Origin of the sequence: Hydromonas duriensis, assembly GCF_004363775.1 — a bacterium.
Lineage (GTDB): Bacteria > Pseudomonadota > Gammaproteobacteria > Burkholderiales > Burkholderiaceae > Hydromonas > Hydromonas duriensis.
In genome coordinates, this window is record NZ_SNZE01000015.1 from 1 (window position 1) to 54,689 (window position 54,689).

Below are 54,689 nucleotides of genomic sequence, written 5' to 3' on the forward strand. Positions count from 1 at the left end.
ACTCAACACTGCACAACCTTCGCATCCTGCTGCGACCTCGGCCACAACAGAAGCGAGATTATGAACACATCAAACATTTCTGTCAAGAAGTTTTTACACCTTCGACCATTTTATTTTAGTTGTTAATGGCGGAAATGACGGACACCTGTTGTGACCATCACGATGCCGCGCTCATTGGCTGCTGCAATCACTTCGTCGTCGCGCATTGAACCACCTGGTTGAATCACGCAGCTTGCGCCCGCATCAACCACCACGTCCAAACCGTCGCGGAAGGGGAAGAATGCATCTGAGGCAACTGCCGAGCCTTGTAAACTTAAGCCAGCATGTTCGGCTTTAATTGAAGCGATGCGCGCCGAGTCAATGCGACTCATTTGTCCTGCGCCAACCCCTAAGGTCATTCCACCTGCGCAAAACACAATGGCATTTGACTTAACGAACTTTGCCACTTTCCATGCGAACAACAAATCATCCAGTTGCTGCTCTGTTGGTTGTTTTACAGTAACAACCTGCAAATCAGCCCTACTCATGCTAAGGCAATCCGCTGTTTGTATCAACAAGCCAGAACCGACGCGTTTAACATCCATCTGGTTTTGAGTATGTCCAATCCCATCGCCTTTGGGCAAAGCGATTTTGAGCACACGCACATTACTCTTTGTTTTAAATACTTCCAATGCTTCTGGCGTGTAGTCTGTGGCAATCAATACCTCAACAAATTGTTTGGACACCACGTGCGCGGCCACGCCGTCGAGCACACCATTGAAAGCAATAATGCCACCAAAAGCTGAGGTTGAATCTGTTTTAAATGCTTTTTCATAAGCCTCGAGCGCATTGACACCCATGGCGACACCACAAGGGTTTGAGTGTTTGACAATGACACATGCAGGCACATCAAAGGATTTAACACATTCCCATGCCGCGTCGGCATCGGCAATATTGTTATAACTGAGTTCTTTGCCTTGCAATTGAACCGCAGTGACCAAAGAACCTGGTGCGGGATTTACATCGCGATAAAACGCCGCACTTTGATGCGGGTTTTCACCGTAACGCAGGTCTTGTAATTTTACAAATTGCCCATTGGTTTGTTGAGGAAATAAAGCGCGAGTACCATCTTCTTGAATGCTTGATAAGTAATCGGATATGGCGCCATCATATTGACTGATGCGATTGAATGCCGCAACTGACAACTTGAATTTTGAGGCCTCAGACACATCACCTCTGGCATTCAACTCTTCCAGCACCGATGCGTATTGCGAAGCGTCTGTCAACACAACAACATCTCGCCAGTTTTTTGCTGCACTGCGCACCATCGCAGGACCGCCAATGTCGATGTTTTCAATCGCATCTTCCAACGTGCAACCCGCTTTCGCGACTGTCGCTTCAAACGGGTACAGGTTGACGACCAACATATCAATGGTTTCAATTCCATGTGCAGCCAGCGCGTCCATGTGTTCACTCAACTCTCGACGCGCGAGCAGTCCACCATGAATTGTAGGATGTAAGGTTTTCACGCGGCCATCGAGCATTTCTGGAAAACCTGTATGGTTCGCCACCTCAACAACGGGCAAACCGTTGTCTGCCAACAATTTTGCCGTCCCACCTGTCGACAAAAGTTTGACACCTCGTGCGTGCAAAGACTGTGCTAATTCAAGAACGCCTGTTTTATCAGACACTGAAAGTAGAGCGGTTTTAATCATGATAGCCTTAAGAATTTAAATAAAAGAAGAAATTATTTTTTGGCTTCTAAGTCATACGCCAATAATTTTTTACGCAATGTGGCACGGTTGATGCCCAGCCATTCGCTGGCTAAACTTTGGTTACCTTTGGTTTTTTCCATAACCAATTCAAGCAAAGGCTTTTCACAGGCCGTCAATAACATTTGGTGTAAATCATGAGGTTGCGCGCCTTCAGCACCTTCAAGTGCATTCAGATACACCTTAAAATGGTGCTGGATGCACTCACTGATGTCGACCATTTCGTCGTGTGAAAGTTCTGCGTTAACCAATTCAAAACTACTTGTACTCATCTTATTAATTCTTAATTTATGTGTGAAATAAAAGTTTAAAAAATACCACTACATTAAACATCCAGATAAGGCAGGCGCTCGTGATGCACCGCCAATTCATCAAAAAAATCCGCCACCGACTGATATTGCGCGTCCAAGGTGTTTAAATCATTCATTCGGCGACGAAAATCCAAGCCGCCCATGATATTTTGAACATACCAGCCAATATGCTTGCGTGCCGTCAGCATGCCTGTTCGTTCACCATAAAAATCATAGTGCTCCTGCAGGTGCGCTAGAAGCAAGTGTTTCGCCTCAATAACGGTCGGTGCAGGCAACAATTCACCATCTTGCAAAAAAGCCGCAATTTCCCTAAAAATCCAAGGGCGACCTTGCGCCGCACGTCCAATCATAATGGCATCCGCGCCTGTATAATTAAGTACGTCTTTGGCTTTTGCTGGCGATGTGATGTCGCCATTGGCGACCACGGGAATAGAAACCGCCGCTTTCACCGCACGAATGGTGTCATATTCAGCCTCGCCTTTGTAGCCATCTGCTCGCGTGCGTCCATGCAAAGTTAACATTTGTACGCCCGCAGCTTCCGCGATGCGTGCGATGGTCATTGCATTTTTATGATTCGCATTCCAGCCCGTGCGAAATTTCAAGGTCACGGGCACGGATACCGCTTTCACCACCGCCTCAATGATTTCAGCTACCAAGCGTTCATTGCGCAACAAGGATGAACCCGCCGCGACATTGCATACTTTTTTGGCGGGGCATCCCATATTAATGTCAATGATTTGCGCGCCTTTGTCCACATTAAATTGCGCAGCATGTGCCAACATGGCCGCATCTGAACCCGCGATTTGCACGGCAATCGGCGATGTTTCACCATCATGATTTAAGCGACGGGTACTTTTATCGGTTTTCCACAACAACGGGTTGCTCGCTGCCATTTCAGATACGGCGTAACCCGCCCCTAGTGTTTTACACAGCTGACGAAACGGCCTATCGGTTACCCCTGCCATTGGAGCGACAAATAAATTATTGGGAAGTTGATGAGAACCAATGCGCATAAAACTTTTCAACTCGTGGAGAAATCGCCTTGGTATGGTATTGCAGAGCGAAGGTTTTTGATGGTGACATTGTATCAAAAAGCATGAACGCTTCGCAGACAATCTGCGTAAAAAATAAGCAATATTTTGCTTGACAAATGAGCTATCGAAATATAGAAAGCGCGTCGAATGACACGCTTTCTATATCAAAAACAACAGCTCATGTGTGACTCACCACTTCACTTACCATTTTGGTTGGTACTGCAGTGAGAGCAAGACATTGCGCGGCATGGCATTGTAGCCATACAGTGGCTGATAGGTGCGATTAAACACATTGCCCACACTGAGACCGAACTTGAGCGTCTTCGTCAAGTTGTAATACGCAGCGGCATTGAGCACACCATAGCCTGCGACCGTACTGCCTTCGACGTCTTTCATATGGCCTTGCAGCTGCCAGTTGAGTTGAGCCGACCATTTTCCCCACGTTTTGCCTACACCGATGCTGCCAAACACGCGCGGTTGTCGCAACAAACGTTCTCCTGTATCTGTATTTTCAACATTTTGATAGGTCAAGCCAATATCTGCTGTCCAACCATTTTGATTGTACGTGCCATGCCACTCAATGCCTTTTGCTGTCGCGCGATTGAGGTTGTACGGAATGTAGTTTGAGTCCAAAGCTATTTTGTCGCGATAGCGTGTTTCAAAAGCGGTGATGCGGCTGGTCAAATGTTCACCCACGTATTGCGCTCCAATTTGCGTGTATACGGCGTGCTCTGACTTTAAGTTTGGATTGGAGGACGGATAGTATGTGCCAAACGCATAATAGCCAGGATAGTACAGCTCATCAAATGTGGGGGCTGAAAAACCATTGCTATAACCACCAAACACTCGCCAACGCTCACTGACATCAAAGCCGTAATTAATCGAGCCTGTGTTTTCACGCGCAAGACCTGACATCTTGTCGGTGCGTGCGTTTAGCTGCAAATGATGGCGGTTTTTATCCAGAACATAACCAAGCCACATACTATCGGTCTTTCGGCTTGTGTTGTCATAAGCGGTGGTACTGCTTAGTTTTTGTTGGTTGTGCGAAAATCCGATGATGTAATCGCCCATCTCGCTGTGAATGTCGTTTTGCCAAACCATTTCCCGCGTGCGGGTTTTGTTTTCATCGTTGCCGTAATAGGCATAATTATTGGCTTTGTCCGTGTATTGTGACAAGCGCAGGCTGCTTTTCCAATAATCCGTGATGCGATTATTGGAGTACAAACTGATGTTTTGCAGCCGCACGGTGTTGTGCAAATTCGCATCTGGGTCATCGTACTGATTATCGTAATCACCCTTGCCACGGCTTTCAAAAAAACGCAAACCAAACTCGTTATTGTCATTCGGTCGATAACGCACCGCACCATTGGCACTGTCATTTTTGTATTTATCTTTATCCGCATTGGCAAACGGGCGCACGGTTTGGTTCATGGCACTGATTGCGTTCTCTTCTTCATGCGCAATACCAAAAGTCGCCTGCACCTTATCTGTACCGCCACTCACTTGTGCCGAGGCTTGACGCTGCCCATGCGACCCCGCCGCCACTCGCACCGTCAAATTTTGTTCCGCGCTCATTTTTCGGGTGAACACTTGCACCACCCCGCCTGTTGCTTGTGAGCCGTATAACGCGGACACATTCCCTCGAACAATTTCGATGCGCTCAATCACTGATAGTGGTATTTGCTCCAAAGCCCCCGTCCCAGCGGACAAACTACTCATGGGAACACCATCCAACAATATCAAGGTATGGCGCGGCTCGGCCCCTCGCATAGTCACTCCTGTAGGACGGCTACCTTGCACACCCGATTGTCGAATCACTACGCCTGTCTGCATTCTTAACAAGCTGCTCACATCGGACACAGATGCATTTTCAATATCTGCCCTTGAAATCACCGTGGTACTGGGTAAAGCATCTGCAACCATTTGCTCACTTCGCGCAGCGGTAATCACCACCTCAGGAAGTGCTTTGTCATCAGCTTGGTTTTTAGCGGCAGGTGTTTGCGCATAAGCGGCACTTGCCCCCAGCATCACACACCCACCCCAAACCATTTGTATGCGCACGTACGCGCGCGTGAATTTCGGACACACCAAACGTGCATCAGTTTTAAATACTGTCATGTTTACTCCTCAACTTTGCGACCCGCAAAGCATGGGTTAAAAGAAACACGCGCGTTATTTTCATCTGCGCACGCGCTCCATTGGTCGGTCTCCGGGCTAACCCATAACGCCAAACACCTTCCCATCAGAGCAGCACGCCCGCGAGGTGCGGGGTACACAATCAGACAGTGGTTTATTGTTGGCGCGGACTCAATTCAGTCAGGGCATACCGTTGCGGGTGCAGCATGGTCAGCGCATTGTGGTCAACGCTGCCGATTTCCCGTTTCACTCTGTGCCTGTAAAAATCAGGCAAGAGCACCAATAGGTGGTGTCACTGTACTGGATAGCCTATAAAAAGGCAATGGAAAAACCCCACCATTCCCACATGCACTTTCATCATTTTCGAGTAAAATAGACGCGATATGACGCAGTGTTATTCGTTTATCTGCGCACTTGTTCCGATGTAAAACCAATTTGTGCTTGACTCACATCACCCTGTCAACCCATAACAATATTTAAACATGCTCACACCCCTTAAAGACCTCGAACAAAAATTGGCGCAACTCATCGCCCATATTTCACAAATTCGTGCCACGAACCTCAGCTTGCGTGAGACCAATGCTGCATTGCGCACCGAAAATCAGCAGCTGCTTGAGCACATGGCGCAAGCTCAAAATCGAATCGACTTACTCTTGCACTCTTTGGAACAACATGACGAAGCTTCCGATACAGAAGGGAGCAAATAATGAATCATGCCGTCAAAAAAGATGCGCTTAATGTCACGATTTTAGGTCGCAACTACACCTTACTGTGCGCACCCGATGAAAAAGCCTCTTTACTCGCTTCGGTCGCTCTGGTTGACCAAAAAATGCAAATGATTAACCAACAAATGGATTTATCGGGACATGATAAAATCGCCGTGTTTGCCGCATTACAAATTGCTCATGAACTGCTTCAACTTAACCTTCAAAACAGCACAAGCATCGAGGCAACCCAGCGCATTAACCGAATGAATGACAGCATTGACGAGGTGCTCAACGAGTCTCACCCTTCATTACTTTAAATCTTTAAATGTAAATGATTTAGACTCTGCGCCCATCAAGCTTTCATCTATCCATTCTTGCGGTTGGTCGTTATGACCAGCCGTTTTTTATGTCTATTTTTTAATCATTGCCTATTTTAATGACCATGCCCAAATCGCCTCATCCTCGCACAGTTCAAATCGCTCTATTCGGCATCTTTGCCTCTTTCGGCGTGTTAGTCGGATTGTGGGCCGCGGCCATTCCGCTGTTACAAAAACGTTTAGCCCTGAGCAACGACATGATTGGGCTCAATATTTTTTGTTTTGGCATGGGCGCGGTGGGCGCGACCATTGTCATACCCAAATTGATTGCACGACATAACACACGTGCAGTCATGCGGGTTGCGGGTTGCGGCATGTGGCTGCTTTTTCCTTTAATGATAGCAGCCCCCTCTTTTGTTGCACTCATGATGGCATCGGTTTGCGTGGGGTTTTGCTGCGGCGCGTTGGATGCGTCGATGAACAGTCATGCCTTTAACGTTGAACACCACTTACAAAAACCTTCATTGTCTTTATTTCATGGTGGCTACAGTTTAGGCAATATCTTGGGCAGTGCCGCTGCCGCTTTGGTGCTGTATTTGACTTTATCTTATACAACCAGCGTATGGTTTTTTTCAGCACTGGCACTTGGGGCGATGTGGTGGTGGGTGTCGCTATGCTATCCTGAAGATGTGGTGGCGCAAAAGCAGGACAGCACAACAGTTCACCAGCGCGCACCACGCGCACTGATTATCGTTGCGGCATTGACTGCGATTAGTTTTTTTGCGGAAGGTGCTGTCGGCGATTGGTCTGGTTTATTTTTGCGTGACATTAAATCCGCCAGCGCCACTCAAACCGCTCTGTCCATGGCTGCATTTGCATCAGGCATGACAGTGGCTCGCTTTTTAGGTGACAATTTACGTGCGCGCTACGCCACATTGCCATTACTTTTTTTCAGCAGTGCTTTAGCCAGTCTAATGTTGGTTGGATTTTTAATGGCTCCAAATGCACCCTTGGCTTTACTTGCACTTGTGTTCGCGGGCTTGGGTTACGCCAACTTGGTGCCTTTATTGTTTGTAAGGGCTGCAAACATTGCGGGCGTTCCTCCCGCTCGCGGCGTTGCCTTCGCCGCTGGCATGGGTTACGCCAGTTTATTGGGCGGCCCCGCATTGCTCGGCTATTTAGCAGAACATTTGGGACTGGCAACGGCATTGACATTAGTGGTATTTGGCACGTTGCTTATTTGTTTTGAAAGTCGCTGGAAAATATCACGGTCAAAAAGCTAATCAAAAAAATCCCACTGCCTCGGCCGTGGGATTTTTTTATGGTTTATTATGCTTTGCTTATACTTGCGCGCCAAAATTTGGATCGCGTCGGTCAACACCATCTCGACCCAGCTCATTCTCAGGCACCGCCAAATCTTTGGCCGTCACCCCCAGCCACATGGCAATCGCAGCGGCCACAAACACCGATGAGTAAATACCAAAACAAATACCAATCGTCAACGCCAATGAGAAGTAATGCAATGTTGGACCGCCAAAAAAGAACATCGCCAAAACCATCAGTTGTGTTGAACCGTGGGTGATGATTGTACGGCTCGTGGTCGAGGTAATCGCATGATTCATCACCGCAGGGACAGTCAAGCCACGACCTTTGGGGTCACGGAACACTTCTCGAATACGGTCAAAAATCACCACAGACTCATTGACGGAATAACCCAAAATCGCCAAAATCGCAGCTAATACCGAGAGTGAAAACTCCCACTGAAAAAACGCGAAAAAGCCCAAAATAATGACCACGTCGTGTAAGTTGGCAATAATACCTGCGACCGCAAACTTAAACTCAAAGCGAAATGCCAAATACAACACAATCCCAATCACGACAAACAACAAAGCCTTACCACCATCGCTGGCAAGCTCTTTACCAATTTGCGGACCGACAAACTCAGTTCGTTGCAATTTAACGGTTGAATCCTCAGCTTGCAAAGCAGTTAACACTTGCTCACTTTGAACTTTACTTTCAACGCCCTCTTTAATCGGTAAGCGAATCAAAACATCACGCGGACTACCAAAATTTTGAACTTGCGCGTCGGTATACCCTATTTTTTTCAAACTGTCGCGGATGCTGTCTAGGTTCGCCGCTTGCGTGTACTGCACCTCTGTCAGCGTACCGCCCGTAAACTCAATTGAAAAATGCAGTCCACGTGAAAACAAGAAAAACACCGCTAAAAAGAATGTCACCAACGAAATCACGTTAAACGTAACCGCGTATTTCATGAAATTGATGTCTTTTTTAAATCGGAAAAATTCCATTTTATAACCCCTTTATCCGATATCTATTATTTTTTAGAAGCCGATGAGGCTTCATCCATGACTTGCGTAATTGCAGTATCAGTATTCGCTTCAGCACGCCAAACCTGACCGATTGAAATGCTGGCCAAACGCGCACGACGACCGTACCACAGATTTACCAAACCACGCGAGAAGAACACGGCTGAGAACATTGACGTCAAAATACCCAAACAATGCACCACCGCAAAACCTTTAATCGGACCTGAGCCAAACAAGAGCAAGGCCAAACCTGCAATTAAAGTGGTGAAGTTCGAATCCAGAATCGTTGCAAAAGCACGGTCATAACCCAGCATAATTGCATTTTTAGGCGTAGCCCCATTCCGCAACTCCTCGCGTACCCGTTCATTAATCAAAACGTTGGAGTCAATCGCCATACCAAGCGTTAAAGCAATCGCGGCGATACCAGGCAAGGTCATGGTTGCACCGATCCACGACAATAAAGCAATCAATAACAATAAGTTCATGCCCAATGAAATGACCGAAAATACGCCAAACATGCGGTAATAAATGAGCATGAATAGGGCAACCGCTAAGAAACCATATTTCAAAGAGTTAAACCCCTTGTCAATATTATCCGCCCCCAAAGACGGGCCCACCGTGCGCTCGTTGATAATTTCCATGGGCGCGGCCAATGCCCCTGCGCGCAAGAGTACCGCCAAATCATTGGCCTCCTCGGCTGAACCCGAACCCGTAATTTGGAAACTATCGCCAAACTCGCCTTGGATGGTTGAAACCGAAATGGCTTCGCCTTTGCCTTTTTCAAACAAGAGAATCGCCATTGGCTTTTTCAAGTTATCGTGCGTGGTTTGACGCATCACCTTACCCGCCGCACTGTCCAGCGTCACGCTGACTGCGGGTTGATTTTCTTGTGTGAAGGTAACCGTTGCGTTGGTCACTGAGTCGCCTGAAACAATCACTTGTTTTTTGACCACCACTTCACCGTCACCATTTTTAAATTTTTCGTTATTAAAGCCGTTACCCGTTTCAACCAAGCGCATTTGCAACGTTGCCGTGCGGCCGATTAAGTCTTTGGCTTTTGCCGTGTCTTGCACACCAGGCAACTCGACCACAATGCGGTCTGCACCCTGCTGTTGCACCACAGGTTCAGCAACACCCAATTCATTCACGCGGTTATGCAAAGTGCTGATGTTTTGTTTCAAGGCATTTGTTTTGACTTCTTGAGTCGCCACTTCGGTCAAAGCAATATCAAGATTATTGCCATTGGGCGTGATATTCAAATCAGTATGCGTTTTCAGAATTTCGCCACGCGCATTATTGGCTGTATCAGGGCTGTCAAACATCAACGTCAAAACGCCGTTTTTGTTGTCACTGTTCGCGACAATGATTCTTTTGTCTTTTAAGGATAAGGTCAATTCGTTTTGTAAACTGTCCAAACGCTTTTGAATCGCGCCATCCATTTTGACTTCAAGCAAGAAATGCACGCCGCCACGCAAATCCAAGCCCAAGGCCATCGGGCGGGCGCCCAACGCACTCAACCAATTGGGCGAGTTAGACATTAGGTTCAACGCAACAATATACTGCGGGTCGTCTGAATTGGGATTGAGAGCCGCATTCAACACTTCTTTGGCTTTAAGCTGCGTGTCCGTATCTTTGAAACGAATGCGAAATGAGCCCACACTGCCATTTTGGCTAAAATACACGCCTGTGTTGCTGATGTTTTGAGCGGCCAAAGTCTGCTCAATCATACTCTGCATCTGCGACGTGACTTTAACAGTCGACTTGCTCGCCGACACTTGAACAGCGGGCACCTCACCAAAAAAATTGGGGGCGGTATAAATCAGGCCAAATAACAGCACCACTAAAATTACTATATATTTCCACAACGGATAACGGTTCATACCATCACTCACACAGTACTTACGAAAAAACACAATCAAATTTTTTCGTGATTAGATTTAAAATCTTTGTCGAGAAAACACCGAAAAGACCAAAGAGATGACAACAAAATCATAAGGCACAATCAGCACGCTGAAACTTGCTTATCATGCCTTATTGATATTCCAATAAACCACAAACCGCCATGACCACAAATGCGGCATGGCGGCTTTACATCTTTTTCAAGTGAACACTCAGATTACTTGATTGAACCCATCGGCAAAATTGACTGCACCGCGCCGCGTTGGAATTGCATCTCCACCGCTTGTCCTGCTGCGCGTGCCACTTCCAATGTGACGAAATTGTCGTCGGTTTTGGTGATTTTACCCACCACACCACCAATGGTCGCCACTTCATCGCCTTTTTTCAAGGCGGCCAACATGGCTTTTTGCTCTTTTTGGCGTTTCATTTGAGGACGAATCATCAGGAAATACAACAATACGAACATCAAAATGAACGGCAAAAATTGGGCTAACGCGCCGCCTGACATTTCACCTGCAGCTTGAGCATGTGCATCGGTAATAAAAAACATATCCACTCCAAAAATAAAAATAATACAGGCGCGATTATAGCACCAGATGTTTAATCGGCGACATCTTGCCGCAACTTATCTTATGCAATGCCCCGCGCACGATTGGCATGAAATTGCGCCACCACTTCGTCAAAGCGGTCGTTGTCCAAACCATCGCGCAACTCTTGCATCAATTGCAGATAGTAGTGCAAATTATGAATCGTATTGAGCTGCGCCCCTAGCATTTCATTCATTTTGTGCAAATGATGCAAATACGAACGGCTAAAGTGACGGCAAGCATAGCATGTGCACGTGTCGTCAATCGGTGCAGTGTCGTGCTTATACCGCGCATTTTTGATTTTTAAATCACCAAAGCGCGTAAACAACCAGCCATTGCGTGCATTGCGCGTTGGCATGACACAATCAAACATGTCCACCCCCTGTTGCACGCCATAGACTAAATCTTCAGGCGTACCCACCCCCATCAAATAACGCGGCTTGTGTGCAGGTAAACGATGCCCGACATATTCCAGCACCCGATAAAAATCTTCTTTCGGCTCGCCCACCGACAAACCACCAATGGCCGTGCCATGAAAATCCAATTCATTCAAACCCGCCAACGACTCATCGCGTAAATGCGTATACATGCCGCCTTGAACAATGCCAAATAAAGCATTGGGGTTGTTCTGTGCATTAAATTCATTCAATGACCGTTTTGCCCAGCGCAAACTCATTTCCATTGAGTCTCGCGCCTCTTTTTCTGAAGCGGGGTACGGCGTGCATTCGTCAAACTGCATGACAATATCGCTGTTGAGCACGGTTTGAATCTGCATCGACACTTCGGGGGTTAAAAACAATTTATCACCATTCACGGGCGAGCTGAACATCACGCCTTCTTCTGAAATTTTGCGCATCTCGCCGAGCGAAAACACCTGAAACCCGCCTGAATCCGTCAGAATCGGCTTATTCCAATTCATAAATTGATGCAACCCGCCATGGGTTTTCATCACATCCAAACCTGGGCGCAACCATAAATGAAAGGTATTGCCCAAAATAATTTGGGCATTGATATCACCCAACATGTCTGGGTTCATGCCCTTGACCGCGCCGTAAGTCCCAACAGGCATAAAAATCGGCGTTTCGACCACGCCATGATTCAGCGTCATCGTGCCACGACGCGCCTTACCGCTGGTTTTATGTAATTTAAAATTTAAGCTCATGAGTTCAAAAAATATTTTTTAATTGATTCTGTTTAAAATTCTGTCTAAATGCGTCAAAAAGCCCCCTGCAAAGCACCGTTCATTTTTGACAACACGTTAATATCATCGCATCGCCATAACTAAAAAAGCGATACCCTTGCGAAATGGCATGATTATACGCACCTCGCATGGTTTCCACCCCGCTAAACGCCGAAACCAGCATCAATAAAGTCGATTGAGGCAGGTGAAAATTGGTCACCAATACGTCCACCAAACGAAAACGATACGGCGGTCGAATGAACAATTTGGTATCTGCACTGTGCGGCTGCAATTGCCAATCACGGGCATACTCAGGATTTTGTAGCGCAGCAGCCGATTCCAGTGCGCGCAAACTTGTCGTTCCAACTGCGACCACACGCCCACCTTTAAGCCGCGCTGCATTGATGACATCTGCTGTGTGCGCTGGTATTTCGAACCACTCTTGGTGCATCACATGCGCGTCTAAATTTTCACTCGACACGGGCAAAAATGTACCCGCCCCCACATGCAACGTCACGTACGCCAGCTGTACACCTTTATCTGTTAAGGCTTTTAAAATATGTTCATCAAAATGCAAGCCCGCCGTAGGAGCAGCCACTGCACCCGCATGCTCGGCAAATACGGTCTGATAACGATTGGCATCAAAATCATCGGCGGCATGGTCAATATAAGGCGGCAGTGGCAAATGGCCGTGTTGCTCTAGCATCTCCAATATCGGCGCATCGCTTTCCAACTCATAAAAGCGATCGTTTTTTGCCAACACCGTGAGGTGAAAAGCATCGTTGATGCGCAATGTAGAGCCTATCGCAGGCGTTTTTGAAGCGCGGATTTGTGCAATGCCTCGATGCGTCCCCGTCACGCGGTCAAACATCACCTCAACTTTTCCACCGCTGGCCTTATGTCCAAACAGGCGGGCCTTGATGACCTTGGTGTTGTTCATAACCAACACATCACCCGCTTTCAGGTGCTTCACAATATCGGTAAACCGTTCATCCACCACATCGTTTTCACCATGCACCACCAACAATCGACTTGCACTGCGCTCTGCCGCAGGCATCTGCGCGATGAGCTGTTCAGGCAAGTCATAATTAAAATGCGCCAACGTCAGCGGCGTGGCATCCGTCGGCAAGGGCGTTGGAAATCGGTTCTCAATCATATTCATTCACTTCAAGCAAGGCATCATTCGGTACATCTTTCAATAACAAGCGGACATCATTGCTCGCCAATAGCTTCGCGTCCGACAAATGTCGGCGCCACGTCCGAGCGCCCGCCACACCATGATACAAGTTCAACCAGTGTCGCGTCATGTTACGCAACGGGACCCCTTGTAAAATTTGACGTTCAGCATAAGTGAGCAGTTGCTCTAAAATGTCACGGCGGCTAGGAGCAGGCGACTCGTCGCCAAAGAACAGCCCATCCACCCGCGCCAGCCAATACGGTTCATGGTACGCCTGTCGCCCGACCATCACGCCATCCACATGCTGCAACTGCTGCTGAATAACATCAAAATCTGCCAAGCCACCATTAATTATAATATTCAACTGTGGAAAATCGCGTTTCAACTGATGCACCACCTCATAGCGCAGCGGCGGAATGTCGCGATTTTCTTTCGGCGACAAACCCTTTAGCCAAGCATTACGCGCATGCACGACAAAAGTAGCGCACCCCGCCTCACTGACCGCACCGATGAAATCGCGTACAAAACCATAATCTTCATTTTTATCCAAACCAATCCGATGCTTGACCGTGACATCAATGGAACACGCATCACGCATCGCTTTCACGGCATCGGCGACCAAAAATGGCTCCGCCATTAAACACGCGCCAAAAGCACCGCTTTGCACCCGTTCAGATGGGCAACCGCAATTGATATTGATTTCATCGTAGCCCCACTGTTCAGCAATTTTGGCACACTGCGCCAACGCCCGCACATCACTGCCACCGACCTGCAATGCGAGCGGGTGCTCACTGGCATCAAAATCCAAATGACGGGCGGTATCACCATGAATAATCGCATTGACATTCACCATCTCGGTATAGAGCAAAACATTCTTACTCAGCAAGCGATGAAAATAACGGCAATGCCTGTCCGTCCAATCGAGCATGGGGGCAATTGAAAATCGACGCGCCTGCTCAAGCGAGGCGACAGACGATGCATGAGAAACGAGAGAAGTCATATCAACCATTCAGTTACAGCCAGCAGCTCACTCACGCCAGCGCGATGCTTTTGCGCTGCCACTTGCGGTCGCGCGGTCGCTTTGTAACACTCAAGAGCGATTACATCAATGAACAAAGCCCCGACCATGCGGGGCTTTGTATAAAATTTGGTAGGCGATATTGGGTTCGAACCAACGACCTCCACGATGTCAACGTGGCGCTCTAACCAACTGAGCTAACCGCCTATTTTTAAGAACGGCGATTGTAACACACAAAAATAAATTTCAGCAACCATTCTGCGCACACTTAAGTGCAGTTTTTCAATTAGCCCAGCCATAAACCCTTAAGTCGAGTAAAATGCTTAGTCTTTGTTACCTGTTTCATTTTTTATAAAAAATCATCATTATGAATGTTCTTATCATTGGTTCAGGCGGGCGCGAACATGCACTTGCTTGGAAAATTGCCCAATCTCCACAAGTCACGAAAGTATTCGTCGCACCTGGCAACGCAGGTACAGCACGCTTGCAAAAAACCCAAAACATCACACAGGTTGATAATGCAGCATTGGTTAAATTTGCCCAAGATAACGATGTTGTCTTGACTGTGGTCGGCCCCGAAGCCCCCTTAGCCAAAGGCGTGGTCAACGCCTTCCGTACTGCGGATTTAGCCATCTTTGGCCCCACGCAAGAGGCCGCGCAACTTGAATCTTCTAAAGCGTTTTCTAAAGCCTTCATGCTTCGGCACGCCATTCCAACAGCAGCCTACGACACCTTCACCGACGCTGCCCTCGCACACGCTTACGTCAATACCCACGGCGCACCCATCGTGATTAAAGCCGATGGTTTAGCCGCAGGCAAGGGCGTGGTTGTCGCCATGACTTTGGACGAGGCGCACGCCGCGATTGACAACATGCTCGCCAGCAACCGCTTGGGCGACACACAAGCACGCGTCGTCATCGAAGAATTCCTCGATGGCGAAGAAGCCAGCTTCATCGTTCTATGTGATGGTGAAAATGCCGTGCCACTCGCCACCAGCCAAGACCATAAACGTTTATTGGATGGCGACCAAGGGCCGAACACGGGCGGCATGGGCGCGTATTCGCCCGCACCCGTGGTCACACCCGACGTTCACGAACGCGCCATGCGCGAAGTCATCCTCCCCACCTTAAATGGGATGAAAAAAGACGGCATCGTCTTTACAGGATTTCTCTACGCAGGCTTAATGATTCAACCTGACGGCTCCATCAAGGTGCTCGAATTCAACTGCCGCATGGGCGACCCCGAAACACAACCGATTATGCGCCGCCTCGACTCTGACTTATTTGAAGTGCTGCGTCACGGTGCGAACGGCACGCTCAACCAAGTTCAACTTGAATGGAATAAACAAGTGGCTCTGGGCGTTGTCTTAGCGGCGGCCAATTACCCCAACACGCCTCGCGCGGGTGATGCCATCACTTTGCCTGACGATACTTTAGATTGCGTTACTTTCCACGCAGGCACGGCGGACAAATTCGACCAAGTGGTGACTTCGGGCGGACGGGTGCTGTGTGTCACCGCCCTCGGTCACACCCTACGTGAAGCGCAAGCCACGGCATACGAACACGTCAAACGCATCCAATTTGATGGCATGCAATTGCGTCATGACATCGGTTATCGTGCACTTGATTTAGTCTAAATCAACTCCGTCTCATCCAAGCCAAAAAAAGACCGCTCAGCGGTCTTTTTTAACGATTTTTCTTCTTGCTGATTACTCACCCAACGCTTTGTGATATTTTTTCTTAGAATCATTGACCTTAGCCAAAGCCGCTTTGGCTTTATCTAAATCATTGTCGGCGATGGCTTGGTTGACAGCGGCCATGTGCTCATCCAACTCGTGCATGCCCGCACGGTAAATTTCTTGATTGGGTTTAGAACCGTCGTATTCGAGCGTGCTGGCGTTTTGAATCGTCGTTTGCAACGTGGTCACGTTATTTTTAAAGTCCGCCATATTGTTGCTATCCATCGCCGCTTTGTAAGTCATTTGCATGCGTTTCATCGGTGCTTCAATGTTTGGCCCTGTGACGGATTTAAAACCCCAAACCGCTGCGCCAGCCACGGCGACCAATGCCACTAAAATCAGACTTAATTTTTTCATGTGTTTCCTCAATAAAATGTTTTGATATAAGAAGTTAAAATTCGTACTGCGGATTTGAGCGGTGCGTTGAAGCCACGCGTTAGCTCCAAGCCAACCAACCTGCGGCCCAAGAGATAAGAATCAGTCCACCAAAGATGATGCGATACCAAGCGAATCCGACAAAATTATGGTTGCTGACAAATCGCAATAGCCACCGCACGCACACAAAGGCACTGATAAAGGAGAATATAAAGCCAATACCAAACAATGCAAGGGTCTGCTGATTCAAAAGATGACGGATGTCCAACAATTCTTTCGCTGAGGCGCCAAATAGAATCGGAATGGCGAGGAAAAAAGAAAAATGCGTCGCCACTTGACGGCTGATGCCAAAAAACATGCCGCCAATAATCGTTGCGCCCGAACGCGAAGTGCCGGGGAAAAGCACGGCGGCTGTTTGTGCGAGCCCCACTTTTAGCGCGTCGACGGCTGTTAAATCATCAAGCGATTGGATGCGAGGTTGATGATTGACTTGACGGCGTTCGGCCCACAAAATAACCAAACCGCCGACCACCAAGGCGGTGGCGACCGCGATGGGATTGAATAAGTGGGCTTTAATGGTTTTGCCAAATAGCAACGCCAGCACAATCGCGGGTATGGTCGCAATCACAACATTTATCGCAAAACGCCATGCCAACGATTCGCCTTTAAACATGCCGCCAACGACATCAACGATGCGCTCACGAAACTCCCAAATCACGGCAATAATCGCACCGAATTGGATAGCGACTTCAAACGCATCCCAAAATTCACCGTGCAGTCCCAAGAGCGATTGGGTCAAAATTAAATGCCCCGTGCTCGAAATGGGTAAAAATTCAGTCAAGCCTTCCACGATACCGAGGAGGGCGGCTTTAATCGCCAGTGTGAAATCCATAGTTGCCTTAAAAAGTATTTAAAAATCATGCCGTGCAATCCCGACATTATGCCAAAAAAAAGCCCGGTAAACGGGCTTTACGTGTATCTATATGTATGTGGTTAATTGGCTCCCACATCAACCCCTTTGGTTTCTTTTAAGAAAAACATGCCGATTACAAACGTCATCAAAGCCACGCCTATCGGATACCACAGGCCTTGATAAATATCGCCATGCGCCGCCACCATGGCAAAAGCAATCGCGGGCAAAAAGCCGCCGAACCAACCGTTGCCAATGTGATACGGCAGTGACATTGAGGTGTAACGAATAGGGGTCGGGAACATTTCCACCAACATGGCGGCAATCGGACCATACACCATGGTCACCAGCAACACCAAAATAAATAAAATGACGACCACCATCAACTTATTGATTTCAAAAGGATTGGCTCGATTTGGATAGCCCGCCGCTTGCAATGACTCGTCGACCACGCGCACAAAAGCAAGGGCGCGCTCTTTCTGAACCTTCAAATCATTGGCATCATAAGCGGGGATAATGCGCTCACCAATTTTAATACTCGCCACCATGCCCGCAGGAATGGCCTCGTTGGTGTAATTAATCCCTTTACGCGACAGGTAATTTTTCGCAATGTCGCATGACGTTGTTAAAGGCTTTGTGTCTACAAGATTAAATTGAAAGCTGCACTCGTCTGGATTCGCCATCACAACCACAGGTGAGCTGCTCTGCGCCCGCTCTAAGGTTGGATTGGCATAATGCGTGAGCAACTTGAATAACGGGAAATACAATATGACCGCCAATAAACAGCCCACCATGATGATGGGTTTTCGGCCAATGCGGTCGGACAATGCACCGAAAAATAAAAAGAAAGGCATGGCGAGCACCAAGCTGACCCCAACCAAGAGATTGGCCGTGCCATTATCCACCTTGAGATTTTGTGTCAAAAAAAACAACGCATAAAATTGCCCCGTGTACCAAATAACCCCTTGCCCCGCAGTCAAACCAAATAGCGCGATCAAAACCAGTTTTAAATTTTTCCATTGTCCAAAAGATTCTTTAATCGGCGCTTTAGAGGTTCGACCTTCAGCTTTCATCGCCAAATAAGTCGGCGATTCGCTCAATTGCATGCGAATCCAGACCGAAATGCCCAAAAGCGCAATCGACATTAAAAAAGGAATGCGCCAACCCCACTCATCAAACGCCTCCGCACCCACCAGCATGCGCACCAATAAAATCACCACCAATGACAACAGCAACCCCATGGTGGCGGTGGTTTGAATCCATGACGTGTATAAACCGCGCCGCCGAGTGGGCGCGTATTCAGCAACATAGGTCACAGCGCCACCATATTCCCCGCCTAAAGCCAAACCCTGCAAGAAGCGCAAACCAATGAGCACAATGGGCGCGGCAATGCCAATCGAAGCATACGGCGGCAGCAGCCCGACGATAAATGTCGACAAGCCCATGATAAGAATGGTGATGAGAAAGGTGTGTTTACGCCCGACCATATCACCCAAACGCCCGAAAATAATCGCACCCAATGGTCGAACGGCAAACCCCACCGAAAAAGCCAATAGCGCAATGATGAACGCGGCGGCATCATTGACCCCCGAAAAAAACTGCTTTGAAATAATGCTCGCCAAAGAGCCATACAAATAAAAGTCGTACCACTCAAACACCGTCCCGAGCGATGAGGCAAACACCACTTTTTTTTGCTCACTCGTCAACTGACGTTGACTGGCTTTATCCTTCATGGAGGTCTCCTGCGCACTGACTCGTCTTTTAATTTTAATTTTCATATTGCGCCCATCTTCTTACCCTTAACTGACGACCACTTCCCGCCCCGCCGCAGCATCATTCGCACAAATTGGATGCCACACGAGGCATACACACATGAAACACACAGCCATGTCGTTCACCCTCTGTCAACTCGCTGTTGTAAGCAATATCAATTGTCGCATCGTGCATATCGGCAATTTGTTGCACAATCGCCAAGCCCAGTCCACTGCCCGTACTGGCTTTTTCTCCCAGCACGCTATAAAACGGCTCAAATACCTGCTCACGCTCTTCAGGTGCAATGCCAGGGCCATCGTCAAGCACATAAAAATGCGCATGGGTGGCATCCGATGTGATTCGCACCGTCACGCTGGTATGTGTATAAAAAATCGCATTATCTATAAGGTTTTTCATCAACTCACCCAACATAATCGCGTGCGCATTGACCAAAATGACGGCATCAGGCACGTCCAATTCGATATGCAAACCTTTTTGCAAAGCGCGGTCGGCAGCAAAAATGGTCTGGTCTCGCGCAATCGCAACGATGTCAACGTGCGCTAACTCCAAACGCTCCTCCGCCAAATGCTCCGTGCGCGACAACGCAATCAACTGATTCACCAAGCGCGCTGTGCGCTCTGACGCCGCCGCAATATGGGTGAGGCTGTTGCGCTGCTCAACGGGGTCGTCGGTTTGCAAGGCCAACTCCGCCTGCATACGCAACCCCGCCAAAGGTGTTTTGATTTGATGAGCCGTATCGGTTAAAAAGCGTTTTTGTAATGCGATGTGTCGCCGCAGCCGATGCAAAATACCATTAAAACTGCGCACCAACGGTTGCAACTCTTCAGGCGCATCGGTCGATGGGACATCGCTTAAATCATGCGTGTCTCGCTCTAAAATACTGTCTTGTAAACGATTCAAAGGCATGATGCCACGCGATAAACCAAACCAAATGAGCAACACCGCAATCGGCAAAAAAGTCAGTTGCGGCAAGGTCACACCTTGAAGAATCTCACGAGCCAAAGCCTTGCGCTTATTTAACGTTTCTGCCACCTGAATCAGCACCACGCTATTGGACTGAAAGTGAGAGCCAATGACCGACTGATTGCCCAAATCCAACCACACATACGCCACTCGAACAGGCTCGTTGTACAACGTCGCGCTGTACACTTGAGGTTGATTCATCACAATGGCATCCGCGGCTGGCGGCTGCGGCATTTTGGTCGTGCCTAAAATTGTTTCACCATTGCTACTGACGATTTGATAGTACATCTGGTCTTGGCTATCAAACACGGGAATGCTTAAACCCCAAGTGGACAACGCATGCTCGGTGTATGAGCTGCGCATTTGCTGGGCGAGATTGGAGACGTTGTTTTTAAGACTTTGGTCGAACGGCGTATCGGCAATACTGCGACCAATTGGATAGCTAATCAGCAAAGACAGCGGCCATAGAAACATGAGTGGAATCAACATCCACAACATGATTTGACCAAAAAGAGATTTTTGTTTGACCTTTGCCTGCGACATGGCTGGCTTGATTAAGAACTGACTTGCGGTTTATCAAGAGAATAGCCCAAGCCGCGTATGGTTGAAATCGTAATGCCCAATGGTTCTAATTTTTTACGCAAGCGATGCACATACACCTCAATCGCATTGTGGCTCACTTCCTCGCCCCACTCGCACAGGTGATCCAAAATCTGCTCCTTACTGACCAACCGACCCGCACGCGAGAATAGAACTTCAAGCACACCGACCTCACGCGCCGACAAATCCAATAACTGGTCGTTCACATGGGCACTACGCGACACTTGGTCAAAGGTCAACGGCCCTAACGTTAAGCGGCTTTGGTCAAACCCTGCTTGGCGACGAGTCAAGGCACGTACACGCGCCTGCAACTCGGATAATGAAAACGGTTTCGCCATGTAATCATCCGCGCCTAAATCCAAACCTTGCACGCGCTGCTCAACCGAGTCCGCAGCCGTTAAAATCAAAATCGGCGTGTGATTATTGCGCGCACGGGTGCGGCGCAAGACTTCTAAGCCTGATAATTTTGGCAAGCCCAAATCTAAAATCAACAGGTCACATTCCTGTGTTGACATCGCAGCATCGGCCTGATGCCCATCGTACACCACATCCACCGCATATCCGACTTCGCGCAGTGCACGCGACAAACCATTCGCCAAGACACTGTCATCTTCTGCCAACAAAATTCGCATGTCTACCTCCTGAATCGATTTAAATTTGATGTCGATACGATAGCGGGAAAGGTGAGGCAATGCAAGGAAATATCAACATGTCTTATACAAGAGTAAAAACCATCACTTGCCAAGCGAACCTGTTGTTGCCGCGCAATTTTGCTTTTGTATCGGCTCAAAGTGAGCTTCCATACTAAAAATGATTGAATTTTTCGCCATCGCATCTAAACAATAAAGCCAAAGAATATTAATCATTCTTTGGCTTATCCTTTGGCTTCACAGAAAAACAACCGCCCACACATCATACACAGCATACACATCACATGACTACGAGATATTGTATGGGCAGGGAATAGTCGCTGTTGTGCGCTTAATCCATTTTTTTCTTACTGCTCACCGTGGTTTTTTTCGCGCGCTTAACCAATCCGCCCGAGGTCACACGTTCATTGCCTTTAATGGTCATCTGTTTACTGCGGGGACGATGTGCAGGATTAGCAGGCGCTTTCATGACCGTGACGCGGCGAGGGGCCGCACCTTTAAAACCGTCTTGCTCTTGCAGCGTTTGGGCGAATGTTTTTTTCTTTGGCGCGGCTGATTCTGGACGGTAAATCACCAACAACTTACCAATCATTTGTACAGGAGACGCGCCCAATTGCTCGCAAATTCGGTTCATGAACTCGGTGCGCACTTCTTTTTCATCCGCAAATACGCGAATTTTAATCAGTTGGTGCGCGGCCAAGGCGTGTTCAGTTTCTTTCATCACGGCGTCAGTCAAACCCGCGTCACCAATCATCACCACAGGCGATAAATCATGGGCTTGGGCACGTAAACTTGAACGTTGCGCGGAAGATAAGGGTAAAATGGGCATGGTTTTTCGCTTTTCTTTATATATAGGGGCGAGGATAACAATACATCGCAAAGAGCCGTATTATCTCTTAAAGTGCCTGATTTTGCTGGTATTTTAGATTAGGCTCGGTTTAGGTTACATGAAAAAAAACAAATTCAATCAAGCATGGATGCATGCCCACATCAACGACCCTTATGTCAAACTGGCTCAACGCGAGGGTTATCGCGCTCGTGCGGCTTATAAACTCAAAGAGATTGACGAAGAAGACAAGCTGATTAAATCAGGCATGGTCATCGTTGATTTGGGTTCAACACCAGGGAGCTGGTCACAGGTCGCACGAGAAAAATTAGTCAAAAGTGGGGATTTAAATGGCCGCATCGTCGCCTTGGACTTGCTGCCGATGGAGCCAATTGCGGGCGTGGAATTCATTCAGGGCGACTTTCGCGAAGATGATGTGCTCGAAAAGCTGGCGCAAACCATCGGTCACGCACCCGTAGACCTTGTTTTATCCGACATGGCCCCCAACTTAAGTGGCATCGCCTCGGTGGATGCAGCACGCATCATTCATGTGTGTGAATTGGCGCTTGAATTTGCCCAAAGCCATTTGCAGCCACAAGGTGCGTTATTAGTAAAATGCTTTCATGGCGCAGGTTTTGATGAGATGATGAAGCAGTTTCGCGCGACATTCAAAGAAGTTAAAACCCGTAAACCGAAAGCCTCACGCGACAAGTCGTCTGAAATCTTTATTTTAGGTCGTGGACTGAAATAAGAGCGGGCGTTTACGTGTTTTTAAACTTTGATTTACAATGCGTTTTTGACGTTATTCGCAAACTGCTCAAAACGCAAATTGAACATACAGGCACCTCACTGTTCACAGTTGCGTTTGATATCAAATGAATTTTAAATTTAAGCACGAAAAAGTAAGCAGATACTTTTTTCGTATTTCATAGGAGTCTCCATTTTGAAAAAAAACAACCTAACCCGCATGATGTTTTGGGTATTGGGCTTGATGCTGGTATACAGCATCTATCAAGGTGTTGACACCAACCATCGCTCAAAAGCACCTGACGTGAGCTACAGTGAGTTTATTAGTGCAGCACAATCGGGCAAAATTAAACAAGTTGAAATTCGCGGCTCCGAATTAACGGTGTCACCCGTTGAAGGTGTCAATTACACCTTAACCGCACCGCGCGACAATGACATGGTCAAATCGTTGATTGCCGCCAACGTTAAAGTGATTGCCAAGCCTGAAGAAGGCCCAAGCTTTTTATCACAACTGTTTTTATCCATACTGCCGCTATTGCTCATTGGCGGCGTGCTTTTCTTTATGATGCGCCAAATGCAAGGCGGCAAAAATGGCGTGATGTCGGTTGGCAAATCACGCGCCCGCTTACAAGATGACACCGCAAAAAGCGTTACATTTACGGATGTAGCTGGCTGCGATGAGGCCAAAGAAGAAGTCAAAGAAATTGTCGACTTTTTAAAAGACCCGCAAAAATTTCAAAAACTCGGTGGCTCAATCCCGCACGGTGTTTTGCTGGTAGGCCCCCCAGGAACAGGTAAAACCTTGCTCGCCAAAGCCATTGCAGGTGAGGCGCGCGTGCCTTTCTTCAGCGTATCGGGTTCGGACTTTGTGGAAATGTTTGTCGGCGTAGGCGCATCGCGTGTCCGCGACATGTTCGAGCAAGCCAAAAAACAATCGCCATGTATCATTTTCGTTGACGAAATTGACGCGGTGGGTCGCCACCGTGGTTCAGGTACAGGGGGGGGCAATGACGAGCGTGAACAAACATTGAATCAATTGCTGGTGGAAATGGATGGCTTTGAGGGCAACTCAGGCGTCATCGTCATTGCCGCCACCAACCGCGCCGACGTGCTTGATAAAGCCTTACTGCGTCCAGGGCGTTTTGACCGCCAAGTGTATGTCGGACTGCCTGACATCCGCGGGCGCGAGCAGATTTTACAGGTTCACATGCGCAAAGTACCCGTCGCCAAAGATGTAGACGCGGCGGTTTTGGCTCGCGGCACGCCTGGTTTTTCGGGTGCGGACTTGGCAAACTTGGTCAATGAATCGGCTTTATTCGCCGCGCGTCGCAACAAACGCTTGGTCGATATGAAAGATTTTGAAGATGCAAAAGACAAGTTGTACATGGGACCAGAACGCCGTTCAACGGTCATGCGCGAAGAAGAGCGCCGCGCGACCGCATACCACGAGTCTGGGCATGCCGTTGTCGCGGCCCTGCTACCAAACGCCGACCCCGTCCACAAAGTCACCATCATGCCTCGCGGCTGGGCTTTGGGCGTGACATGGCAATTGCCTGAGCATGACCGCTATTCAAAATACGCGAGCAATCTATTGGATGAAATCACCATTTTGTTTGGCGGACGTGCTGCGGAAGAAGTGTTTTTGAATGCACGCAGTACAGGCGCGTCCAACGACTTTGAGCGCGCCACTGCACTTGCACGCGACATGGTTGCAAAATACGGCATGACCGACGCACTCGGCCCTATGGTTTACCTTGACGGCGAGAGCACAAGCGGCATGAATTTCAACCGCGCCGTCTCTGAAGCGACACAACAACGCGTCGATGCGGAAATTCGCCGCATTTTGGATGAGCAATATGCGTTAGCCACTTCACTGTTGCGTGAGCATGCGGATAAAGTTGAAACCATGACCTCTGCTTTGATGGAGTGGGAAACGCTTGATGCCGAGCAAATCAAAGACATTATGAATGGCTTAAAACCTCGTGAACCCAAGCATGTGAGCGACACGCCGACGGACACAACTGACGAAACCCCGATGGCAACTCCCGAAGCTGTAGAAGAATCGCCCACAGCGGTGGCTCCTGCGCCCGCTTTTGCTGAAATTCAAGAACCAGAAACATCTGTCGTGCCCCCCAAGGACACGCCACACGAGGGCAACAACAAACCACCGTTGTTTTAATCGTTCTGTTATTAAAAAAATAAAACAATAAAACAAACCCCCATCAACGGATGGGGGTTTTTAATTTATGACGAGCTGATGCGATGCACATCATGGGTGGTGAAGCCCTCGTCACTGTCGGGCAACTCAAAGAAAGACGGACAAGCCAAGGTTTTCTCAATATCAACCAGACCGCTATTCCAATGTTCCTGCATGGTTTCGGGGCTAAATTCATAATCTTTATAATGCCCTTCATACTGCTTGTCTTGATAAATTAAATGAATGATGTTCACCCGCGCATCATCTGCCAGCAAAGCGGCCGCTTCTTTACACACATCATCGCGGGCTTTCGCAGGGATTCTATCAAGCAAGGCGCGTATCATTTGGCGATTTTGATGACGTTGGCGCATGACATCGGTCACCATACGGGTGCGGCTGGAGTATTGAATTTCTTTGGTGCGCTCGCTGATGTCTAAAAAATTATTGGGCAAAGCACCTTGCGCTTTCCATAAGTCCACTTGAAAAATTAATGTATCTTTACTCGACAGGTCATCGACGATGTGGCTAAGCGGCGTATTTGACACCAAACCACCATCCCAATAATATTCTCCGTCAATTTTGACTGCGGGAAACCCTGGCGGCAATGCGCCGCTGGCCATGAAATGCTCTGGCGTGAGCGTCGTATCTTGGTTATCAAAATACACAAAATTACCTGTGCGCACATTAACCGCACCCACTGACACCCGAATGTTGCCTGTATTAATCAAATCAAAATCTGCGTATTTAAGCAGTGTCTCGCGCAAAGCGGCTGTTGTGTAGTAGCTCACTTCATCGGGTGCGCGCGCGCCCATAAACGGCAGCGGCACGCGTGGGCTGAAAAAACCTTTTTGCCCTTCAAATAAAGTACGTGTGGCTTCAAACGCGCTAAACACACCTCGCGTCAGCTGATTGGCGTTGTGCAACCATTGGGTAAAAGGAGCGGTCAATCCCGCACTAAAGTTTGCGGTGCAAATGGTGTTCCAAAAGCCTTTAAGTGCCGCCACACGTTGTTCAGGTGGATTGCCCGCGATGATGGCGGTGTTGAGCGCACCAATAGAAATGCCCGCTATCCAATCCAACTGTACGCCTGCGCTCAACAGCCCCTCAACTGCACCCGCCTGATAAGAACCTAAAGCACCCCCGCCCTGCAGCACGAGGGCAACTCGCTCGTATTGTGACAATGTGTGTTTATACGTCATGGCAACCTTAATATTATGTGTGGGCGCATGCCCACCTCTCCGCCCACTTTACACCATCTCGACTGACACCACCGACTTGAGCTCGCGTAAATTGTGTAACAAGCTGTCGCTTGGCACAACGCGCCAATCCATGCCCAATTTAACATCGGCACTCGCGCCCTGAATCTGCACATGAATGGTGACCCCCAAACCATCCTCATCGACTTGGCTGCGCAACGCCGTTTTCAAAGCCTGCACATCCAGCTCGGCTTCACGCGTATCGACATCAATCACCAACTGGCTCGCTTGCAACGCCCGCGCCCGCGCCATATCAAGCACGCGTTCGGCAACAATGCGCACCCCGCCGCTGTAGTCATCTTTACTGATTTTGGCTTGAATAATGACCAGATGGTCTTCTTTAAGAATGCTGGCAAACCGCTCGTATACTTCATTAAATACCGACACTTCGACCCGCTCGGTTTTGTCGTCAAGCGTGACAAACATCATTTTGCCGCGTTTGGTGAACATCGTGCGAACAGCGACAATCACGCCCGCGATAAGCACCGCGTCTCGCTGCGGTGAAATGTCTTTCAAGCGGGTTTTGACCACCTGATTCACTTCAGCAGCAGACTCATCGTACAAATGCCCGCTGACATAAAAACCTAAAGCCAGTTTTTCATTCGCTAATTTTTCGCGCAAAGTCCACGGCGACACTTGCGCCAACTGCGCTTTCCATTCGGTATCAAAAGTTTGTGCATCATCAAACAAGCTGTTTTGGTGTTTGTTTTGTTCAGCATGAAAAGCCGCTTCAAGTGCGTGCTCAAGGCTGGCGAGTACGCTCGCGCGATTGTCATGCAACGCGTCAAAAGCACCTGCTTTGATTAAGGCTTCCAGCGTGCGTCGATTGACGTGCTGCTTATCAACACGCAAGCAAAAATCAAAAAAGCTGGTAAACGCTCCATTCGCTTCGCGCTCGGCAACAATGGCCTCAATCGCGGCCTGCCCCGCCCCTTTCACCGCTCCTAAGCCATAGCGAATATGGCGTGCATCCGTTGGCACATAAGCATAATACGAGTGGTTGATGTCGGGCGGCAAAATCGTCAGCCCGTTGGCGAGGCTGTCTTCATAAAAAATTTGCATTTTATCGGTGTCGTCCATATCGGAGGACATCGTCGCCGCCATAAATTCGGCGGGATAATATGCCTTAAACCAAGCCGTTTGATAAGCGATGAGGGCATAGGCCGCGGAGTGTGATTTGTTAAAACCATAATCCGCAAATTTTTCCATCAAGTTAAATAATTCAGTGGCTAAGGCAACCGATACACCATGTGCTTGCGCACCTTGTGCGAAGACTTCGCGCTGACGCGCCATCTCTGCGGCATCTTTTTTACCCATTGCACGGCGCAACAAATCAGCGCCACCGAGTGAGTACCCACCTAAAATTTGCGCAACCAACATCACCTGCTCTTGGTACACCATCACGCCATAAGTCGGTTCTAAAGTGGTTTTCAAGTCGGGATGAAAATACCACTCATCCTTACCACGCCCCGTTTTCACTTGTTCTTTTTTACGCTGAATAAAGTCATCCACCATCCCTGAACCCAGCGGGCCAGGTCGGTTCAACGCCATGAGCGCAATGATGTCCTCAAAGCTATCGGGTTTGAGCTTTTTCTCAAGGTCTTTGGCTGAACGCGACTCGGATTGGAACACGGCGGTGGTGTTGCCGTCCGTAAACACTTGAAACACTTTTGGGTCATCCAGTGGCAAATCTTCCAACACAAAATCCGCCTTATCGGGATTCAGCATTTTTAGATATTTCACCGCCAGTTTAAGAATCGTTAAGTTGCGTAAGCCCAAAAAGTCAAACTTGACCAAGCCAATGGCTTCCACATCATTTTTATCATATTGGCTGACCACCGAATGCGTACCTGCCGCACAATAAATCGGACAAAAATCAGTTAATTTACCAGGCGCAATCAACACGCCACCCGCGTGCATGCCAATGTTTCGAGTCAAGCCTTCAAGCGGTTGCGACAACGCAATGATTTCTTGAGCCTCTTCTTCGTTCTCAAAACGTTCTTTGAAAGCAGGCTCATCTTTTAAAGTCCGCTCCAACGTCCACGGGTCGGTCGGATCGTGTGGAATTAATTTTGACAAGCTGTCACAGTAGTTATACGGCATATCGAGCACACGCCCGACGTCGCGCACCACGGCTTTAGCCCCCAATGTACCAAAGGTAGCGATTTGTGACACGGCGGCATGGCCATATTTATCCTTCACATATTGAATCACCGAGTCACGACCATCTTGGCAAAAGTCAATATCAAAGTCGGGCATCGAGACGCGCTCTGGATTTAAAAACCGCTCAAACAGCAAATCGTATGCCAACGGGTCAAGGTCGGTAATTTTCAAGGCATACGCCACCAACGAACCCGCACCCGAACCACGCCCTGGGCCGACGGGCACATCATTTTCTTTCGCCCAAGTGATGAAGTCGGCAACAATCAAAAAGTAACCTGGAAACCCCATCTGAATAATGGTGTCCAACTCGCGATTCAAGCGTTGAACATACACAGCTCGTTTTTCTTCGCGAACCGCTTCATCTGGATACAAACGCAGTAAACGCTCTTCCAAACCCTCATGCGACAAAATCCGTGTGTACTCCTCGATGGTCTCGCCATTCGGTGTCGGAAAATCAGGCAACTGCGGCTTGCCCAAATCGAGCAGTAAATTACATTGCTGGGCAATCGCTACGCTATTGGCCAAAGCACTGGGTAAATCAGCGAATCGCTCGTGCATCTCCGCCTGCGTAAGCAAGTACTGACTTTTAGAAAAAGCCGCATCACGCCTTGGATTGGATAAAATTTCACCTTGAGCAATACACACACGCGCCTCATGCGCTCGGTGGTCTTCTGGATTCAAAAATTGAATCGCATGGGTCGCCACCAGCGGGGTCTGCGTGCGCATGGCCAAATCCGCCGCCAATAAAGTTTGTTGGCTGGATTCAGGTGTATCGAGGCGTTGCGCCTCTAAATAATATTGATTGTTAAACGCCGCACGCCACTTGTGTAAACGCTCTTCTGCTTGCTGCAAATTGCCTTTGAGCAAAGATTGACCGACATCACCCAAATGCGCGCCCGACAGCGCAATCAGACCATGGTTCAATTCCGCGGCCTCTAGCCACGACGGATGTATCTGACCATGTGTGGCGCGGTCGCTTTGCAAATACGCCTGACTGAGCAACTCGCACAAGCGCAAATACCCCTCACGATTTTTCACCAGCAGCAACATGCGATACGGCTGCGTCACATCGTCGTCATTGCTCACCCACACATCTGCGCCCATAATCGGCTTGACGCCTGCGCCTTGTGCCGCTTTATAAAACTTAACCAAGCCAAATGTATTGCCCAAGTCCGTTAATGCCAATGCCGCTTGGGCATCCGCTTTTGCGCGCTTAACCGCATCACCAATGCGCGTAATGCCGTCTTGTACGGAAAATTCAGAATGTAAACGCAGGTGGACAAATGTAGGCTGGGGCATGAGAAAATTCTAAAAGTCGCTGGAGGCGTTTGGTTTGATTAAGGTTTGCTTTAAAATAGCCATCATTGTACTAAAACAACACCCCATCCATGCGCAAATCCACCAACAACACGCCGATTGAATGTGCACCCAACCTGCTCACCCCCGACAGCTGGCTCGCACGCGCATGGCACAGCGCACAACGGCATCGACAACATCCAAACACATCGCCGTATATCGGTCGTTTTGCGCCCTCACCATCGGGCTTGTTACACCAAGGCTCTTTAATTGCCGCATTGGCATCGTACCTGCACGCACGCTGGCATGCGGGCACATGGTTGGTGCGCATGGAGGATGTGGATGTTTCTCGTTGCACGCGGGCGTATGGACTCGCACAATTGCAACTACTCATGGACTTGGGTTTTGAGTTCGATAACAATGTGATGTGGCAAAGCGAGCGCAATGCAGCTTATCAAGCGGCTTTTGCGCAACTGCAAGCGCAAGGGCGCATCTACCCTTGTGGTTGCAGCCGCAAAGAAATTGCAGATTCACGCATCGCCCTCAACACCACCGCCACCTATTCAGGTGCGTGTCGACACGGCATGACCGACGGCAAAGCAATCCGCTCTTGGCGTTTTCGCGTGGATGATGAGGTGATTCGCTGGAACGATGAAAATGGCGACAGTCACATGGAAGCCATTGCCCAAAGCGTGGGGGATTTTGTGCTCAAGCGCGAGACACCGCAAGGTGGCGAGTGGGCGTATCAGCTCGCCGTGGTGGTTGATGATGCAGCACAAGGCGTGACCCACGTTGTGCGAGGCGCAGATTTATTGGATTCAACCGCACGGCAAATCGCTTTGCAACAAGCCCTTAACTTACCCACGCCGCAATACAATCATTTCCCACTGTTGCTTAACCCTCAAGGTGAAAAAATCAGCAAGCGTGAGCAAGCACCCGCATTACACGCGTTAGATGGCTTATCGGCTTTACAGCACGCGTGGCAATTTTTAGGTGGCACGTATTTTGAGTGCCACGATGTGCCATCGTTTTGGTCTAGCGTGCTACCGAATGCTACCTTTTAGCAGAACACCCCGTTGTTGAGAAATCAACATTATTATGAGTATCGGTTTTTGACCTGATAAGGCTTGTGGTACATTAGAGGTCTTGTCTTTTGCATACAAAAAAACCATGAAACTGCCCATTGGCTGCTTCGGCGGCACGTTCAATCCACCCCACACTGCGCATTTCGCCTTGCTCCACAGCGCACGCGAGCAACTTGGCTTGGCGCAGGTGTTGCTGATTCCAGCGGGGCAACCTTGGCAAAAACCTCATGTATTGGCCACCGAGCATCGCCTGCACATGCTGCAATTGGCAATGGCGTATGATGAGAACGTATGGCAAGCCAAAAATGCGCAAGCGTATCCATTACAACTGGATACGCTTGAGGTGAACTTGCCGCAAGCCAGTTATACGGTTGATACGTTGCGTACTTTGCGCGAACGTTATCCCGATACCCCGTTGGTATGGATAATGGGTTCTGACCAATTAAGTAATCTACACACATGGCACAACTGGCAAGAGCTACTGGACTATGCTCACATCGCCGTGGCGCAACGCGCAGGTCATGAAGTACTCAGTACAGAGCTGCCTGAACCGTTACAATCGTTTTATGCGGCGCGCGTCACCCGTGATGCGCATGTTTGGCACTCTCAACTGCAGGGCTGCTTTGTGCCTTTTACTTTAGCCGCCATGCACATTTCATCTTCAGCGATTCGCCAAGCGATTGCACAAGGTCAAGCACCACAAGACATTGCCGCACTGCGCCCAGCAGTCGCCGATTATATTCAACAACAACATTTATACGGAAACTCGCCATGACTGCACTTATATGGAGCATTGCCGCCTATCTACTCGGTTCAATTTCGTTTGCCATCGTCTTATCAAAGCTTTTCGGGATGGATGATCCACGCTCGTATGGCTCAAATAATCCTGGCGCAACCAATATGTTGCGCTCTGGACGAAAAACAGTGGCTTTATTGACCTTGCTGGGTGACGCGGCCAAAGGTTTATTGCCCGTCGTTTTGGCTCGTCAAATGACCGATTTGCCTTTTGCTTTGTCTATGATTGCATGCGCTGCATTTTTAGGTCACTTGTATCCTATTTTCTTTAAATTTCAGGGCGGTAAAGGTGTCGCTACATTTTTGGGAGCGATGCTTGGGTTAATACCAGCAGTGGGCGGTTTGACACTTGTGGTTTGGCTCATCGTTGCAGTCACTACCCGTTACTCATCCTTGTCGTCATTGATTTCTAGCGTGTTTGCCTTTGGTTTATTGGTGCTTTACTGGGGTAAGGGCGCATGGATATTATGGGTTGCATTGATGGTTGCCTTATTGTTTTGGCGTCATCGTAGCAATATTGCTAAATTACTGAACGGCACTGAAAGTCAATTATTTGCAAAAAAAGGCATCTAACTCTTATTTCGCGTTTGATTTTCGAATATTTTTTTAAAAAACACATCTTTTATTGATGCGGCGCATCATGTATTTTTTATGAACTGCACCTCAAAAAAATCACGCCAGAGTAAATTGTAAGCATTGTTTTGACAAGCCCAAGACAAATACGAATCGATTGGTGTCGTGATGACGAAGACAATGCGTCATTCGATATAGCCATTTTCATATTGCAATGCAGCACAAAAACTTCTATTTTCCTCCATGATTTTCCTTGCACTCCACCCCAAGGCTTGTTATAGTTTCGACACATTGTTTGAGGTCATATATAAGACATCTAACACTGTTCGCTGGTTTCAAAAAGGTGTCAGACCCAGACTGTACAGAATTTTTGGAAGGAGCATGGTAGGAGACAATCGACGCACTTCGGTGATGTCCATAAAAAATGAGCAAACCAAAATAACAGCTCAATAACTAAATAAAAAACGCGACCATTTCATCATGGTCGCGTTTTTTAATTGTGATGCCAATTACACCAAAGCAACGGCCTCTACCTCAAACAAACCGCCTTTAGGTAAACTTGCAACGCCAATTGTTGAGCGTGCTGGGAATGGCTCGGGCACGTATTGCGCCATAATCGCATTGACTGCGGCAAAGTCCGCTAAATCCGTTAAAAACAGGGTGAATTTAACGACATTCGCCAATGAGCTGCCCGCTTCTTGCAAAATGGCATCCAAATTTTTGAATGCTTGATGTGCTTGCGCCTCAACACCGCTGACCAAGTCACCTGTAGCGGGGTCTAAGCCCAATTGCCCCGAGGTGAATACCATCTGACCTGTTTTAACCGCTTGTGAATATGGACCAATCGCTGCGGGTGCTTTGGTGGTGCTAATGATTTGTTTTGACATAAAAATCTCCTGTTAAATGTTAATGTCGTAATTTAATTTCACTTCATCGCCATGCATCCCCCGAAAACCCCAATTTTCAGCGGGACTTTCAATGATACATATTTCTAAATCATACTGGCGAATGCCGACACGTGCCTCGATTTCATCAAATAATCGACGAATCAACGCTTTACGTGTCTCCTGACTTCGTCCTGATATCATCAAAATTTCGATGATGGTGTAAGCCTCGCTCCGACCTTCTGGATAGAAAAAGTCTTTTTTGTCTAAACCAATGAAACGATGCGCCCGTTTATCGTTTGGCAACCGCAAAACGTCAACAACGCAGCCATGAATCACATCCGACAACTGCTGACGCAGGGGTGTCAAACGCTCTGTCAGGCCATAAATTTTAATTTGAGACATGCCCGTTACACCTCCATGACGCGCTTGGCTAACAAGCTAGGTTTTATTGCTCCGCAAAATTATTACGCTTAAGTTCACGGCGGGCCTTAACAGCATCAGATAACTGCTTCAAAACAGCTTCAGACGATTCCCAATCAATGCAGCCGTCCGTAATACTTTGCCCATAAGTCAACTCGACGCCCGCCACCAAATCTTGACGTCCTCCCACTAAGTTGGACTCAATCATGACACCAAAAATTTTGTCATCGCCACTGGCGATTTGCGCTGCGATATTGGCGCACACAGGCACTTGATTCTCGGGTTTTTTCTCGCTGTTACCATGAGAAGCATCCACCATGACTTTTTTAGCCAAACCCGCTTTACTGATTTGCTCACATGCTTCAGCAACGCTATCGGCGTCATAATTGGGCTTTTTGCCTCCGCGCAAGATGACGTGCCCATCCTCATTGCCGTGGGTCGAAACAATCGCCGCATGCCCTGACTTGGTCACTGACAAAAAGTGATGCGGGCGTTGTGCAGCTAAAGTCGCATCCACTGCAATTTTAACATTGCCATCTGTACCATTTTTAAAACCCACGGGGCATGATAAGCCCGAAGCCAATTCGCGATGCACTTGAGACTCGGTCGTGCGCGCACCAATCGCGCCCCAGCTGACTAAATCACCAATGTATTGGGGCGTAATCATGTCAAGAAACTCAACCGCAACAGGCATGCCCATCGTATTGATTTTCAACAATAAATCACGGGCAATGCGCAAGCCTGTGTTGATGTCAAACGTCTCGTCCAAATGCGGGTCATTAATCAAGCCTTTCCAGCCAACGGTCGTGCGCGGCTTTTCAAAATACACCCGCATGACAATTTCCAAGGCGTCTTTGTACAACTGCCTTTGAGTCAATAAACGTTGGCAATATTCCAAAGCCGCCTTGGTGTCGTGAATCGAGCAAGGGCCAATCACCACCACGAGGCGGTCATCGGCTCCGTGCAATACGCGGTGAATCGCCGAACGTGCTTGAAAAGGTACGTTTGCAACCTCTTCAGGTAAAGGATACTCCTCCATCATTACCACTGGCGGTGCGAGTTCTTTCAATTCTTTGATGCGGGTATCGTCGGTTAGAATCATGATGTCTCTTTTCAAAAATGATGGATTAAATAAAAAAACCGCTAATTAAAAAATTAGCGGTTTGTAGAAGTTTCGGTCGCACGCAGCTCACCGAACAGACAGACCGCCAGTTCGAGTAAAGTACCAAAAGTAAAAAGCGTGTAAAGTGCGCATGACCAATTATTCTTCGAAAGTGTTACCAATGAAAAGCTTTGCACAACCCGAACACAGTTTCAAAATAAAACAGCGTCGCTTCGTGTAAACTTGTAACTTTATAACGTGTTTTAAAAAAATTTGCAAGTTGTTTAGCTGAATAAGTCGGTTTGAATTCTTTTTTTATAGTTTTTTCTTACTTTTTAGAAATTTTTCTCTTGTTTTTAACGTCGCCATCATGTTTTTTAACCCAACCCTTGCCGAAGTGCGTCAATTTTTTTATCACGCATGGCACAAATTTTTAAACAACCAAAGCCTCGCGCCCATGGAACAAATGGCCGTGCATTGGATGCGTCAGCATGACGAATACCATGCCATTTTGAACGGCCCGATTGAAGCACTTGAGGCGGCGCAGTTCATGCCTGAAGACGGGCAGAGCAATCCTTTTTTACATTTGTCGATGCACTTATCCATCAGTGAGCAGTTGTCTATCAATCAACCCATCGGTATACGTGAGGCGTACCAGAAACTCGCACAAAAACTGGATGATGAACATGCGGCGCAACATGTGGTCATGGAATGTTTGGGCCAAGTGCTTTGGCAAGCACAACGCGAACAGCGCGAACCCGACAGTGCGGCTTATATTGACAGCATTCTCAAAGCCGCGACATCCCCAACTTCTAACATTCATTAAAACAAAGGAATCACTATGCTTTTCAAAACCAGTAGCATCTTTAAAGAAAATTTAGAACAATTCCCGAGCATTGAGGGCATTGAAAAAATAGAACTGTATCAAGATGATGTGTTGCAAGGCACCATCGAAAATATTGATGGGCAAAAAGGCTCGCTGGCTTTGTACCACTATTTATTTAAAACCATGGGGACTTTGGACTTAGCAGCCGCGCGTCGCGGTTTGGAGTTGTTTGCAGAACACACGTCCGCCGCACGCGCCACACCTGGCGCACATCCGAACATTGACCGTCTGATTTTGATTGAGGCCACACACAAGCCCATGACAATGACAATTATTTACAACGCCGATGCCGCTCCCACAACAACGTGGGATGACGACCGCGAGGAACAATAAAACGATGCCACTAAAAAGCCGCTGAATTCCTTCAGCGGCTTTTTAGTGGACTGCGGGTGATTTGTGGGCGATTGACACTCCAACCTTATACTTAAATCATGCTCCAGCCATGGCTGACATTAATCGATTGACCTGTTAATGCACCCGTATCATTGGCCAAGTAAGTGACTAAATTCGCCACATCGACCGTGGTGGTAAATTCGCCATCAACGGTTTCTTTGAGCATGACATTTTTCACAACTTCTTCTTCAGTGATGTGTAACGCTGCGGCTTGTTCTGGAATTTGTTTTTGCACCAGCGGCGTCAAAACATAGCCGGGACAAACCACGTAGCTATGGATTTTGAACGGTCCGCCCTCTTTGGCAATCACGCGCGCCAAGCCCAATAGCCCATGTTTGGCGAACACATATGCCGATTTCAATTTTGATGCTTCGTGCGAATGCACTGAGCCCATATAAATGATTTTGCCACCACGGCCCGCATCTTTCATGTATTTGTATGCGGCTTTGGTGGTTAAAAATGCGCCGTCCCCATGAATCGCCATCATTTTTTTCCAGTCTTCAAACGGATACTCTTCGATGGGATGTACGATTTGTATGCCCGCATTCGACACCAATATGTCAATGCTGCCGAAAGTATCAACCGCTTGTTTGATGCCTGCGTTGACTTCGTCTTCGCTGGTCACATTCATACTGACCGCCATCGCTTTACCACCCGCATCAATGATGCTTTGTGCCACGACTTTCGCGCCGTCTAAATTCAAATCGGCAATGACGACGGCTGCGCCGTCTTTCGCTAACATTTTTGCGCACTCTTCACCAATGCCACTGGCTGCACCCGTCACAAGGGCGACTTTTCCGACTAAACTCATATTCAATCCTTTTCAAAAGTAGAAAAAAATAATTCACTCGCTTCAGTGAGTCACAATCAACTTGATTAATGCACCTATTCTTTTGCCAAATTATCATACGCGACTTCGCTCACCCCCAAAAGGAAATCGACAATATTGTGGAACGCTTTGGGCATTCAATAATACATGGCCTTAAATTTCGGCTGGATCCACATCAATCAACCACATCAAGCGGGATTTTTGCTCGACAAGCGCAGCCTGCCATTGCGTTAAAAACTGTTGCAAGCGTGGGCGCGATGGACACTCAATTAAAACCTGCGCACGCTCTTGGCGATTCAAACGCATCATATTCATGGGCACGGCCGCATTGACGGTGACCTGCGTAAACGCTATTTGCGTGTCGATAAGCGCCAAAGCCAACTCACGCGCCTTTTGGGCAAACAGCATCGCGTTTTTCAACTCAGGCGCGGCCACATGCAGTAAAGCATGCGCAGCAAACGGCGGCAATCCCAGTTGTTGACGCACCGCCAACTCATCATTGGCAAAGGTTTCAAAGTCATGCGAGCGCAGTTGTGTCCACATCGGGTGCTCTGGGAAGGCCGTTTGAATCAACACGCGCCCTGCTGTTTGACCTCGCCCAGCACGACCAATCACTTGCTGCAACAAGGCAAATAACCGTTCTGGCGCGCGATAATCCTGTGCGAATAAACCACTGTCGACATCCAGCACGCCGACGGTATTCAAATTCGGCCAATCATGCCCTTTAGCCAGCATTTGCGTGCCAATGACTACATCTGCAACACCCGCAGCAATGTCCGCCAGCGCATGCTCCAATTCGCCTTTATTGCGCGTTGAATCGGCATCAATGCGTCGCACGATGGCATTTGGCCATATTCGCGCCACGGTTTCTTCGATGCGCTGCGTCCCTTGACCAATCGGGCGCATATCGGCATTCCCGCATTTGACACACACTTTCGGCACACGCGCCTGTACACCACAATGGTGGCAATGCAGGTGCCGAGTGGTGTGGTGATACACCAAATGCGCCGCGCAGTTGGAACAGTCATGCATATGCCCGCAGTGCCCGCAGTATAAAACAGGCGCGTAACCTCGACGATTCTGAAACAACAACGTTGTGTTGTGTTGCGCCATCGACTCGCTCATCAGCCGTCGCAGCGGCTCACTTAGCCCATCCTGTGCCGCGGTTTTTTGCACATCGACTAAAATCACTTCAGGCAATGATGCACCCGTGACCGCGCGCTCAGACAGGCGGTGTAAGCCGTAGCGACCAGTTTGGGCGTTGTGCCACGTCTCCAGCGAGGGCGTGGCCGAGCCGAGCACAATCGGAATATTCAACTGGTGGGCGCGGTAAATCGCCACATCTCGCGCCGAATAACGCACGCCTTCTTGCTGTCGATAAGAACTGTCATGCTCTTCATCGACCACAATCGCACGTAAATGCGGCAATGTCGTCAAAACAGACAAGCGCGTGCCCAACACCACCCGAGCTTGCCCGTTGCTCGCTCGCCACCAATTCATCAAGCGAGTGGACTCGGTCAAGCCGCTGTGTAAAGTGACGACGGCCTCCGCTCCAAAACGCGCATTCAAGCGCGCAGCCAACTGTGGCGTGAGGTTGATTTCAGGCACTAAAATCAGCACTTGCGCCTGTGGGTCTATTTGCAAAATCTGTGCAAGATATTGCAAATAGATTTCAGTCTTGCCACTGCCCGTGACACCAAACAATAACTGTGGCCGCAAGTCACGCGAATCATCCTCCAATTGATTTAACAGGCTGCTTAACACAAGCTCTTGAGCGGCGGTCAAAGTCAATTCGCGCCCCATGACCACGGGAGCGGGCGTGCGGGGCATTTTCTGCCACTTTTGCCATGTGCGCATGCCCTTACTCAAACGGGCAACAGGCGAAGCCTCTTCAACCGTTAAAGTCTTGCCATTGCGAACCACCATTGGCAACGCAGGCAACGCCACCTCGCCCAAACCGCGCTGATAGTAGCGCGACATGAAACGAATCAGCTCTAAACCGTTGTCATCCAAAGGCGGTACAAAAGGTAAAACAGCCCGTATCTGCTTCAGTTTACCCTCGGGCACATCTGTGCTCTCCGCCACGCCCACCACAATTCCGACGACAGATTGCTTGCCAAAAGGCACAAGCACAGCCCGCCCAATCCACAGACTCGGCTGACTCAAGCTCAACACACAGTCTTGTGTCTCGCATTCAATGGGCGCGTAATCAAATACGCCCGTGGCGGATACCGTCACAGGCACATCACACGCGACTTGCAAAACCCATGTTGTCATTTGAAATATCTCTTCAATTGTTGCCTGAGCTTTTGATTTCATTGGGCTTTTTCAGTTGCCCACAAAATCTGTGGATAACTATGTGGGCAACTCTTGGACAATTGCGAAAAAGTCAACAAAATCAAGGTCTAAACACAAAATGATTGTTTTTTGCCCAGCACAAAAAATCATTTATTATCAATAGGTTAAACAAAAAACACTTGAGAAAACCTTGCCGCTAAATAATCTTTGTTTTAAATTGTTCATCTTTGAAAAATGTGGGTAAGTCAAGTCTTTTTCAACATTTTTTTGCTTGTTCAACACTTGCTCACCCGCCAGTTGAAAGTCCTAGAAAAAACCATCCGTATTTTCCGTCTTGTGATCATTTGGCATTAAAATTTGATGTCAATTTTAAGTTTAAACGCTAACACCTATGATTTTATTGGCTTTTTTCAGTTACCCACAAAATCTGTGGATAACTTTGTGTACAACTCAGTCAAAAAAGCAAGAACCCCCCGCCAAATCAAGGCTTAACTTAAAATGCGTATTTTTTACACAATAATTAATATTCTTTATTTTCAAACACTTAAGCTTAAAAATAAGTGGAAAAACCACCCCATTCTCGTCAAAGCCCATCACTAAGGCAGTTTCAAAAAAATGTGGGTAAGTCAAGTTGTTTTACTGTTTTTTTAATACGTAGAAACAAAAAATTAAAGATGTAAGTCTTTTCCAATTCGAAGCGAAGTGGAGATAAATAACTCGACTTATAAATCAGATGACTTGCGTATTTGCCGACTATAAGAATGTACTTCATCGACTAACACTTTGACCGCCTCAGGAGAGGTAAATTGTGAAATACCATGACCTAAATTAAACACATGTCCTGCATTCGGTCCAAAAGCATCCAATACACGGCGTACTTCTTTACGTATCGCTTCATCAGAACCAAACAAAATCATCGGGTCAATATTGCCTTGCAGCGCCACCCGATGACCCACTTGCGCTCGCGCCACGCCGACATCCACCGTCCAGTCTAAACCCAAGGCATCGGCACCCGATTCAGCCATGCTATCAAGCCAGATGCCCCCGCCTTTAGTGAACATGATGACGGGAATTTTTTCGCCATTCACTTCACGGGTCAAACCTTGTATCACTTGGCGCATATAGGCCAATGAAAACTCTTGATAGGCATGATGTGCCAACGAGCCGCCCCACGTGTCAAACAACATGACCGCTTGCGCCCCTGCTGCAATTTGCGCATTTAAGTATTCAACCGTGGCTCGTGCATTGACCATTAAGATATGGTGCAGCAAATCTGGACGACGATACATCATTGATTTAATGGTTTTAAACTCACGCGATGAACCGCCTTCAACCATATAACATGCAATCGTATAAGGACTGCCCGCGAAGCCAATTAAGGGCACACGCCCATCCAACGCCGAACGAATTTTGGCCACGGCATCAAATACATACTGTAAACGCCCCATATCGGGCACTTCCAAACGCTGCACGGCCACTTCGTCTTGCAATGGGCGATCAAACACGGGGCCTTCGCCTTCAACGAAACGCAGGCCCAGTCCCATCGCGTCAGGCACGGTTAAAATGTCGCTGAATAAAATGGCCGCATCAAGGTTGTAACGGTCGATTGGCTGTAACGTCACTTCTGTCGCCAACATTGGATTTTGAGCCAGCTGCATGAAACTGCCGGCTTGCGCACGCGTGGCGCGGTATTCAGGCAAGTAACGCCCAGCTTGTCGCATGAGCCACACGGGCGTATAGGGGGTCGTTTCGCGACGCAATGCGCGTAAAAAAACATCGTTTTTCAAAGGTGTCAATGAGGTCATGTGGACTCGATTCAGTTTACAATGCACAAAACAGCATTGTAACAAAAGCCGCTGCCAAAATTGGTACGGTTTCTTATATACGAGGAGGACTCATATGAGCCAAACATTCATCATTGCAGGCATGACCTGCCAACATTGCGTTGCACGCGTACAATCGTCTCTCGCCGCCGTTGAGGGCGTTTCGAATGTAGAGGTTAGCCTCACCCCTCCGCGAGCAACCATCCACGCACATAATAATCAAGAAATTGATTGTTCAGCACTCAGTGAAGCGTTGTCAGGCACTCAATTTTCAATCACAGAAATGCCCTCTGCTGCGACCCAACCTTTGAGGCGTTAGTCATGCCTTACACTGCTGAAGATTTGCACACGCAATGTGAACACGCCGCACAGATTGTCCTGCGGACGCCGTTTGACAACAGTCAACCTGCGCAAATCCTTGCAGTTGGCCTGTTTGTGCGAGCGGTTGAAACCGTTGGGGCTGCCTTGGTGATTTATCCGACACATTTTCATTCGGCAATTATGACATTGGCACGGACTTTACTTGAAGCGACCGCGCAACTGGGGTTTTTATCAAAAAACCCTAAGCTGCATTATGATGCTTTACATTTAATGGATTTAGAAGAAAAATACCTGCGCTTAGATGCTTCATCACAGCCGCATGATGATTTAAGTGAGCTGCGACAAGCGATTGAACAGTACAAGCACAAGGGCATCAAACGCCCCAGTTTAAAAAAAATGTTGACTGTTTGGGGCTATGCCGATGTGTACGAGAGTTATCGCTTTCTCAGTCAACATTCACACACTTCATTGACGAGCATTGCTGACCTTTCAATACAGCATGCCCATATTAAACTGGGCAGCCGCATGTCTGAAGACACTGAAAACGCCATTTTTGGACTGATGGTCGAACTGCTGAAAGAAGGCGAAAAAGCCTTTTTGTACATATTGACTCCAAACGCGCCAGCCCCTTAAAAATCATGGTATGGCGTGCCACAGGATATTTTCATTCTAAAAGCCGCTCTAAAACTAGCTCTAAAAAACCATACATAAAAAAAGCCCACATCAATTGATGTGGGCTTTTGAGTACTACAGATAAAATCACGATTGATTCATGATTGATTTCATCAAACAGCCATTACTCCGACACAGGCTTTTGCGTGAAATCCATCACATCCGTCATTTCAGCAGCGGGTGCATCCTCAAAAATAGAGTTGTCTTGCTGAGCGCGTTGCTGCTCATAGACTTTCTTATTTGCACGCGCACGGTGGAAAGCCAAGCCCGTACCTGCTGGAATCAAGCGACCCACGATGACGTTTTCTTTCAGGCCACGCAACTCATCGCGTTTACCCATAATAGCGGCTTCAGTCAAGACACGCGTGGTTTCTTGGAATGATGCGGCTGAAATGAATGAGTCCGTTGACAATGAGGCTTTGGTGATACCAAGCAACACATTGCTGTACGTGGCAGGTTGCAAATCTTCTGCGACCATGCGTTCATTTTCAATCAACATATCCGAGCGTTCCACTTGCTCACCAGGAATAAACTTGGTATCGCCCGCATCAACAATTTGCACGCGGCGGAGCATTTGACGCACAATCACTTCAATGTGCTTGTCATTGATTTTCACGCCTTGCAAACGGTAAACGTCTTGCACTTCATCAACGATGTAAGTCGCCAACGCTTCGATACCGAGTAAGCGCAAGATGTCTTGTGGGTCAGCGGGGCCTTCAATGATGACCTCACCTTTATTAACCACTTGACCGTCATGCACCGACAAATGCTTGTCTTTGGCAATCAAGAACTCATGGCTACCACCGTCCAAATCAGTGATGACCAAACGTTGTTTACCACGGGTTTCTTTACCAAAAGTCACTGTACCTGTCACTTCTGCCAACATCCCTGCGTCTTTGGGTGAACGGGCTTCAAACAACTCCGCCACTCGTGGGAGACCACCCGTAATATCGCGGGTTTTTTGCGATTCCATTGGAATACGCGCCAACACCTCGCCTTTACCGACTTCTTGACCATCACGCACCATAATCAATGCGCCGACTTGGAAACCAATCGTCACAGGATGTTCCGTGCCTGGGATTTTGACCTCTTCCCCTGCTTCGTTCAACAATTTAACTTGTGGACGCACCGTTTTAGAAGTCGAGCTGCCGCGACGTTTAGGGTCAATTGCAACTAAAGTGGTCAAACCCGTCACCTCGTCAATTTGACGCGCAACTGTCACGCCCTCTTCGACGTTTTCAAACTTCAACTGACCTGCATACTCAGTAATCACTGGACGGGTCAACGGATCCCAAGTCGCCAATTGTGTGCCCGCTTTAATTTGCGCACCATCAACGAACAACAAAATCGCACCATAAGGCACTTTATGACGCTCACGCTCACGACCGTAGTCGTCGGCAATGATGATTTCACCTGAACGAGAAATGACAATTTGCTCGCCTTTGGTGTTGGTCACGTAACGCATGGTGTTGGTGAAACGCAAAATACCATTCGATTTGGCTTCAATGCTAGACACAACGGCTTGACGCGATGCCGCACCACCGATGTGGAAGGTACGCATCGTCAACTGTGTACCTGGTTCACCAATTGATTGTGCGGCGATGACACCAACGGCTTCACCTTTGTTGACCATACCGCCACGACCCAAGTCACGACCATAACATTTTGCGCATAAACCGTAACGCGTGTCGCATGACAATGGCGTGCGCACTTTGACTTCGTCAATGCCGAGTTTATCAATCAATTCAACGTGGTCTTCTTCGAGCAATGTACCCGCTTCAAACACCGTTTCTTGAGTTTCAGGATTAATCACGTCGGCAGCCGCCACACGACCTAAAATGCGCTCGCGCAAGGCTTCGATGACTTCACCACCCTCAACTAAGGCTTTCATGCCCACGCCGTTGGGTGTGCCGCAATCATCTTCGACCACGACCAAATCTTGGGTCACGTCAACCAAACGACGGGTCAAGTAACCAGAGTTCGCTGTTTTCAACGCCGTATCCGCCAAACCTTTACGCGCACCGTGGGTGGAAATAAAGTATTGCGATACGTTCAAGCCTTCACGGAAGTTCGCTGTAATTGGCGTTTCGATAATCGAACCATCAGGCTTGGCCATCAAACCACGCATACCCGCAAGCTGGCGAATCTGTGCTGCTGAACCACGCGCACCTGAGTCGGCCATCATGTAAATCGCATTGAACGATTCCTCACGGGTTTCGTTGCCATGACGGTCAATCACTGGGTCGGTCGAGAGGTGCTCCATCATCGCTTTACCGACTTGGTCACCCGCACGACCCCAGATGTCAATCACTTTATTGTAACGCTCGCCCGAAGTCACGAGACCCGATGAGTATTGCTGCTCAATCTCTTTCACTTCTTTTGAAGCGGCGTTAATCAAGCCTTCTTTTGCGGCAGGAATTAACATGTCATCCACGGCAATCGAAATACCCGCGCGTGTCGCCAAGCTGAAACCATTTTCTTTCAAACGGTCGGCAAACAAGACCGTTTCGTTCAAACCGCACTTACGGAACACCAACGTAATCAACTTAGAAATTTCTTTTTTCTTCAGCGTTTTGTTCATGATTTCGAACGACAAGCCCGCTGGCAAAATTTCTGACAAGAACGCACGGCCCACTGTAGTTTCGTAACGCTTCATGCGTTTAGTGCGCTCGCCTGTGTCTTTGTTGATGTCGATTTCAGCAATACGCACGGTGATGCGTGTGGTCAAAGCCAATTGACCCGCTTCGTATGCACGGCGCACTTCGTTGACATCCGCGCAGAACATGCCTTCGCCGATGCCGTTGGTTTTCGCACGTGTCGCGTAGTACAGACCCAAGACGATGTCTTGAGACGGCACAATCGAAGGCTCACCCGAGGCTGGGAACATGATGTTATTTGAGGCAAGCATCAAGGTGCGCGCTTCGGTTTGGGCTTCAATCGACAACGGCACGTGAACGGCCATTTGGTCACCGTCAAAGTCGGCATTAAAGGCCGCACAAACCAATGGGTGCAATTGAATCGCTTTACCTTCAATCAAGACCGGTTCAAAGGCTTGAATCCCCAAACGGTGCAAGGTTGGCGCACGGTTGAGCATCACGGGATGTTCGCGGATGACTTCTTCCAAGATGTCCCAAACCACTGGCTCTTGCATTTCGACCATGCGCTTGGCTGACTTGATGGTGTTCGCCAAACCTTGCACTTCCAACTTGTTGTAAATGAATGGTTTGAACAATTCCAAAGCCATCAACTTCGGCAAGCCGCATTGGTGCAATTTCAATTGTGGACCAACCACAATCACTGAACGACCTGAGTAGTCGACACGCTTACCGAGCAAGTTTTGACGGAAACGACCGCCTTTACCTTTAATCATGTCCGCCAACGATTTCAAGGCACGTTTGTTCGCGCCCGCCATGGCTTTACCACGACGACCGTTGTCGAGCAATGAGTCGACCGCTTCTTGCAACATACGTTTTTCGTTGCGCGTGATGATTTCAGGTGCGCGCAATTCCAACAAGCGTTTCAAACGGTTGTTACGGTTAATCACGCGACGATACAAATCGTTCAAATCCGATGTGGCAAAACGCCCACCGTCCAACGGTACCAACGGACGCAAGTCAGGCGGCAACACGGGTAAGACCTCCATCACCATCCAATCAGGCTTGATGCCTGAACGTTGGAACGCTTCTAAAATTTTCAAGCGTTTGGCGATTTTCTTGATTTTCGCGTCTGATGAAGTCGCTTGCAATTCACCGCGCAAGCGTTCGATGTCGGCTGGAATGTCCAAGTTTTGCAACAACTCACGAATGCCCTCTGCGCCCATCAAGGCACGGAACTCATCGCCGTACTCTTCAGTTTTAGCGTAGAAGTCATCTTCTGTCATGATTTGGCAACGCTTGAGCGGCGTCATGCCTGGCTCAATCACCACGTAGGCTTCGAAGTACAACACACGTTCGATGTCACGCAAAGTCATGTCCAACACCATACCCAAACGTGACGGCAATGATTTTAAGAACCAAATGTGCGACACAGGCGCGGCCAATTCGATGTGACCCATGCGCTCACGGCGCACTTTGGTCAACGTCACTTCAACGCCGCAACGTTCACAAATCACACCACGGTGCTTCAAACGTTTGTACTTGCCGCACAAGCATTCGTAGTCTTTGATGGGGCCAAAAATTTTCGCGCAGAACAAACCGTCACGTTCAGGTTTGAACGTGCGGTAGTTGATGGTTTCTGGTTTTTTAACTTCACCAAACGACCATGAACGGATTTTTTCGGGCGATGCCAAACCGACTTTAATCGCTTCAAAGTTTTCATCGGGCTGGACTTGTTTAAATAAGTCGAGTAATGCTTTCATGTTTCAAGCTCCTCAAATACGTTCTAAATCGATGTCGACGCCAAGAGAACGAATCTCTTTGACCAAGACGTTGAATGACTCAGGCATGCCCGCGTCGATTTCGTGCTCACCTTTGACCAAGCTGTCGTACATCTTCGTACGGCCGTTGATGTCATCGGACTTGACCGTCAACATCTCTTGCAAGATGTATGACGCGCCGTACGCTTCCAGTGCCCAAACCTCCATCTCACCGAAACGCTGACCACCAAACTGCGCTTTACCACCGAGCGGTTGTTGCGTCACCAAGCTGTATGGCCCTGTTGAGCGGGCGTGCATCTTGTCGTCAACCAAATGGTGCAGTTTCAAAATGTGCATGTAACCGACCGTGACATGACGTTCAAACGCGTCACCCGTGCGACCATCATACAAACGCACTTGGGTTTTGCTTGGGGTGAATCCGCGCAGTTGCGTCGCTGGGTCTTCATCAGGGAACGCCAAGTTCAACATGCGGTGAATGTCTTTCTCCGATGCGCCGTCGAAGACGGGCGTTGCGAAAGGCACACCATTTTTCAAGTTTTGAGCCAAAGCCAGAATCTCGTCGTCCGAGAACGATTTCAAATCTTCTTTTTGACCTGAGCTGTTGTAAATTTCTTCTAAAAATTCACGTAGCTTTTGCACTTTAACTTGTTCAGCTAACATCTTGTCAATGCGCCAGCCCAAGCCTTTTGCTGCCCAGCCCAAATGCACTTCCAACACCTGCCCCACGTTCATACGTGATGGAACGCCCAATGGGTTCAATACGATGTCAACGGGCGTGCCATCGGCCATGTGCGGCATGTCTTCCACAGGTACGATGCGTGAAACCACACCTTTGTTACCGTGACGACCCGCCATTTTGTCACCGGGTTGCAAACGGCGTTTGACGGCCAAATGCACTTTGACCATTTTGATAACGCCTGCTTGCAAGTCATCGCCTTGGGTCAATTTTTTACGTTTTTCTTCAAACGCATTGTTAAATTGTGCACGTTTTTGCTCAAGCGACTCGCGCACGGCTTCCATCGCTTTAGCTGCATCTTCATCGGCTAAACGAATGTCAAACCACTTGTATTTATCCGCCAAGTCGTTGAGGTAGTCCGCCGTGATTTTCGCGCCTTTGGCCAATTTATTTGGGCCGCCGTTGGCGATTTTATTCGTCAACATTTTTTCCAAACGCATGAACGCGTCACCTTCAACAATACGCATTTGGTCGTTCAGGTCATGACGATAGCTGTTCAGTTCTGATTGGATAATTGATTCAGCGCGTGCATCACGTGGTGTGCCTTCACGCGTGAACACTTGCACGTCAATCACTGTACCTGTTGTGCCGCCTGGTACGCGTAATGAGGTGTCTTTCACATCAGAGGCTTTTTCACCGAAAATCGCACGCAAGAGTTTTTCTTCTGGCGTGAGTTGGGTTTCACCTTTTGGCGTGACTTTACCGACCAATACGTCACCCGCCGACACTTCCGCACCGATGTAGATGATGCCCGAGTCGTCCAAACGGTTCAATTGCGCTTCTGCGAGATTTGAAATATCGCGCGTGATGTCTTCCGCACCCAATTTCGTGTCACGAGCGACCACCGTCAATTCTTCAATGTGAATTGACGTGTAGCGGTCGTCAGCCACAACTTTCTCAGAAATCAAAATCGAGTCCTCGAAGTTGTAACCATTCCACGGCATGAACGCGACCATCATGTTTTGACCCAAGGCCAATTCGCCCAAGTCTGTTGACGCACCGTCGGCAATCACGTCACCGCGTTGCACCACATCGCCTTTTTTAACGATGGGGCGTTGGTTGATGTTGGTATTTTGGTTCGAACGTGTGTATTTAATCATGTTGTAGATGTCAACACCCACTTCACCCGCAACGGTTTCGTTGTCATTGACACGCACCACGATGCGGTTGGCATCGATATGGTCAACCACACCGCCGCGCAAGGCTTGTACCGCTGTACCCGAGTCAACTGCGACGGTACGTTCAATACCTGTACCGACCACGGCTTTTTCAGCGCGTAAGCAAGGTACGGCTTGACGTTGCATGTTTGAACCCATCAAAGCGCGGTTCGCATCATCGTGTTCCAAGAATGGAATCAACGACGCAGCAGCCGAAACGATTTGCGAGGTCGCGACGTCCATGTACTGAACGCGTTCAGGCGAGACCATCAGCGTTTCGCCTGCTTCACGGGCAGAGACCAATTCATCCGACAAGGTACCATCGGCATCAACGGTTGCATTCGCTTGAGCGATGACGTATTTGCCTTCTTCGATGGCCGACAAGTAATCAATGTCATTCGATACTTTGCCATTGGCCACGCGACGGTACGGCGTTTCGAGGAAGCCGTATTCATTCAAACGCGCATAAATCGCCATTGAGTTAATCAAACCAATGTTTGGACCCTCTGGCGTTTCAATTGGGCACACACGACCGTAATGCGTTGGATGCACGTCACGTACCTCAAAGCCAGCACGTTCGCGCGTCAAACCACCTGGGCCGAGCGCAGACACACGGCGTTTATGGGTAATTTCCGACAGCGGATTGGTTTGGTCCATGAACTGAGACAGCTGTGATGAGCCAAAAAATTCTTTAATCGCTGATGAAATTGGTTTTGAATTAATCAAATCATGCGGCAACAAGCCTTCTGATTCAGCTTGCGCCAAACGCTCTTTAACTGCACGCTCAACACGCGCCAAGCCAGAACGGAATTGGTTTTCAGTCAACTCACCCACGCAACGGACGCGACGGTTACCCAAATGGTCGATGTCATCCACTTCGCCCTTGCCATTGCGCAAATCAACTAAAGTTTCGATGACATTGAGGATGTCTGCGTTGTCCAATACCATTGAACCTTCATCGGTATCGCGACCCAAGCGACGATTAAACTTCATGCGACCCACGCGTGACAAATCATAGGCGTCTTGGTTGTAGAACAAGCGATTAAACAAGGCTTCAACTGCATCTTCGGTCGGAGGTTCACCAGGACGCATCATGCGATAAATTGCGATGCGTGCAGCATTTTGGTCTGCGGTTTCGTCCAAGCGCAGTGCGCTTGAAATGTACGCGCCATGATCCAACTCGTTGGTGTATAAGGTTTCTACCGACTTCACACCCGCTGCACGCAACTTTTTCAGCAAATCTTCTGTCAATTCAGCATTGGCATTCGCCAACACTTCACCTGTGTCACCATCAACAATATTTTTCGCCAAAATCAGACCAATGAGATAATCTTCTGGTACGGCGAGTTCTTTTAAGCCTGCTTTTTCGATGTCACGAATGTGCTTACCTGTGATGCGTTTATCACGCGCCACCAGTACGTTGCCCGACTTATCAACAATATCAAAACGTGCCACTTCACCACGCAAACGCTCGGCCACCACGTCAATGTATCCACCTTCAGCCGCGAGCTTAACAGGGACAAATTCAAAGAAGTTTTCAAGAATTTGTTCAGGCGTCATGCCAATGGCTTTGAGCAAAATCGTTACAGGCATTTTGCGGCGACGGTCGACACGGAAATACAACACGTCTTTTGCATCAAACTCAAAATCCAACCATGAACCACGGTAAGGGATGATGCGAGCAGAGAACAACAACTTGCCCGAACTGTGTGTTTTACCTTTGTCGTGCTCAAAAAACACGCCTGGAGAGCGGTGTAACTGCGACACAATAACGCGTTCTGTACCGTTGATGACAAACGAGCCTGTATTGGTCATCAAAGGCATTTCGCCCATGTAGACTTCTTGTTCTTTAATTTCTTTGATGGTCGGCTTAGACGCTTCTTTGTCCATCAGAACCAAACGCACCTTCGCGCGTAACGACGAACAAAAAGTCAAACCACGCTGTTGACACTCTTTAACATCGAATACGGGTTCAGCCAATTGATAACCCACAAACTCTAAACGCGCCATGCCGTTATGGGATTCAATTGGGAAAATAGATGTAAATGCTGCTTGCAAGCCTGTGTTGGTACGCTTGTCAGTCGCAACATTGGCTTGTAAAAAATCGTAGTATGAGCGTAACTGCGTTTCGAGCAAGTAAGGGACTTCTTGCACCACTTCGCGCTTAGCAAAGTTTTTACGAATACGCATTTTCTCGGTGAATGAATAAGTTTGGGCCTTCGCCATCACACACTCCAAAAGACGACATGAGATGCACACACAAAAACACATGCATCACACGACTAAAACGACACGGACGACCATAGGGGGATTTGGTGGTTGGCCACTACCAACCGCTGGCGGACAATATGCATGCGCATTGAATTTGAGAACGTTTTATGTCAAAACGCTTGGCAAGTTCATCACTCACCCACAATGGACTACAGGCATATCCGACCAAACTCGTTTTCTCGTCGTCGAGAAGAAAACAAATAAAAATGCACTCACTTCTTTACAGCAAATGCACTTTTATTTGGAATCAAAAAACGGTTGTCGATTATAGCAGACTATAAAGCACCAAGCCAATGTTTTTAAAACAAAAAAACTGGCAAATTGCTTTGCCAGTTTTTCGAACTTAAGCTCAAAATTACTTGAGTTCTGCTTTCGCGCCAGCTTCTTCCAATTTTGCTTTTGCAGCTTCTGCATCAGCTTTTGGAGCCGCTTCTTTAACTGTTTTTGGTGCGCCATCAACGAGGTCTTTTGCTTCTTTCAAGCCCAAGCCAGTGATTTCACGAACAGCTTTAATCACGCCAACTTTGTTTGCGCCAACATCAGTCAACACAACGTCAAAGTCAGTTTTTTCTTCAGCAGCAGCTGAAGCGCCACCGCCTGCAGGACCTGCAACAGCAACAGCCGCTGCAGAAACGCCGAATTTTTCTTCAAACGCTGATACCAAATCGTTCAAGTCCATAACAGACATTGCACTTACTGCTTCTAAGATGTCGTCTTTAGAGATTGCCATTTAAAACTCCTAATGATTTAACCTTTTATAAGGTCAAAAATATATGATGAAATGAATCACGCCACGCGCAACTCAAATCGTGAAATTAAGCTGCTTCTGATTTTTGCGCTGCTACGGCCGCCAATGCGCGAGCCATAGAAGATACAGGTGCTTTCATTACGTAAGCCAACTTCGCCAACAACTCTTCGCGCGAAGGAATGCTTGCCAAAGCTTTAATACCTGCTTGGTCAAGCAATTTACCGTTGTAAACGCCTGCTTTCAAAACCAATTTATCATTGGTTTTAGCAAAGTCATTCAAAACTTTAGCTGCCGCTACCGCATCTTCAGAGATGCCATAAATCAATGGACCTGTCAATTCAGGCGACAAAGCCTCAAATGACGTACCTTCGATTGCACGGCGTGCCAATGTGTTTTTCAACACTTGGATGTGTACGCCTTGCTCGCGAGCATTTTTACGCAATGTAGTCAGAGCGCCTACGCCAACCCCACGATATTCAGCCACGGCCATTGTTTGCGCGTTTGCAACGATTTGCGCAACTTCTGACACGACGGCTTTTTTACCTTCAAGATTTAATGCCACGTTAAGCTCCTACTTCATTTATAAAGTCATGTGTTACCACACAACACCCTACGACTGCCGTCATGGTTTTGCTTTATAAACATAAAACGAAATCATTTTCGGGGTCGCTATTCTGCGTTGGCTTTTTTTGAGGACGGTTAACTGAAATTAACCTCACCAAAAATCATTAAGCGAAACACACCAACGGTCTTTGAAAGCTCGCCGCTTATTTGCATAAAAACAAAAAAGCGACGACCCAAAGCTCTCTATTGTGTAGCCACAAAAGCGCAGCATACACTCACAAATTAATTACCTTAGCCAGCAATGGTTGTGCTATCAACGCGCACACCAACACCCATTGTTGACGAAAGGGCAACTTTACGCACATAAACACCTTTGCTTGAAGCTGGTTTTAATTTAACCAAAGCGTCTAGCAATGCGGCCAAGTTAGATTTCAATGCAGCGACTTCAAAGTCAGCACGACCTAAAGTAGCGTGGATGATACCGCCTTTGTCTACGCGGAACTGAACTTGTCCAGCTTTTGCGTTCTTAACAGCAGTTTCTACATCTGGCGTGACAGTACCTACTTTTGGATTTGGCATCAAGCCACGAGGACCCAACACTTGACCCAAAGTACCCACTACGCGCATGGCGTCTGGCGTAGCGATGACAATATCAAAATCCATTACACCCGCTTTAACTTGCTCTGCCAAATCATCCATACCAACGATGTCAGCACCTGCGGCTTTAGCCAATTCAGCTTTTTCACCTTGAGCAAAGACAGCTACGCGCACAGTTTTACCCGTACCTGCTGGCAATACAACTGAACCACGAACAGTTTGGTCAGATTTTTTAGGGTCGACGCCGAGTTGAATCGCCACGTCAACAGACTCGTTGAATTTTGCAGTGGCTGTTTCTTTGACCAATGCCAAAGCTTCGTCTGCAGCATACAATTTTGCGCTGTCTACTTTAGCCGCCAAAGCTTTTTGTTTTTTAGATAATTTCGCCATGATTACACACCCTCCACCGTAATGCCCATACTGCGTGCGCTACCAGCGATGGTGCGTACAGCAGCGTCTAAGTCAGCTGCCGTCAGGTCAGGCTGTTTGGTTTTTGCGATTTCCTCTGCTTGTTCGCGAGTAATCTTCGCAACTTTATCAGAATGTGGACGCGCAGAACCCTTGGTGATTTTTGCTGCTTTTTTCAGCAAAACAGTTGCAGGGGTTGTCTTCATGACAAATGTAAAGCTCTTATCCGCAAATGCAGTGATGACCACTGGCACTGGCAAACCAGGCTCAATGCCTTGAGTCGCCGCGTTAAACGCCTTACAAAATTCCATGATATTCAAACCACGTTGACCCAATGCTGGACCAACTGGAGGAGACGGGTTTGCTTTACCCGCTGGGATTTGCAGCTTAATAAAGCCGATAATCTTCTTTGCCATAATTAACCTCTAATTGAGTATTAGCGCCATTTTAAATATTGATTCAATATTTGACTTTGGCTCCTCGTGCCGTTCATTTATCATCCGAATGCTTAGAAAATGCATTCAGCAGGCTGAACGACTTGGCCTGTATTTTTTTACTCGACTTTTTCGACTTGGTCAAAAGCCAACTCGACAGGCGTAGCACGACCAAAAATAGTCACTGTGACACGCAGCTTATTGCGCTCGTAATTAACCTCTTCGACTACGCCGTTGAAATCAGCAAAAGGACCTTCAGTGACGCGCAATGTTTCGCCAACCTCAAACTCAATTTTGGGACGCGGACGCTCTCCACTCATGTGAACAAGAATCTTATCCACATCGGCTTGCGGCAACGCGTGAGGTTTATTGCCCACACCACCAACAAAGCCAGACACTTTAGGCGTACTTTTAACCAAGTGCCAAGATTCGTCGGTCATGCTCATTTCAATCAAAACATAACCAGAATACAAACGGCGTTCGACAACAACTCGCTTACCATTTCGCATTTCCACCACTTCTTCAGTGGGCACCAAAACGCGACCGAACTGCTCTTGCAAATCTGAGCGCGCAATGCGTTCATTCAACGCACGTTCTACGCTTTTCTCCATGCTGGAGTAAACCTGAACAAAATACCAACGCTTTTCCATATTATTTCCAACGCAAAATCAAGTCGTACAGTACGAATTCAAGAACCTTGTCCACACCCCACATAAACAAGGACATTACACCCACGAAGGCAAACACCACGCCTGTCATTTGCAACACTTCTTTGCGCGTTGGCCATACCACTTTGCGCGCCTCGCGATACGACTCACTGGAAAAACCTATAAAAGACTTACCTGTCGGCGAGACAAAAAACACCGCAACAGCAGCAACAAAACCCGCACCTAAAATTGCGGGCTTTAAATATTCAGAAGCTGTTCTTGGCACAAAAAAATAGGCCAAAAATGCGGCCACCAAAATCAATGTTGGCAACCAAATGCCCCATTTGGCACTGGTTGCATCTTTAATTTGTTGAGATTGAGACATGTACTCACTCTACCGATGCAATCAAAAAATTTGATTTAAATTTAAACACGGAGTTTTTCGATATGGCAGGGGCGGAGGGTCTCGAACCCCCAACCTACGGTTTTGGAGACCGTCACTCTACCAATTGAGCTACGCCCCTACACCGAAAAACTTAAAAACGGGATTCTATCACACATACAGAACCCCGTCTATCTTTTATCTCACACAAACGTCACATGAGATAATTTTTTACAACAAGATCAAATCCAAATTACGCAGTAATTTTAGCGACGACACCTGCGCCGACGGTACGACCACCTTCACGAATCGCAAAGCGCAAACCTTCTTCCATCGCGATTGGAGCGA

General features: G+C 48.1%; 46 protein-coding genes, 2 tRNA genes and 1 riboswitch. Of the genes, 13 read left to right on the forward strand and 35 right to left on the reverse strand.

What is annotated here, in order from left to right:
- Positions 1-122: 122 nt before the first annotated feature.
- The 4 genes from purH to DFR44_RS07425 all read right to left on the reverse strand — a co-directional run bounded on the left by purH (position 123) and on the right by DFR44_RS07425 (position 5,214).
- A complete protein-coding gene (purH, locus tag DFR44_RS07410; protein WP_133620619.1) occupies positions 123-1,694 on the reverse strand; it encodes a bifunctional phosphoribosylaminoimidazolecarboxamide formyltransferase/IMP cyclohydrolase in 1,572 nt (523 codons plus the stop codon).
- A 32-nt stretch (positions 1,695-1,726) separates the two neighbouring features.
- On the reverse strand, positions 1,727-2,023 hold the full coding sequence (locus tag DFR44_RS07415; RefSeq protein WP_425459566.1) for a helix-turn-helix domain-containing protein: 297 nt from the start codon (positions 2,021-2,023) through the stop codon (positions 1,727-1,729).
- A 53-nt stretch (positions 2,024-2,076) separates the two neighbouring features.
- Positions 2,077-3,075: a tRNA dihydrouridine synthase DusB gene (gene dusB / locus DFR44_RS07420; protein WP_133620621.1), complete on the reverse strand. Its 999-nt coding sequence runs from the start codon at positions 3,073-3,075 to the stop codon at positions 2,077-2,079.
- Positions 3,076-3,297: 222 nt separating this feature from the next.
- A complete protein-coding gene (locus tag DFR44_RS07425) occupies positions 3,298-5,214 on the reverse strand; it encodes a TonB-dependent receptor domain-containing protein (RefSeq protein ID WP_133620623.1) in 1,917 nt (638 codons plus the stop codon).
- Between the two features lie 65 nt (positions 5,215-5,279).
- A riboswitch (cobalamin riboswitch) is annotated at positions 5,280-5,531 on the reverse strand.
- A gap of 183 nt (positions 5,532-5,714) precedes the next feature.
- Between DFR44_RS07425 and DFR44_RS07430 the strand changes: the two genes are divergently transcribed.
- The 3 genes from DFR44_RS07430 to DFR44_RS07440 all read left to right on the forward strand — a co-directional run bounded on the left by DFR44_RS07430 (position 5,715) and on the right by DFR44_RS07440 (position 7,539).
- Entirely contained in the window at positions 5,715-5,939 is a 225-nt protein-coding gene (locus DFR44_RS07430; protein ID WP_133620625.1) for a hypothetical protein, read from the forward strand.
- The gene (locus DFR44_RS07435; RefSeq protein WP_133620627.1) at positions 5,939-6,256 is read left to right on the forward strand and encodes a cell division protein ZapA; all 318 of its coding nucleotides are present in this window, start codon (positions 5,939-5,941) and stop codon (positions 6,254-6,256) included. The genes DFR44_RS07430 and DFR44_RS07435 overlap by 1 nt, the downstream gene beginning before the upstream one ends.
- A 119-nt stretch (positions 6,257-6,375) precedes the next feature.
- Entirely contained in the window at positions 6,376-7,539 is a 1,164-nt protein-coding gene (locus DFR44_RS07440; RefSeq protein ID WP_133620630.1) for an MFS transporter, read from the forward strand.
- Positions 7,540-7,596: 57 nt separating this feature from the next.
- Here the strand turns inward: DFR44_RS07440 and secF are convergent, their stop codons facing one another.
- The 7 genes from secF to DFR44_RS07475 all read right to left on the reverse strand — a co-directional run bounded on the left by secF (position 7,597) and on the right by DFR44_RS07475 (position 14,651).
- Positions 7,597-8,565 carry a protein translocase subunit SecF gene (gene secF, locus DFR44_RS07445; protein ID WP_133620632.1) on the reverse strand — a complete coding sequence of 323 codons (969 nt, stop codon included), beginning with the start codon at positions 8,563-8,565 and terminating at the stop codon, positions 7,597-7,599.
- A 26-nt stretch (positions 8,566-8,591) separates the two neighbouring features.
- The gene (secD, locus tag DFR44_RS07450; protein ID WP_133620634.1) at positions 8,592-10,463 is read right to left on the reverse strand and encodes a protein translocase subunit SecD; all 1,872 of its coding nucleotides are present in this window, start codon (positions 10,461-10,463) and stop codon (positions 8,592-8,594) included.
- Positions 10,464-10,699: 236 nt separating this feature from the next.
- Positions 10,700-11,032 carry a preprotein translocase subunit YajC gene (yajC, locus tag DFR44_RS07455; protein WP_133620636.1) on the reverse strand — a complete coding sequence of 111 codons (333 nt, stop codon included), beginning with the start codon at positions 11,030-11,032 and terminating at the stop codon, positions 10,700-10,702.
- Between the two features lie 80 nt (positions 11,033-11,112).
- On the reverse strand, positions 11,113-12,231 hold the full coding sequence (gene tgt, locus DFR44_RS07460; protein WP_133620638.1) for a tRNA guanosine(34) transglycosylase Tgt: 1,119 nt from the start codon (positions 12,229-12,231) through the stop codon (positions 11,113-11,115).
- A gap of 79 nt (positions 12,232-12,310) precedes the next feature.
- A complete protein-coding gene (gene queA / locus DFR44_RS07465; RefSeq protein WP_133620640.1) occupies positions 12,311-13,405 on the reverse strand; it encodes a tRNA preQ1(34) S-adenosylmethionine ribosyltransferase-isomerase QueA in 1,095 nt (364 codons plus the stop codon).
- The gene (dusA, locus tag DFR44_RS07470) at positions 13,398-14,426 is read right to left on the reverse strand and encodes a tRNA dihydrouridine(20/20a) synthase DusA (protein ID WP_133620642.1); all 1,029 of its coding nucleotides are present in this window, start codon (positions 14,424-14,426) and stop codon (positions 13,398-13,400) included. The genes queA and dusA overlap by 8 nt, the downstream gene beginning before the upstream one ends.
- Positions 14,427-14,574: 148 nt before the next feature.
- A tRNA-Val gene (locus tag DFR44_RS07475) sits at positions 14,575-14,651 on the reverse strand.
- A gap of 160 nt (positions 14,652-14,811) precedes the next feature.
- On the opposite strand from DFR44_RS07475, the gene purD reads away from it, so the two are divergent.
- Entirely contained in the window at positions 14,812-16,080 is a 1,269-nt protein-coding gene (gene purD / locus DFR44_RS07480; RefSeq protein ID WP_133620644.1) for a phosphoribosylamine--glycine ligase, read from the forward strand.
- A gap of 72 nt (positions 16,081-16,152) precedes the next feature.
- Here the strand turns inward: purD and DFR44_RS07485 are convergent, their stop codons facing one another.
- The 6 genes from DFR44_RS07485 to DFR44_RS07510 all read right to left on the reverse strand — a co-directional run bounded on the left by DFR44_RS07485 (position 16,153) and on the right by DFR44_RS07510 (position 22,282).
- Positions 16,153-16,539 carry a cytochrome b562 gene (locus DFR44_RS07485; RefSeq protein WP_133620646.1) on the reverse strand — a complete coding sequence of 129 codons (387 nt, stop codon included), beginning with the start codon at positions 16,537-16,539 and terminating at the stop codon, positions 16,153-16,155.
- A 79-nt stretch (positions 16,540-16,618) separates the two neighbouring features.
- Positions 16,619-17,449 carry an undecaprenyl-diphosphate phosphatase gene (locus tag DFR44_RS07490; protein WP_133620648.1) on the reverse strand — a complete coding sequence of 277 codons (831 nt, stop codon included), beginning with the start codon at positions 17,447-17,449 and terminating at the stop codon, positions 16,619-16,621.
- A 101-nt stretch (positions 17,450-17,550) separates the two neighbouring features.
- On the reverse strand, positions 17,551-19,200 hold the full coding sequence (locus DFR44_RS07495) for an MFS transporter (protein ID WP_133620650.1): 1,650 nt from the start codon (positions 19,198-19,200) through the stop codon (positions 17,551-17,553).
- 100 nt (positions 19,201-19,300) lie between these two features.
- On the reverse strand, positions 19,301-20,746 hold the full coding sequence (locus DFR44_RS07500; protein WP_133620652.1) for a sensor histidine kinase: 1,446 nt from the start codon (positions 20,744-20,746) through the stop codon (positions 19,301-19,303).
- An 11-nt stretch (positions 20,747-20,757) separates the two neighbouring features.
- Positions 20,758-21,435: a response regulator transcription factor gene (locus DFR44_RS07505; protein WP_133620654.1), complete on the reverse strand. Its 678-nt coding sequence runs from the start codon at positions 21,433-21,435 to the stop codon at positions 20,758-20,760.
- A gap of 349 nt (positions 21,436-21,784) precedes the next feature.
- Positions 21,785-22,282, reverse strand: coding sequence for a YhbY family RNA-binding protein (locus DFR44_RS07510; protein ID WP_133620657.1), 498 nt, complete (start codon positions 22,280-22,282; stop codon positions 21,785-21,787).
- A 118-nt stretch (positions 22,283-22,400) separates the two neighbouring features.
- On the opposite strand from DFR44_RS07510, the gene DFR44_RS07515 reads away from it, so the two are divergent.
- Together DFR44_RS07515 and ftsH are read left to right on the forward strand one after the other, a co-directional pair.
- A complete protein-coding gene (locus tag DFR44_RS07515) occupies positions 22,401-23,030 on the forward strand; it encodes an RlmE family RNA methyltransferase (RefSeq protein WP_133620661.1) in 630 nt (209 codons plus the stop codon).
- 192 nt (positions 23,031-23,222) lie between these two features.
- Positions 23,223-25,205: an ATP-dependent zinc metalloprotease FtsH gene (ftsH, locus tag DFR44_RS07520; RefSeq protein ID WP_425459567.1), complete on the forward strand. Its 1,983-nt coding sequence runs from the start codon at positions 23,223-23,225 to the stop codon at positions 25,203-25,205.
- Positions 25,206-25,270: 65 nt separating this feature from the next.
- Here ftsH and DFR44_RS07525 read toward each other — a convergent pair whose 3' ends face one another.
- Positions 25,271-26,422, reverse strand: coding sequence for a patatin-like phospholipase family protein (locus DFR44_RS07525; protein WP_133620664.1), 1,152 nt, complete (start codon positions 26,420-26,422; stop codon positions 25,271-25,273).
- A 48-nt stretch (positions 26,423-26,470) separates the two neighbouring features.
- The gene (gene dnaE / locus DFR44_RS07530) at positions 26,471-29,941 is read right to left on the reverse strand and encodes a DNA polymerase III subunit alpha (protein ID WP_133620667.1); all 3,471 of its coding nucleotides are present in this window, start codon (positions 29,939-29,941) and stop codon (positions 26,471-26,473) included.
- A gap of 89 nt (positions 29,942-30,030) precedes the next feature.
- Between dnaE and gluQRS the strand changes: the two genes are divergently transcribed.
- The 3 genes from gluQRS (at position 30,031) to plsY (ending at position 32,391) form a co-directional block, all read left to right on the forward strand.
- On the forward strand, positions 30,031-31,002 hold the full coding sequence (gluQRS, locus tag DFR44_RS07535; RefSeq protein WP_133620671.1) for a tRNA glutamyl-Q(34) synthetase GluQRS: 972 nt from the start codon (positions 30,031-30,033) through the stop codon (positions 31,000-31,002).
- A 106-nt stretch (positions 31,003-31,108) separates the two neighbouring features.
- Complete coding sequence (nadD, locus tag DFR44_RS07540) at positions 31,109-31,798, forward strand: nicotinate (nicotinamide) nucleotide adenylyltransferase (protein WP_133620673.1); 690 nt, start codon at positions 31,109-31,111, stop codon at positions 31,796-31,798.
- Positions 31,795-32,391, forward strand: a complete 597-nt coding sequence (gene plsY / locus DFR44_RS07545) for a glycerol-3-phosphate 1-O-acyltransferase PlsY (RefSeq protein ID WP_133620675.1) — start codon at positions 31,795-31,797, stop codon at positions 32,389-32,391. The genes nadD and plsY overlap by 4 nt, the downstream gene beginning before the upstream one ends.
- 509 nt (positions 32,392-32,900) lie before the next feature.
- Here the strand turns inward: plsY and DFR44_RS07550 are convergent.
- The 3 genes from DFR44_RS07550 to aroG are packed head-to-tail and all read right to left on the reverse strand — an operon-like array spanning position 32,901 to position 34,800.
- On the reverse strand, positions 32,901-33,278 hold the full coding sequence (locus tag DFR44_RS07550; protein ID WP_133620677.1) for a RidA family protein: 378 nt from the start codon (positions 33,276-33,278) through the stop codon (positions 32,901-32,903).
- Positions 33,279-33,290: 12 nt separating this feature from the next.
- Positions 33,291-33,680, reverse strand: a complete 390-nt coding sequence (locus DFR44_RS07555; RefSeq protein WP_133620679.1) for a tautomerase family protein — start codon at positions 33,678-33,680, stop codon at positions 33,291-33,293.
- A 43-nt stretch (positions 33,681-33,723) separates the two neighbouring features.
- The gene (aroG, locus tag DFR44_RS07560; RefSeq protein WP_133620681.1) at positions 33,724-34,800 is read right to left on the reverse strand and encodes a 3-deoxy-7-phosphoheptulonate synthase AroG; all 1,077 of its coding nucleotides are present in this window, start codon (positions 34,798-34,800) and stop codon (positions 33,724-33,726) included.
- Positions 34,801-35,170: 370 nt separating this feature from the next.
- Between aroG and DFR44_RS07565 the strand changes: the two genes are divergently transcribed.
- Together DFR44_RS07565 and DFR44_RS07570 are read left to right on the forward strand one after the other, a co-directional pair.
- Positions 35,171-35,626 carry a DUF1841 family protein gene (locus DFR44_RS07565; protein WP_133620684.1) on the forward strand — a complete coding sequence of 152 codons (456 nt, stop codon included), beginning with the start codon at positions 35,171-35,173 and terminating at the stop codon, positions 35,624-35,626.
- A 15-nt stretch (positions 35,627-35,641) separates the two neighbouring features.
- Positions 35,642-36,019, forward strand: coding sequence for a DUF2322 family protein (locus tag DFR44_RS07570; RefSeq protein WP_133620686.1), 378 nt, complete (start codon positions 35,642-35,644; stop codon positions 36,017-36,019).
- Between the two features lie 91 nt (positions 36,020-36,110).
- On the opposite strand, the gene DFR44_RS07575 is transcribed toward DFR44_RS07570, so the two are convergent.
- From DFR44_RS07575 to hemE, 3 genes are all read right to left on the reverse strand, one after another.
- Positions 36,111-36,890 carry a 3-hydroxybutyrate dehydrogenase gene (locus tag DFR44_RS07575; protein ID WP_133620688.1) on the reverse strand — a complete coding sequence of 260 codons (780 nt, stop codon included), beginning with the start codon at positions 36,888-36,890 and terminating at the stop codon, positions 36,111-36,113.
- Positions 36,891-37,061: 171 nt separating this feature from the next.
- Complete coding sequence (priA, locus tag DFR44_RS07580) at positions 37,062-39,185, reverse strand: replication restart helicase PriA (RefSeq protein ID WP_133620690.1); 2,124 nt, start codon at positions 39,183-39,185, stop codon at positions 37,062-37,064.
- Positions 39,186-39,928: 743 nt separating this feature from the next.
- A complete protein-coding gene (gene hemE / locus DFR44_RS07585) occupies positions 39,929-41,011 on the reverse strand; it encodes a uroporphyrinogen decarboxylase (RefSeq protein ID WP_133620692.1) in 1,083 nt (360 codons plus the stop codon).
- A gap of 94 nt (positions 41,012-41,105) precedes the next feature.
- Here hemE and DFR44_RS07590 point away from each other — a divergent pair, with 94 nt between their 5' ends.
- Positions 41,106-41,348 carry a heavy-metal-associated domain-containing protein gene (locus tag DFR44_RS07590; RefSeq protein ID WP_162845203.1) on the forward strand — a complete coding sequence of 81 codons (243 nt, stop codon included), beginning with the start codon at positions 41,106-41,108 and terminating at the stop codon, positions 41,346-41,348.
- A gap of 2 nt (positions 41,349-41,350) precedes the next feature.
- The gene (locus DFR44_RS07595) at positions 41,351-41,983 is read left to right on the forward strand and encodes a DUF5677 domain-containing protein (protein WP_133620696.1); all 633 of its coding nucleotides are present in this window, start codon (positions 41,351-41,353) and stop codon (positions 41,981-41,983) included.
- Between the two features lie 163 nt (positions 41,984-42,146).
- Here the strand turns inward: DFR44_RS07595 and rpoC are convergent, their stop codons facing one another.
- The 10 genes from rpoC to DFR44_RS07645 all read right to left on the reverse strand — a co-directional run.
- On the reverse strand, positions 42,147-46,379 hold the full coding sequence (rpoC, locus tag DFR44_RS07600; protein ID WP_133620698.1) for a DNA-directed RNA polymerase subunit beta': 4,233 nt from the start codon (positions 46,377-46,379) through the stop codon (positions 42,147-42,149).
- A gap of 12 nt (positions 46,380-46,391) precedes the next feature.
- Positions 46,392-50,516 carry a DNA-directed RNA polymerase subunit beta gene (rpoB, locus tag DFR44_RS07605; protein WP_133620700.1) on the reverse strand — a complete coding sequence of 1,375 codons (4,125 nt, stop codon included), beginning with the start codon at positions 50,514-50,516 and terminating at the stop codon, positions 46,392-46,394.
- Between the two features lie 400 nt (positions 50,517-50,916).
- Complete coding sequence (rplL, locus tag DFR44_RS07610; RefSeq protein WP_133620702.1) at positions 50,917-51,291, reverse strand: 50S ribosomal protein L7/L12; 375 nt, start codon at positions 51,289-51,291, stop codon at positions 50,917-50,919.
- A gap of 85 nt (positions 51,292-51,376) precedes the next feature.
- A complete protein-coding gene (rplJ, locus tag DFR44_RS07615) occupies positions 51,377-51,871 on the reverse strand; it encodes a 50S ribosomal protein L10 (protein WP_133620704.1) in 495 nt (164 codons plus the stop codon).
- A gap of 293 nt (positions 51,872-52,164) precedes the next feature.
- A complete protein-coding gene (gene rplA / locus DFR44_RS07620) occupies positions 52,165-52,860 on the reverse strand; it encodes a 50S ribosomal protein L1 (protein WP_133620706.1) in 696 nt (231 codons plus the stop codon).
- Positions 52,861-52,862: 2 nt separating this feature from the next.
- On the reverse strand, positions 52,863-53,294 hold the full coding sequence (gene rplK / locus DFR44_RS07625) for a 50S ribosomal protein L11 (RefSeq protein WP_133620708.1): 432 nt from the start codon (positions 53,292-53,294) through the stop codon (positions 52,863-52,865).
- A 137-nt stretch (positions 53,295-53,431) separates the two neighbouring features.
- Positions 53,432-53,962 (reverse strand): transcription termination/antitermination protein NusG, encoded by a 531-nt coding sequence (nusG, locus tag DFR44_RS07630; RefSeq protein ID WP_133620710.1) that lies wholly within the window; start codon positions 53,960-53,962, stop codon positions 53,432-53,434.
- 1 nt (position 53,963) lies between these two features.
- The gene (gene secE, locus DFR44_RS07635; RefSeq protein WP_133620712.1) at positions 53,964-54,344 is read right to left on the reverse strand and encodes a preprotein translocase subunit SecE; all 381 of its coding nucleotides are present in this window, start codon (positions 54,342-54,344) and stop codon (positions 53,964-53,966) included.
- A 63-nt stretch (positions 54,345-54,407) separates the two neighbouring features.
- Positions 54,408-54,483: transfer RNA gene (locus DFR44_RS07640), tRNA-Trp, on the reverse strand.
- A 111-nt stretch (positions 54,484-54,594) separates the two neighbouring features.
- A partial coding sequence (locus tag DFR44_RS07645; RefSeq protein WP_133620714.1) for an EF-Tu C-terminal domain-related protein occupies positions 54,595-54,689 on the reverse strand: 95 nt, incomplete at its 5' end.

Bases quoted from the DNA above. Each gene is read 5' to 3' on its own strand.
- purH (WP_133620619.1), bottom strand. From the start codon at position 1,694: ATGATTAAAACCGCTCTACTTTCAGTGTCTGATAAAACAGGCGTTCTT.
- DFR44_RS07415 (WP_425459566.1), bottom strand. From the start codon at position 2,023: ATGAGTACAAGTAGTTTTGAATTGGTTAACGCAGAACTTTCACACGAC.
- dusB (WP_133620621.1), bottom strand. From the start codon at position 3,075: ATGCGCATTGGTTCTCATCAACTTCCCAATAATTTATTTGTCGCTCCA.
- DFR44_RS07425 (WP_133620623.1), bottom strand. From the start codon at position 5,214: ATGACAGTATTTAAAACTGATGCACGTTTGGTGTGTCCGAAATTCACG.
- DFR44_RS07430 (WP_133620625.1), top strand. From the start codon at position 5,715: ATGCTCACACCCCTTAAAGACCTCGAACAAAAATTGGCGCAACTCATC.
- DFR44_RS07435 (WP_133620627.1), top strand. From the start codon at position 5,939: ATGAATCATGCCGTCAAAAAAGATGCGCTTAATGTCACGATTTTAGGT.
- DFR44_RS07440 (WP_133620630.1), top strand. From the start codon at position 6,376: ATGACCATGCCCAAATCGCCTCATCCTCGCACAGTTCAAATCGCTCTA.
- secF (WP_133620632.1), bottom strand. From the start codon at position 8,565: ATGGAATTTTTCCGATTTAAAAAAGACATCAATTTCATGAAATACGCG.
- secD (WP_133620634.1), bottom strand. From the start codon at position 10,463: ATGAACCGTTATCCGTTGTGGAAATATATAGTAATTTTAGTGGTGCTG.
- yajC (WP_133620636.1), bottom strand. From the start codon at position 11,032: ATGTTTTTTATTACCGATGCACATGCTCAAGCTGCAGGTGAAATGTCA.
- tgt (WP_133620638.1), bottom strand. From the start codon at position 12,231: ATGAGCTTAAATTTTAAATTACATAAAACCAGCGGTAAGGCGCGTCGT.
- queA (WP_133620640.1), bottom strand. From the start codon at position 13,405: ATGATTGAGAACCGATTTCCAACGCCCTTGCCGACGGATGCCACGCCG.
- dusA (WP_133620642.1), bottom strand. From the start codon at position 14,426: ATGACTTCTCTCGTTTCTCATGCATCGTCTGTCGCCTCGCTTGAGCAG.
- purD (WP_133620644.1), top strand. From the start codon at position 14,812: ATGAATGTTCTTATCATTGGTTCAGGCGGGCGCGAACATGCACTTGCT.
- DFR44_RS07485 (WP_133620646.1), bottom strand. From the start codon at position 16,539: ATGAAAAAATTAAGTCTGATTTTAGTGGCATTGGTCGCCGTGGCTGGC.
- DFR44_RS07490 (WP_133620648.1), bottom strand. From the start codon at position 17,449: ATGGATTTCACACTGGCGATTAAAGCCGCCCTCCTCGGTATCGTGGAA.
- DFR44_RS07495 (WP_133620650.1), bottom strand. From the start codon at position 19,200: ATGAAGGATAAAGCCAGTCAACGTCAGTTGACGAGTGAGCAAAAAAAA.
- DFR44_RS07500 (WP_133620652.1), bottom strand. From the start codon at position 20,746: ATGTCGCAGGCAAAGGTCAAACAAAAATCTCTTTTTGGTCAAATCATG.
- DFR44_RS07505 (WP_133620654.1), bottom strand. From the start codon at position 21,435: ATGCGAATTTTGTTGGCAGAAGATGACAGTGTCTTGGCGAATGGTTTG.
- DFR44_RS07510 (WP_133620657.1), bottom strand. From the start codon at position 22,282: ATGCCCATTTTACCCTTATCTTCCGCGCAACGTTCAAGTTTACGTGCC.
- DFR44_RS07515 (WP_133620661.1), top strand. From the start codon at position 22,401: ATGAAAAAAAACAAATTCAATCAAGCATGGATGCATGCCCACATCAAC.
- DFR44_RS07525 (WP_133620664.1), bottom strand. From the start codon at position 26,422: ATGACGTATAAACACACATTGTCACAATACGAGCGAGTTGCCCTCGTG.
- dnaE (WP_133620667.1), bottom strand. From the start codon at position 29,941: ATGCCCCAGCCTACATTTGTCCACCTGCGTTTACATTCTGAATTTTCC.
- gluQRS (WP_133620671.1), top strand. From the start codon at position 30,031: ATGCGCAAATCCACCAACAACACGCCGATTGAATGTGCACCCAACCTG.
- nadD (WP_133620673.1), top strand. From the start codon at position 31,109: ATGAAACTGCCCATTGGCTGCTTCGGCGGCACGTTCAATCCACCCCAC.
- plsY (WP_133620675.1), top strand. From the start codon at position 31,795: ATGACTGCACTTATATGGAGCATTGCCGCCTATCTACTCGGTTCAATT.
- DFR44_RS07550 (WP_133620677.1), bottom strand. From the start codon at position 33,278: ATGTCAAAACAAATCATTAGCACCACCAAAGCACCCGCAGCGATTGGT.
- DFR44_RS07555 (WP_133620679.1), bottom strand. From the start codon at position 33,680: ATGTCTCAAATTAAAATTTATGGCCTGACAGAGCGTTTGACACCCCTG.
- aroG (WP_133620681.1), bottom strand. From the start codon at position 34,800: ATGATTCTAACCGACGATACCCGCATCAAAGAATTGAAAGAACTCGCA.
- DFR44_RS07565 (WP_133620684.1), top strand. From the start codon at position 35,171: ATGTTTTTTAACCCAACCCTTGCCGAAGTGCGTCAATTTTTTTATCAC.
- DFR44_RS07570 (WP_133620686.1), top strand. From the start codon at position 35,642: ATGCTTTTCAAAACCAGTAGCATCTTTAAAGAAAATTTAGAACAATTC.
- DFR44_RS07575 (WP_133620688.1), bottom strand. From the start codon at position 36,890: ATGAGTTTAGTCGGAAAAGTCGCCCTTGTGACGGGTGCAGCCAGTGGC.
- priA (WP_133620690.1), bottom strand. From the start codon at position 39,185: ATGACAACATGGGTTTTGCAAGTCGCGTGTGATGTGCCTGTGACGGTA.
- hemE (WP_133620692.1), bottom strand. From the start codon at position 41,011: ATGACCTCATTGACACCTTTGAAAAACGATGTTTTTTTACGCGCATTG.
- DFR44_RS07590 (WP_162845203.1), top strand. From the start codon at position 41,106: ATGAGCCAAACATTCATCATTGCAGGCATGACCTGCCAACATTGCGTT.
- DFR44_RS07595 (WP_133620696.1), top strand. From the start codon at position 41,351: ATGCCTTACACTGCTGAAGATTTGCACACGCAATGTGAACACGCCGCA.
- rpoC (WP_133620698.1), bottom strand. From the start codon at position 46,379: ATGAAAGCATTACTCGACTTATTTAAACAAGTCCAGCCCGATGAAAAC.
- rpoB (WP_133620700.1), bottom strand. From the start codon at position 50,516: ATGGCGAAGGCCCAAACTTATTCATTCACCGAGAAAATGCGTATTCGT.
- rplL (WP_133620702.1), bottom strand. From the start codon at position 51,291: ATGGCAATCTCTAAAGACGACATCTTAGAAGCAGTAAGTGCAATGTCT.
- rplA (WP_133620706.1), bottom strand. From the start codon at position 52,860: ATGGCGAAATTATCTAAAAAACAAAAAGCTTTGGCGGCTAAAGTAGAC.
- rplK (WP_133620708.1), bottom strand. From the start codon at position 53,294: ATGGCAAAGAAGATTATCGGCTTTATTAAGCTGCAAATCCCAGCGGGT.
- nusG (WP_133620710.1), bottom strand. From the start codon at position 53,962: ATGGAAAAGCGTTGGTATTTTGTTCAGGTTTACTCCAGCATGGAGAAA.
- secE (WP_133620712.1), bottom strand. From the start codon at position 54,344: ATGTCTCAATCTCAACAAATTAAAGATGCAACCAGTGCCAAATGGGGC.